The following is a 56,416-nucleotide window of genomic DNA, read 5'->3' as shown; positions in this document are numbered from 1 at the left end:
AGCCTGCCGGCAGAGCGTTTGTTTGGCGGGTCAACGGCGGCGGCGCTTGCGGTCTGGGCACTGCCGGCACTCGCAACCGGTCTCTTATGGCTGCCGCAGTCTCTTTCCGCGAAAGCCCATGCGCGCAAGGCAAGGGTTGTGGTCGCGGGGTTGTGGCGCGACCCACTGGCCTGGCAGGTAACGTTGTTCATGGGGTTGCAATCGGCGCTCGCCTACAGCGTTTTCGGCTGGCTGGCGCCCATCCTGCGCGAGCGAGGGCTCGACGGGATAACCGCCGGCGGCATCGTCTCCGCTTCGGTCATGGTCCAGGCCGCCTCCTGCCTGTTCGTGCCGCATCTGGCGGTGCGCGGAAAGGACCAGCGGATCATCAATGTGGCGCTCTGCCTGATCGCCATCGGCGGCCTGCTGGGCCTGTTATTCGCGCCTCTTTCGACCATCTGGCTCTGGGCGGTGCTGCAGGGCGTCGGCCAAGGCGGACTGATTGCCGTCGCAATGACCGTCATTGTGCTGCGGTCGCCGGATTCCCATGTCGCCGCGCATCTATCCGGCATGGCGCAATGCGTTGGTTATCTTCTGGCTGCCATCGGACCACTCGTCGTTGGCCTCATCCGCAGCTGGACGGGAAGCTTCGGGCCCTGTGCAATCCTTTTCGTGGTGATCGGCCTTGCCGCCGCTGCCAATGGCTGGGGCGCCGGCAGGGCGCAGCATGTCCGCACGCGCAGCACCCTATCGACGAACTGACACTCTCAAGTGTCAATCACCGCGCCCCGAACAAGAAGCTTGGCCGGAGACCATCATCGATCCAATATTGCTGCGCTGCAGCATTCAATAGCGTGGAGCAAACTTTTAAGTCTTGCCTTACATCGCGGGCGCCATAAGTAGGGAAGCATGCTTGAGCAAACACGACCCACAGCCGACGCGGCCGTTGCAGCGGTGATGGAAAGCACAGCCCTTTCGGCTTTGGCGGCCCATCCCTCCGAATGGGCGCTATTTCTCGACATCGACGGTACCCTGGTCGACCTGGCAGAGACGCCAAGCTCGATCACAGTGCCCTCCTCCCTCCCCTACGACCTCAATGCGCTATCGCAAAGGCTAGGTGGAGCGCTGGCCTTGGTGACCGGGCGCTCGATCTCCTTTGTTGATCCACTGTTCTATCCGTTCCGCTTTCCAATCGCCGGTCTGCATGGCGCCGAGCGGCGCGATGCTGCCGGCAACGTGCAATATGTGGCGCTGTCCCCTGCCTTCGAGGACATCAAGCGGCGCATGGCGGACGAGGCGCGGCAGTGGCCGGGTGTTCTGGTGGAGGACAAGGGTGCGGCCGTTGCCGCGCATTATCGATTGGCACCTGAGTGCCAGCCCCTCGTAGAGGCGATGATGGAGCGCTACTTCGTCGAAGCCGGGGCGGATTGGAGCTTGCAGCGCGGCAAGATGGTGGTGGAAATCCGTCCAGCCCGCGCCAGCAAGGGCGACGCCGTCACGGCTTTTCTCAATGAATCCCCGTTCAAGGGAAGACGCGCCTTTGCCGCCGGTGACGATTTCACCGACGAAGCCATGTTCCGCACCGTCAATCGCCTGGGCGGCCAGTCGCTGTTTATCGGGCCCGACACCGTCGAGACCCAGGCGCGCAGCCGTATCGCCTCTCCGGCCATTCTCCGAAAAATCATCGCGCAGCTTTCATCCTGACCGCGTCTGAACTCGACCGAACTGAATAAGGGAATTTCCCATGGGCCGTCTCATCATTGTTTCCAACCGCGTTCCCGTGCCTGAAAAGGGCGGAGCGGCGCCGGCCGGCGGTCTGGCGGTCGCACTCAAGGTGGCGCTCGAAGAGCAGGGTGGCATCTGGATGGGCTGGTCCGGCAACTCCAGCGGCGACGCCGAACCTGGGCCTCTCGTCATGAACGAGCAGGGAAAGATCACCTATGCGCTGACCGACCTTACCGATACCGACGTCGAGGAATATTACCACGGCTTTGCCAACCGGGTTCTCTGGCCGATCTGCCATTATCGGCTCGATCTTGCAGAATACGGCCGCAAGGAAATGGCCGGCTACTTCCGCGTCAACCGCTTCTTCGCCCACCGGCTCGCGCCGTTGATCCAGCCGGACGACGTGATCTGGGTCCATGATTACCACCTCATCCCCCTGGCTGCCGAGCTGCGCCAGATGGGCTTCAAGAACAAGATCGGCTTCTTCCTGCATATCCCATGGCCGCCGGCGGACGTGATTTTCACGATGCCGGTGCATGAGGAAATCATGCGGGGACTGTCGCATTACGATCTGGTCGGCTTCCAGACGGACCACGATCTGGAAAATTTCGCCGGTTGCCTGCGCCGCGAGGGTATCGGCGATGCGCTTGGCGACGGGCTGTTCAGCGCCCACGGGCGGACCTTCAAGGGCGGATACTATTCGATCGGCATCGAGACGGAGGCTTTTGCGCAGTTTGCCACGAGGGCGGCCACCAATTCCGTCGTCCGCAAGGCGCGCCAGAGCGTCGAGGGCCGCGACCTGATCATCGGCGTCGACCGGCTGGATTACTCCAAGGGCATCACCCAGCGTATCGACGCCTTCGAGCGTTTCATCACGGCCGATCCCGCCCAGCAGGGCAAGGTCACCTACCTGCAGATCACCCCGAAATCCCGATCGGAAGTGCCTGAGTACGAGCAGATGCAACGCACCGTCGCCGAGCAGGCCGGCCGCGTCAACGGCGCGATCAGCACGGTCGACTGGGTACCAATCCGCTACATCAACCGCTCCATTCCCCGCAACGTGCTGGCCGGGCTCTACCGCCTGGCGAAGATCGGTCTCGTCACGCCGTTGCGCGACGGCATGAACCTCGTCGCCAAGGAATATGTCGCGGCACAGGATCCGGAGGATCCCGGCGTGCTGGTGCTGTCTCGTTTTGCCGGTGCGGCCCGCGAACTCTACGGCGCCATCATCGTCAATCCCTATGACGTCGAGGCGACGGCGAATGCGATCGCACGTGGGCTGCAGATGCCGCTCGAGGAGCGTCGCCAGCGCTGGCAGGGGATGATGACACATCTGAGCGAGCACGATGTGGTGCGCTGGTGCGACGATTTCCTGAAGGACCTGACAGCGGAAGACATCGCTGACTAGGTGCCTTTCGATCCGGCTTGGACATAGCAAGCCACGATCACCGGATGGTCGCGTGGACAAACTCGCCGGTGATCGTCAGCGAGACAGGTGCATTCGGCGTGGACGAGCGGGCCGTGTCGACGAAGGATGCCTTGGCGGTGACGGTGTAGGAAAGTGCCGGCGCCGCCGCAAAGTCCAGATCTGCTTCCAGCATCCGGGCACTGATTGTGGCGGCCTCCGGCTTGCCGCTCTTATCAAGGCCCATCCTCAGCCGTAACGCATCGCTATTCACCGATATCGTGCCGGCATGGCCGACCATGGAGATATCGGCGGCCTTCGCATCTATCGTCACGGCCGAAAACTCTCCGCCAAGGCGGGCGCTCAGCGCCTGTTGATGGATGGCGACGGCCGTGTCCCTCGGGACATTGAGACGGATGTCGTAGCGGCAATCAGACATCCCGAACCACGAGGACATGCCGACATCGATGCGCAGCAGCGAGCCATCGATCCGCATCCGGCTGGAATCGCTGCAATCATCGTAGGACCAGACGGAGTTCCACCGGGCAAACCAGCCTGAGCGATGGCGCGCGAGGCTTGCCCGATAGGGTTGTTCCGGCGCGGTGGTGATATCGACGGAACTGGCTTCGCCGTTGATGGCGACGGCGGTGATGGCGGAAATGTCGAGCGGCGCGTCGGCCCGCGTCGCGGTATCGCCGAGCGTGATCCAGACGCCGAAGAGGATGACTGCGGCCAAGAGAATTCGTTTCATGATGTGCTCCCGATGCCCCCTGTGGGCCCGGCACAAATTCGCGAATTTCGCTGTTTGATGAGACCTTGAACATGATCCGGGTCGACCTTGATCGCCATCCGGGGCATGCTGTTGCTTTGATTTTCCCTTTCAGCGGCCAGAGCGACGCGCCATGATTTTCATCCCTCTCCCTTTTGTCGAAACGCTTTTTCTCCTCACCCTGCTGCTGCAAATGCATCGGCGGAGCGAAGACGGCTTGCGGGAACACCTGCCTTTCGCGCTGCTGATCGTCGCCTACGCATTGCAATCGGTGCTGATCGGCCTGCGATGGGGATATGATTTTTACGCGGTCATGCCGTTCCAGGCCGTGCTTGCCACGATCATCGCGACGCTGGCGTTCCTGAGTTTCAACGATCTTGCCAGCGAGAACTCGATCTTTCGCAAACGGACGACATGGCTGCACTGCCTGCCGGCTCTCACCGTCGCCCTGTTGCGCGCCGTCTGGCCAGAGCCGGTCGGCCTCGTCATCATCCTGGTATTTCTTGGTTATGGCGCAGCTCTGACAGCCCTGTGCCTGGAGGGCCCGGACGGTCTCGTCTCCTCGCGTCTCGACGGGGCGTTGCGCTCCTACCGGTCGCTGCAGGTCACCGCTGCGGCCGTACTGATGTCTGCCGCTGCCGATATCGCCATCAGCCTCGATTTTTCCTGGAGCGATGGCAGCCATGCCGGCGAGGTCGTGGCGGCGGGAAATGTCCTGGCATTGCTAGCGCTGGGGGCCGCCGCCTCCGTGGCCAGCTCCGGTGCCGCTGCGCCGGACAGGGGTGAGACAGAGAGGCAAAGGGCTGCGCCAACACCCGGCGCGACACCAGAAGATGCGGCGTCGACGGCCGCGGCGGTGGACGCGCTGATGCGGACGAAAGCGCTCTACAAGGATACGGAACTCAATCTCGCACGGCTGGCGCGGCGGCTGCAATGCCCGGCGCGCAGCGTTTCCATCGCCATCAACCGCATCCACGGCATGAGCGTGTCGCAATATGTCAACAATTTCCGCATCGCCGAGGCCTGCAGGCTGCTGTCAGAAACGGACGCGCCGGTGACTTCAATCATGTTCGATGCCGGTTTTCTCAGCAAATCGAACTTCAACCGCGAATTCCTGCGAATTACCGGGACCAGTCCCACGCTCTGGCGATCCAGAAATCACGCCGCCTTGACGGCGTGATATTCCTTGATGGCGACCATTTTGATAGCCGGATAACGTTCGGACTCGTAACGCAGCGAAAAGCCGTCCTGCGCGAGGAAGACCGGATCGCCGTCGAGGTCGCGGGCGATGTCGCCGCGCTTGGCGTTGACGAACTTGTCCATGTCGGCGGAGGCATCGGCCGAGACCCAGCGGCAGACGGAGAAGCGCGACATCTCGAACGAGACCGGCAGCCCATATTCGCCCTGCAGCCGCTCCTTCAAAACGTCGAGCTGCAGCGCGCCGACGACGCCGACGATGGCCGGCGAGCCGTCCTCCGGGGAAAACAGCTGCACGACACCCTCCTCGGCCATCTGCTGCAGCGCTTCCTTCAGCTTCTTCGCCTTCATCGCATCCTCGAGCCGAACGCGGCGCAGGATTTCCGGCGCGAAGTTCGGCACGCCCTGGAATACCAGGTCCTCGCCCTCGGTCAGCGTGTCGCCGATGCGCAGGGTGCCGTGGTTGGGGATGCCGACCACGTCGCCGGCAAAGGCGGTATCGGCGATGTGGCGCTGCGAGGCGAAGAAGAACTGCGGAGCAGACAGGCTCATCTGCTTGCCGGTGCGCGATAGGCGCGCCTTCATGCCACGCGCCAGCGTGCCGGAGCAGACGCGCACGAAAGCGATGCGGTCGCGATGGTTCGGATCCATGTTGGCCTGGATCTTGAAGACGAAGGCGGTCATCTTCGGATCTGTGGCATGCACGGTCTTGGTATCGGCCACCTGGTCGCGCGGCGGTGGCGCCATTTCGCCCAGCGCATTGATCAGATCGCGGACGCCGTAATTGCGCAGCGCCGAACCGAAGAATACCGGCGTCAAATGGCCCTCGAGAAAGGCCTCGCGGTCGAATGGGCGGCAGGCATCGCGAGCGAGATCAAGCTCGTCGATGAAGGCCTGGCGTTCGTTTTCCGGCAGGCGCTCGGCGACCGCCTGCGGTCCGTTGACCGGGGTTGTCTCGGCTTCCTTGTCGTTGCCGCGCACTTCGTTCTTGGCAAGGTGGTAGGAGCCGCAGAAACTCTTGGCGCGACCGATCGGCCAGGTGATCGGCGCGGTGTCGAGCGCCAGCTTGACCTCAATTTCGTCGAGAATCTCGAAGATGTCGCGGCTTTCGCGGTCCATCTTGTTGACGAAGGTGATGATCGGGATGTCGCGCAGACGGCAGACCTCGAACAGCTTCAGGGTTCTGGGCTCGATGCCCTTGGCGGCGTCGATGACCATGACGGCGGCGTCGACCGCGGTCAGCGTGCGATAGGTGTCGTCGGCGAAGTCTTCATGGCCCGGCGTATCGAGAAGGTTGAAAACGATGTCGTCATATTCGAAGGTCATGACAGAGGTGACGACCGAGATGCCGCGTTCGCGCTCGATCTTCATCCAGTCCGAGCGGGTCTGGATGCGATCCTTCTTCGCCTTGACCTCGCCGGCCAGCTGGATCGCGCCGCCGAACAGCAGCAGCTTCTCGGTCAGCGTCGTCTTCCCGGCGTCCGGGTGCGAGATAATAGCAAATGTGCGGCGGCGGGAGACCGCCTCGGCGAGACTTTCGGCCATGATGTGAATCCTGTGAATTGCCGCGTATCTAGCGATTTAACGCCGCCAATGCAATTGACCTCGCGCCACGCGGGGCAAACTAATGCCGCATGACGATAGACAGAGACACCCAGCCCGCCCTTGCCCTCGTTCGCCTTGCCCACGGCGACGGGCTCGACCTGCCATCCTACGAGACGACGGGCGCTGCCGGAATGGATTTGCGCGCCGCTGTCTCCGACGACCTGCCGCTGGTGCTTTCGCCCGGCCACAGGGCGCTGGTGCCGACCGGTTTCATCTTCGAGGTGCCTGACGGGTACGAGGCGCAGATCCGCCCACGCTCGGGCCTCGCCTTCAAGAACGGACTGACCTGCCTCAACACGCCGGGCACGATCGACAGCGATTATCGCGGCGAGGTGAAGGTGCTGATGATCAACCATGGCAGCGAGGATTTCGTCATCACCCGCGGCATGCGCATCGCCCAGATGGTGATTGCGCCGGTGACGCAGGCGCGCGTTTTCGAGGCAACGGCTACCAGCGAAACGACGCGCGGCAGCAGCGGGTTCGGCTCGACCGGCGTCTGACGGGCGTCGAGCCGGCAGCGCTATTTCACCGGACAATCATCCGCCATCTGATCTAGCCCCTCTGCCTTCAGCGCGAATGTTGCCGTCGGCTTTGGGGTGGTGCGGTCGACGGTGACGACATAGAGGCTGTCGAAATCCTTGCCCTTCCATTTCTTCGGCATCGTCTCTGGATCACCGCCATTGTCCCGCAGCAAATTGCCGACCAGATCGTAAAGCTGCTTGTGCTCCCAGGCGACGAAGACCAGCGAGGACTGGTATCTGGACGCCGAAAGCGCCGCCTGCAGCTTGTCGATCTCGTCGTAGCCATAGGTCGTATCGACCGGCAGCCCGGCGGCGATCGCCGTCGGCTCTATCGTCGCCAGCGGCCGGATATAGTCGTAGAGACTGCCGGAATCATCCTTCCTGCGCGAGGGATCGGGGGCGAAGATCGCGTCCGGCCTGCCGAATGTGCGGGTGAGCACCGGCGGCAGCGCCAGCGACCGGTTGAGGCCCTTGCAGCTCAATTGCCCGAGCCCGGCATCGGGCTTTTCGCCATGGCGCAGGAAGACGATCGTTTCCTTTCCCGAAGGCTGCGCCGCAAAGGCAGGGGAACCGACAAAAGCAGCTGCGACGGAAAACGTCACGGAAACGAGCATGGCCCTGCTGCATGCCGACCGGCGGCGAGACTTCATTCGGACCTGCATGGACATCTCCTCGGTTTTCAGGATCCAACTACCCAACCAATGCTGTTTCCACCGCAGGCCCCGCGCCCCGGCGACGCCCGTTTCCCGAAAATCGGCTGCGGGAGATTTTTATCCCAATTTCATGGCCTTGGTTGGACAAACGCACTCTGGCCTCGGGCCCTGTTTGACCCTATCCTTCGTGCCACAAGCCAACAAGGGAGAGCTCCATGTCAGACACCCGTAAACCAGGCCGCGGTCGCATCTACGCGTCGATCACCGACACCATCGGCGATACGCCGATCGTCCGTCTCGACAAGTTGGCCAAGGAGCACGGCGTCAAGGCCCACCTGCTCGCCAAGCTGGAGTTTTTCAACCCGATTTCCTCCGTCAAGGACCGCATCGGCGTCGCCATGATCGAGAGCCTGGAAGCGCAGGGCAAGATTACGCCCGGCAAGACGACGCTGGTCGAGCCGACCTCGGGCAACACCGGGATCGCACTTGCCTTTGCCGCTGCCGCCAAGGGCTACAAGCTGATCCTGACGATGCCCGAGACCATGTCGGTCGAGCGCCGCAAGATGCTGGCGCTGCTGGGTGCCGAACTGGTGCTGACCGAAGGCGCCAAGGGCATGAAAGGCGCCATCGCCAAGGCGCAGGAGCTGGCCGCCAGCCTCGAGGACGCCGTTATCCCGCAGCAGTTCGAAAATCCGGCCAATCCGGAAATCCACCGCAAAACCACGGCGGAAGAAATCTGGAACGACACCGAGGGTGGCATCGACATCCTCGTCTCCGGGATCGGCACCGGCGGCACGATCACCGGCGTCGGCCAGGTGCTGAAGTCGAAGAAGGCGAGCCTCAAGGTGGTCGCTGTCGAGCCGGCGGAATCGCCTGTGCTCTCCGGCGGCGCCCCCGGCCCGCACAAGATCCAGGGCATCGGCGCCGGCTTCGCGCCCGCCATCCTCGACACCCACGTCTATGACGAGATCGTCACCGTCAGCAGCACCGAAGCGCTGGAAACCGCCCGCCATGTCGCCCGCCTCGAAGGCGTGCCGGTCGGCATATCGTCCGGCGCCGCGCTGTTTGCGGCAATCGAGATCGGCAAGCGCGAGGAAAACGCCGGCAAGACGATCGTCGTCATCATCCCGTCCTTCGCCGAGCGCTACCTGTCGACCGCCCTGTTCGAAGGCCTCGGCGGCTGATCGTTATTCACCTGTCAAAGAACCGAAGGGCGCCGTGGTGCCCTTCCCTGCCTACCGCAAGCCTGCCCTGTTCAAGCCCGCCCGCTCGCACCCTATCGGCCGCCTCAGGCCGCGGCCGGCAATCGCGAGCCGGCGATCCGGTAGGAGATCGCCTCGGCCAGATGGATGCGGCCGACCGTCTGCTTGCCGTCGAGGTCCGCCAGGGTGCGCGCCACCTTCAGCACACGGTGATAGCCTCGGGCCGAAAACTTGAGCTTCTCGGCGGCATCTCGCAGCAATTGCAGGCCACCGGGATCGGGCTCGGCCAAGACCTCAATCATTGACGTCGAGCACCGGGCATTGGTTGTCACACCGCGCATGCCTGCCTCCAAGAACCGCTCCTGCTGCCATTCCCGCGCCTGGGCGACGCGCCGGGCGATGTCGGCGCTCTTTTCGGCCGGCATCGGTCGGATAAGGTCGACGGCGGAAACGGCGGGCACATCGATGCGGATGTCGATGCGATCCATCATCGGGCCGGAAATGCGGTTCTGGTAGTCCGTCATGCAGCGCGGACCGCGCGCGCAGCTGTGGCCCGGTTCCCCCGCCATGCCGCAGCGGCAGGGGTTCATCGCCGCCACCAGCTGGACGACAGCCGGATAGGTGACGCGATGATTGGCGCGGGCGATGATGCATTCGCCGGTTTCCAGCGGCTGGCGCAGGGCATCGAGCGCCTGAGCCGAGAACTCCGGAAACTCGTCGAGAAACAGAATGCCATGGTGGGCGAGCGATGCCTCGCCGGGCTTGGCGCGCAGCCCGCCGCCGACCATGGCCGCCATGGTGGCGGAATGATGCGGGGTCCGGAACGGCCGGCGATCGGAGAGCTTGCCGCCCGACAATTGCCCGGCGATCGAATGGATCATCGACACTTCCAGCAATTCGGCAGCAGACAGCGGCGGCAGGATCGACGGCAGCCGCGCCGCCAGCATCGATTTTCCCGATCCGGGCGGCCCGACCATCAGCAAGTTATGGCCACCGGCAGCCGCGACCTCGAGCGCCCGCTTGGCGCTTTCCTGGCCCTTGATCTCGGCAAGATCGCCCGCATGGGTGGGTCCGGCGCGGATGGCGGGTTCGGGGCGCGACAGAATCTGGGTGCCGCGAAAATGATTGGCGAGCGCGATCAGGCTGCGCGGCGCCAGAAGGTCGATCTCGGCCCCAGCCCAGGCCGCCTCCGGGCCGCTGTCGGCGGGGCAGATCAGGCCCTTGCCCATGGCATTGGCGCTGATGGCCGCCGGCAGCGCGCCAGCGACAGCGGCAATGGTGCCGTCGAGATTGAGCTCGCCGATCACCATGAAATCGGCGAGCGCGTCGCCGGGAATGGCGCCAAGGGCTGCCATCAGCCCGAGCGCGATCGCCAGGTCGAAATGCGAGCCCTCCTTGGGCAGATCCGCCGGCGCGAGGTTGACCGTCACCTTCTTCGGCGGCAGCGCCAGGCCGGAGGCATGCAGGGCCGCCTGCACCCGCTCGCGGCTCTCGGCGACCGCCTTGTCCGGCAGACCGACAATGTTGATGCCGACCTTGCCCGGCGCGACCATGACCTGGACCTCGACCGGCACGCCTTCTATGCCCTGAAATGCAACCGTGCTGACCCGCGCCACCATGCGCAACCCCCTATACCGCAACCCTTTACATCACGATCCGCAGCTTTGGCGGCGGTTGGATTGCAATCTGGCATAGAAAATAGAATGAAACAAGAACAATAAATGAACAAGCACACCCACCTGCTGCACTCAGGTTGCAGCAGGTTGTATTGTCAGAACAAAATGGGGAAGGATGGCTCGGTCAGCCGCGCTTGCGCTCGATGGCATCCCAGAGCAGGCTGGCGATATCGGCGCCGCCGAACCGCTTGACCTCGCGGATGCCGGTCGGCGAGGTGACGTTGATTTCCGTCATGTAGTCGCCGATGACGTCGATGCCGACGAGAAGGAAGCCGCGCGCCTTCAGGGCCGGCCCGATGCGGGCGCAGATCTCCTGCTCGCGCCGGGTCAGTTCGGTCGCCTCGGCGCGGCCGCCGACATGCATGTTCGAGCGGCTGTCGTGCTCGGCAGGCACGCGGTTGATGGCGCCCACCGGTTCGCCGTCGACGAGGATGATCCGCTTGTCGCCCTTGCGCACATCCGGCAGGTATTGCTGGGCGATGAAGGGCTCGCGGAACAGCTGGCCGAACATCTCGAGCAGCGACGACAGGTTGCGATCATCACGGGTCGAATGGAAAACGCCGGCGCCGCCATTGCCGTAGAGCGGCTTCAGGATGATATCGCCCATTTCCTCGCGAAAGCGGCGAATCTCGTCGGCGTCGCGGGTGATCAGCGTCTTCGGCATCAGGTCCTCGAACTCGGTGACGAAGATCTTTTCCGGCGAATTGCGGACCCAGGCAGGGTCGTTGACAACAAGCGTCTTCGGATGGATGCGCTCGAGCATATGGGTGGAGGTGATGTAGCCCATGTCGAAGGGCGGGTCCTGGCGCAGCAGCACCACGTCCATGGTGGCAAGGTCGATCCGCTCCGGTTCGCCCAGATCGAAATGGTCGCCCTTGATGTCGCGCAGCACCATCGGCTCGGCCGTGGCGTAGACCTTGCCGTCGCGCATGCTCATGCGCTCGGGCGTATAGTGGAACAACTTGTAGCCGCGCGCCTGCGCCTCGAGGCTCATGGCGAAGGTGCTGTCGCCCGCGATGTTGATGCCGGATACATGGTCCATCTGGACCGCCACATTCCTGATCGTCGCCATGTCTTTTCCTTACTCGTTTTGTCGACAGATGTAAGTCGCGGCGCTTTCGAAGGCAACGGCTAATCAGAAGGGCGGTCGTCGGCCCGAGGCGCAGGTCAGCCCTTCGGGGCGGCAGCAAGCCCCAGCACGTCGCAGACGATGATATCATGGTCGGAGAGCGGCTTGCCTTCGCCGTCGAGCGAGGAGACCAGGTAGCTTCGGGAAATCTCCAGGCCACGGCTCAGAAACCAGTCGAGCTTCATCCGGCGTTCGGGAAAGCGGGTGATCAGGCTTGGCCGGGTGCTGGTCTCGTCCAGCGGACCGCCGTGGCGCTCGAAGCCGCGGGCGGCCGCCATGTCGAACAGCGTGTCTGTCCTGTAGTCGCCGCCGGTGTGGTTGCCGGTGTTGAAATCACCGCCGATGAGGATCGGCAGGCCGGGGGCATAGGATTCGACCGCATCGATCAACGCCGACATCTGCCGTTCGCGATAGGGGCCGTCGCCGACGCTCTCGAGATGCACCGACACGGCAACGAAGGGGCCGACCTCGGTGGCGATCGTCGCGCCGACGGCGCAGCGTTCGCCGATGCGCGGCTGTTCGTTGGAATCGGAGAACCACAGCGCATTGCCCGGCAGGCGGAAGACGAAGGGATCGCGCAGCGATGTCGCGGCCATCAGCGCATTGCCGTGAAAACCACGGTCGTTGGTCGCATGCGTGCAGAAGGAACGCTCGATTTCGGAGCCGAGGCTGAGCTCGAGAAATTCGAGGCCATAGGCGTAGGTCATGCCAAGCTCATCGGCGATGATTGCCGTTGGATCGGCCTGGGCGGTGCGGGCCATGCCGTCATCCATTTCAGACAGCAGCACCAGCGGCGCGCCGAGACAGCGCAGCTTGGCGGCCGAGGCCTCAGGGAAAAGGCAGCGCTCAAGGTTCCAGGCCGCCACCGTCAGCGGCAGGGCGAGCGGGGCCACGGGGCCTTCGCCGCCGGTGCGCAGCGTGTTCATGCAGGCAAGTGCTGCCATGTTCAACGCAAAGGTCTCCGGTGTCTTTTCCAGCGCCAGCAGGGCCTGACGCTGTTGTTCGGCCGGAACGTCAAAGGCGGAAACGGTGGTGCGGATCATGATGCAGATGTCCTTGAGCCTGTGGTGGTTGCGGCCCATTAGAACCACTTCATGACAGTCGCATGATGATCGACCTAGAAGGCATCGCGGAAATGGCGCGGCCAGCGGCCGGGAAGGATGGCGACGATGTCGTAGCGCTGCGACAGGCGCGCGCAATCCGGCTGCCGGGCAAGCCAGATGTCGCTGGCGCCACGAATGCGGCGCTGGGAAGCGGCGGACACGGCATCGACCGCCGCCTGCTCTCCCCGTCGTGCCTTGACCTCGACAAAGACAGCGAGGTCGCCCTTGCGGGCAATGATATCGATTTCGCCGAGCACCGTCCGGTGGCGGATGGCGAGAATGCGGTAGCCCTTGCAGGCGAGATAGAGCGCGGCAATGTACTCCGAGAGGTGGCCGCGCCGCCAGGCGCTGCGGCGTCTTCGGCGTTGCCCGCTATCGACCATCGCCTCGGGCCTTCATCGAGAGCAGCCGCTGATAGAGATCGCGGCGCGGCATGCCGGTGATGCGGGCGGCTTCGGCCGCGGCCTTGGCTGTCGGCATCGACTGCGAAAGGTCGAGAAGGATGGCTTCGACATCTGCCTCCGGCGTTGCCATCTCCGGCGGCGGGCCGATGACGAGGACGATCTCTCCCTTGACGTTGTCGACGTCCCCGTAATGGACGGAAAGCTCGGCAAGCGTGCCGCGGCGGAATTCCTCGAAGGTCTTGGTCAGTTCACGACAGACGGAGGCCTTGCGGTCCGCGCCGAGCACATCGGCGGCAGCCGCCAGCGTCGCGGCGATCCGGTGGGGCGATTCGAAGAACAACAGCGTCGCTGGCACCGCTGACAGCGCCGCCAGCCGATCCCGACGGGCCTTGTCCTTGACCGGCAGGAAACCGGCAAAGAAGAAGGCATCGTTGGGCAGGCCCGAGCCGACCAGGGCCGCCAGCGGCGCCGAGGCGCCGGGAATGGGCACGACGCGATAGCCGGCGTCGATCGCCTGCAGGGCCAGCCGGTAGCCGGGATCGGAGACCAGCGGCGTGCCGGCATCCGACACCAGCGCTACGGAGCGGCCGCCGGCAAGTGCGGCCAGCAGCTTCGGGCCGGCCTCGTCGGCATTGTATTCGTGGTAGGCATAGGGTCGATTTTTGATGCCGTAGCGGTCAAGCAGCACGCGCGTCACGCGGGTGTCCTCGCAGGCGAGCACATCGGCGCCGGCCAGGGTCTCCAGCGCACGCAGGGTGATGTCGCCGAGATTGCCGATCGGCGTTGCCACCAGATAGAGCATCGGCTCGAGCGGGCGCGCCGGCACGGTGACGTTGTGCAGCCGGAAACTCCGCCCCTTGCCGGCGTCGCTGGAAATCTCGTCATTCATGCCTGGATATGCCCTTCTTGCTGTCCGGCCTTTATGGGGGAGGCGCAGGGCTTCGGCAAGGGAGCACGGATTCCTGTGTGCTATAGCGGCGAAATTGGGAAATGAACCCGCCTCCGGCGCTATACCTCTTGCTTTCGCATGCGGATTTCTGCCACTTTGCCGGTCCACTCCTGCGTGCCCGGCACGGGGGAGAATTCTTTGGGCATCGTCTCGACGCCCGGACAGTCACGGTCGAAAGCGGTAGCATCCATGCGTATTACACTTGAGCGTTCCCATCTTTTGAAATCGCTGAACCACGTTCATCGTGTCGTGGAGCGCCGCAACACCATTCCGATCCTGTCCAACGTGCTGCTGAAGGCCGAAGGCTCGACGCTCGACATGAAGGCGACGGACCTCGATCTGGAAATCACCGAAGCGACGCCAGCCATGGTCGAGCAGGCCGGCGCGACCACCGTGCCCGCCCATCTGCTCTACGACATCGTCCGCAAGCTTTCGGACGGCTCGGAAGTGTCTTTGTCGACCAATGCCGATGGCGGCTCGATGACGGTGGCCTCGGGCCGCTCGAAGTTCACCCTGCAGTGCCTGCCGCAGTCGGATTTCCCGGACCTGACCGCCGGCACCTTCAGCCATAAGTTCCCGCTGAAGGCCGCCGACCTCAAGATGCTGATCGACCGGACGCAGTTCGCCATCTCGACGGAAGAAACCCGTTATTACTTGAACGGCATCTTCTTCCACACGATCGAAAGCGGCGGCGACCTGAAGCTGCGCGCTGTCGCCACCGACGGCCACCGTCTGGCGCGCGCCGATGTCGACGCGCCCTCCGGCTCCGAAGGCATGCCGGGGATCATCATCCCGCGCAAGACGGTCGGCGAACTGCAGAAGCTGATGGACAATCCCGACCTGATCGTCACCGTCGAGGTCTCGGACGCCAAGATCCGCCTGTCGGTCGGCAATATCGTGATGACGTCGAAACTCATCGACGGCACCTTCCCCGATTATCAACGCGTCATTCCGGCCAACAACGACAAGGAAATGCGCGTCGACTGCCAGACCTTCGCCCAGGCCGTCGACCGCGTCTCGACGATCTCGTCGGAGCGCGGCCGTGCCGTGAAGCTGGCCCTGACCGAGGGACAGCTGCTGCTCACCGTCAACAACCCGGATTCGGGGAGCGCTACGGAAGAAGTGGCTGTTGGCTACGACACCGACCCGATGGAAATCGGCTTCAACGCCAAGTACCTGCTCGATATCACCGCGCAACTCTCCGGCGACGAAGCGATCTTCTTGCTGGCGGATGCCGGCTCGCCCACCCTGATCCGCGATACGGCTGGCGACGATGCGATCTATGTGCTGATGCCGATGCGCGTCTAGGCGACAGCGGCACCGACCCAGGGTTCTGGCGCGCCCGGACCTGGTTCCTGTGCCGCGGGTCTACGAGAGTGGGACGGACATCAAGCCCGTCTCGTTGTTGCAATACTCGTGGAGAATGCGGATGGCGCTGCGCCTCAAGGAACGGCTGGGTAAGAAATTCGACGAGGAAATCCGTTTCTTCAGGGGCATGATGCAAGGGCCGAAGACCGTCGGCTCGATCGTGCCGACGTCGGCCATCACCGCCCGCAAGATGGCAAGCGTGATCAATCCGCAGTCCGGACTGCCGGTGCTCGAGCTTGGACCCGGAACCGGCGCTATCACCAAGGCGATCCTCGCGCGCGGCGTCGAACCATCCAATCTCATTTCCATCGAATACTCGACCGACTTCTTCAACCATCTGGTCAAGCGCTATGCCGGCGTGCATTTCATCAACGGCGACGCCTTTGATCTCGACAAGACGCTCGGCGTGTTGCGCGGCCAGACATTCGATTGCGTCATCTCGGCGATACCGCTGCTGAATTTTCCGATGCAGGCCCGCGTGGCACTGCTCGAGAGCCTGCTCGACCGGATGCCGCCGGGGCGGCCTGTCGTGCAGATATCCTACGGTGCCGTCTCGCCGATCATCGCCCGGCCGGACCGCTATCACATCAAGCATTTCGATTTCATCGTCCGCAACATTCCGCCGGCGCAGCTGTGGATCTACCGGCGGGGGTGAAGCTCGGAGATATACAATTGAATTAAAAGCCCGCGCTTTTACGCGCTCTTCTTAAGTGCACGTGCGAGGCAACCGATATTTGAGGCAGAGCATAGTTCACCAAATAGGATGACGCTTAACATCCACTAAGCATTTATTTAAGGGTATCAAGTGTCTGCTAACTGCGCTTTCAATAGCTGCTGCAGATAGTCTGCAAGCGCTGACACGTCAAAATGCCCGTTTGCCCAATGCATGTCAGCCGCCTTCAAGGCAGCATAATAAGGCTCGCGATTTTCGCGAATTCTCTCCGGCACAATTTTAGTGCCAGGTAGCAAAGCGCCGTAGCGCATACAAATAAGATAATAGCAGGCAGCTCTCGCCGTCCTGCCGTTCCCCTCAACAAACGGGTGTATCCAGTTCATGCGCCAAAGGGCGTATGCCGCTAGCGTCGTCGGATGCTCATTGATCGTCCAATTCTCGTGCACGACAGATAAGAACATATCCATTTGATGTGACACTTCGCTAAAGTGCGGCGGGATGTGTTTCCCGACATAAATGGGCTGCTCCCGAAATCTGCCCCCAAATTGGGCTATGTTACTCACTGCAGCATAATTGAGGGACCAAAGCGTATATTTATCAAACGCTTCGATCCCCTTTTTCAGGCCTATTTCTATACAGTTTGTCAGCAAGTCATACTGACGCAACAAATTCTGCTCTTGTATCCGAGCAAAAAACTCTGGGTCGTCTTTTTCTCGGACCGACAAGGGCAAATCCTACGAAGCTAAGAGGATCGAATTGGATGCCTTGCGAACTGACTCTTTTGTGATGAACTCGGAATCAGGCGAATTGCCGAAGGCAAAGCTGATTCTTTGCTCCAACAGCTGTGCTTCAGTAACGGGTCTTTGACGGGCAATTTCCAACAGAGTTACGAGTTCGGGATCTATCGCCGTGTCATTTAAGAATTGCTTGCGGTTCGCCATTTATTGTCTCCCGATTAGGATTCCTGACCATTATCTCGCCCTTGCTAAAGGCGGATGATCAACTACTAAGGTTAAAGAAGGTTTATTTCGTTCACGGCTTGTTCCGAAACTTAGAATGATTTGCCCTATCCGGTCAAATCACAATCACGATTTAAATCGCAATGCAGTTGATGCAAAAGTTTAGCGAAAGCTCAATAGTCTGTTGAAGGATGCATTTTCAAGCCGTGAGACCAACTTCGAACACAACGATTGCATCTGGCCCTTGTCCTTTCGATCTTGCGAACCGGGCTGTCTCATGCGACTGGACGGCTATCGAGGACTGGCAGGGATGGGAAGCCGATGACCACAGAAACCGCACGTGACCGGCTGATCGTCGGCCTGGATGTCCCCAATCTCAAGGAAGCCGAGGCGATCGTCTCGGCGCTCGGCGACGACATCCTGTTCTACAAGATCGGCTACCAGCTGGTATTTGCAGGCGGGCTGGAGTTTGCGCGCGAGCTGGCGCAGAGCGGCAAGAAGATCTTTCTCGACATGAAGCTGCTCGACATCGACAACACGGTCGCCTCAGGCGTCGAGAACATCGCCAAGATGGGCATGTCGATGCTGACGCTGCATGCCTATCCGAAGGCAATGCGGGCTGCCGTCAAGGCGGCGGAGGGCTCCGGCCTTTGCCTGCTCGGCGTCACCGTGCTCACGTCCATGGATGGCGACGACATGCTGGAGGCGGGCTACCAGGCCGACCCGCATGCGCTGGTGCTCAGCCGCGCCGAACAGGCGCGCGCGGCCGGGATGGGCGGCATCGTCTGCTCGGCGGAGGAATCGACGGCAGTGCGTGCCATCATCGGCCCCGACATGGCGCTGGTGACACCCGGCATCCGGCCTGTCGGCAGCGACAAGGGCGATCAGAAGCGCGTGATGACGCCGGCAGATGCGATCCGCGCCGGCTCCAGCCATCTCGTTGTTGGCCGCCCGATCGTCAAGGCTAACGACCCGAAGGCCGCAGCGCGCGCCATTCTCGACGAGATGCTGACGGCGCTGTGGCCCGCCAACCACTAACAACAACAAGGAGGACAACCATGCCCAAGGGTTATTGGATCGCCCGCGTCGACGTTCACACGCCGGAGCGCTACGGCGAATATCTTGCTGCCGCCAAGCCAGCTTTTGAGCGCTACGAGGCGAATTTCATCGCGCGGGGCGGCGCCTTCGTCGAACTCGAGGGACCTGCGCGCGGCCGCAATGTCGTCATCGAGTTTCCCTCGCTGCAGCATGCCGTCGATTGCTACAATTCGCCGGAATACCAGGTCGCGGCGAAGATCCGCCAGGAGATCGCCACCGCCGAGATGGTCGTGGTCGAAGGCGTCTAGCCTGCGGAGATCACCGTTAAACACATCGGCCGCGCATTCCGGTTTGGAATGCGCGGCCTTTCTCTAGACTGCGATGTCTGGCCTCAAACTCTTCCCAGCTCTTCGGGCGAGTACCTAGGCGGCGTTGCCGCGACCAAAGCTATTGGCAAGCCTGCCGGCCAATGCCCGGGCGGGCGACGCAACCGGCTGCGAGCCCGTGGTTGTGCTGCGCGGACGGGACGCTGGCGCAGGCTCTCCACCTCCGATGTTGAACTGGCTGAGCAGGCTGTTGAGCATGGCGGCTTCGTTTGCCAGACTGTGGCTGGCGGCATTGGTCTCCTCCACCATCGCCGCATTCTGTTGAGTTCCCTGGTCCATGGTATTGACGGCGGTGTTGATCTCCGAGATGCCCGTCGACTGCTCGCGGGCCGCCTCGACGATGGCCCGGACATGGCTGGTGATTTCGGTGACTTCCTTCTCGATCAGGACAAGCGCTTCGCCGGTTTCGCCGACCAGGCTGACGCCGGTGCGGACGTGATTGCCGGAGGCGCTGATCAACACCTTGATCTCTTTCGCGGCATTGGCGGAACGCTGTGCCAGTTCGCGCACCTCCTGGGCGACGACGGCAAAGCCTTTGCCTGCCTCGCCGGCACGCGCCGCCTCCACGCCGGCATTGAGCGCCAGCAGATTGGTCTGGAAGGCAATGTCGTCGATGACGCCGATGATGTTGCTGATTTCGCCCGAGGACCGTTCGATCTCATTCATGGCGGCAACAGCCTTGCGAACGACAAGACCGGATTTTTCGGCTCCCTGACGGGTGCGCTCGACGAGAACGCCTGCCTCTTCGGCGCGCTTGGTCGAATCGCGAACTGTTGTCGTGATTTGCTCCAATGCTGCGGCCGTCTGTTCGAGGGAAGCGGCCTGCTGCTCGGTGCGACGGGCGAGGTCGTCGGCCGCCGAGCGGATTTCACCGGCACCGGAATTGATGACGCCAGCATTTTGGCCGACCGCGGTCAGCGCTTCCTGCAGAGTTTCCATCGAATTGTTGAAGCTTTCGCGCAACCCGTCGAGATGGTCGACGAAGGTTTCGGTGATCCGGTAGGAGACATCGCCACCCGACAAGCGGGTCAAGCCGTAACCAAGCGCATCGACAGCCGTCTTGGTGTCTGCGGCGTCCTTGGCCTTGGCGGCATCGCGAGCGCGGGCTTCCTTTTCTGAGTGGGATCGGCCATCGTCGGCCTCGCGCTCGAGGCGCGTGCGTTCAATGGCATTTTCGCGGAACACGGCGACGGCGGCGGCCATCTGGCCGACTTCGTCCTTGCGCTCCAGACCCGGAGTTTCGCCCGCTGTCTCGCCCGCTGCCAGCGCCTCCATACGTTGGCGTAGCCGATCGATCGGTCCGGTGATGCCGCGCGAGGCCACGTAAAGACCGAGAAGGACCATGGCGACAAAAGCGACGCCAAGAATCGAGAGGCCTGTGATGATCGTGCTGTTGGTATCGGCCTGCAATTCGGCCGTACCGTCCGCGGTGAACTTCATCAGTTGATCGTTGCCGCCGGCAAACAGCGGGAGAATGGTCGTCAAGGTGGCGCCGGCCTTCAGCATCACCGCGCGGGCTTCGTCCTGCTTGCCCGCCTTGGAAAGTTGGATGACCTGCTGGCCAAGGATATTAAAGCCCTCGATGGCCTTGACCATGGTCGCCACTGGCTCGGCGCGCGCGGGAACCAGCTGGACCTGCGTTTTCAGACGCTGCAGCATCAAAACCTGATTGTCTTCATAGATCTTGACGGAAGCCGCAAAGTCGGGCGAGGCCGGGTCCTTGATAACAAGCAACCCGAGCTGGAAGCCCATCTGCAAAAGGCCGCCGGTCGCGCGCGCATTCAGGGTTGTGGCCGCACTTTCATGCGACAGGAAGCTTGAATAGCGCGTATCGGCGCTCTTGAACTGGACGCTGACATAGGCGAGTCCGGCTATGGCGATCAGGCCCATTAGAATGATTACTGAAATGATTTTGGTTCGAATTCTTGCATTCTGCAGAAAAGTCATTGGGCGCCCTATCGGGTGACTTCAAGACACAGCCCGCCCATCGTCGCAACTAATGATTGCGCAACGTGATCTCAGGAATTTTGGGAGCTGTCTCTTGGGAGGATGCGGATCATGGCAGTGGAAATACGCTGTCATAGCGAAGAAATCGTCGCAAACTGCCTGTATCCCGATCTAACCAAGCTTGCCTTACAAACAATTAAAATCTTGGACCTAGTTTTAGCGGGGACACGCGATACGCGCACATGATCTCATCATACCAGCTAAATACTGGCAGCTGTGTGCCGATCGCCGTTGTTGAGATAGAGCCCGCGCGAACGTTCCAGGTGCTTCAGCACCGCAGTCTCGGCGGCGTCGGCATCGTTGGCGGCGAGACACTGGAGGATCTCCTCGTGCTCGACGAGGGTGAATTTCTCCTTGCCGGTCCAGATCAGCATGTCGGTGTGGTATTCCTTCAGCCAGGCGAGCATCGCCTCGCTGACGGCGACGAAGATCGGATTTGCCGAGACACGGGCGATGCGGGTGTGGAACTCCATGTCGGCCGCAATGAACGCATCGGCATCGCCGAGGCTGTCGCGCTGGCGATCGATGATGGCCTGGAGATCGGCGATATCCTGCGGCGTCGCCTCGAGCGCCGCCTGGCGGGCCATGCCGCGTTCGAAGAAGATGCGGGCGCTTTTAAGGTATTCCAGGGTCGCAGAGGATTGCGACAGCATGATCTTGGCAGTGAGATCGACCTGCTTGAAGATCGTCTTTGCGGTCAATTGCAGGACGCGGGCTCGCTCGCCATGGCTGATGGCCACCAGCCCCATGCCGGCCAGCGACTGCATGGCCTCGCGGATCGCCGGGCGGCCGACACCGAAGCGCTCCATCAGGTCTCGTTCCGACGGCATCTCGTCGCCGGGCTCAAGCTCGCCGCTGGTGATCATCCGCTCCAGGCGGGCAAAAACCTCGTCTGACAGCTTGCGACGGACAATGGGTTCGTTCGGTTGGTCCATGGATTCTTTCCGGCTCATCTAGACCCTTCCTTATGCACATTTCCCGTCGTTTGGGAAAACGTCAATCAGGCTGCAGCGCCCAACCGCGCCAAATCCCGCAAAAACTTTTTCTTGCCTCGTTGGAATACTCATTATACCAGTTAGGCCGTTGACGTCACGCTTTTCGAGGCGTGGCGAGAGGAGCAACCGAGATTTCATGCAGATTAGAGTTACCTACCGCATCGAGACGCCCGGCAGCGTCGAAGCCATGGCCGAAAAGATCGCCAGCGACCAGTCGACCGGCACCTTCGTTGCCGTTCCCGGTGAAACCGAGGAGCTGAAGGCACGTGTCGCGGCCCGTGTCGTGGCGATCCGGCCGCTCGAGGATGCCGTTTCGCCGAGCTGGCCGGAAGCAGCCGTTGGGCACGGCCCGATCCGGCGCGCCGATGTCGACATCGACTTTCCGCTGGATGCTGTCGGCACCGACCTCTCGGCGCTGATGACCATTGCCATCGGCGGCATCTTTTCCATTCGCGGCATGACGGGCCTGCGCGTCGTCGATGTCGACCTGCCGGCGGCCTATCGCGATGCCTATCCCGGCCCGCAGTTCGGCGTCGCCGGCTCGCGCCGGCTGACCGGCGTTCATGACCGGCCGATCATCGGCACCATCGTCAAACCGGCGCTGGGCCTTCGGCCGATGGAGACAGCGGCGCTGGTCGGCGAACTCATCGAATCCGGCGTCGACTTCATCAAGGACGACGAGAAGCTGATGAGCCCGGTCTACTCGCCTTTGAAGGAGCGGGTCGCGGCCATCATGCCGCTTATCCTCGACCACGAGCAGAAGACCGGCAAGAAGGTGATGTACGCCTTCGGCATCTCGCACACCGACCCCGACGAGATGATGCGCAACCACGACATGGTTCTGGAGGCCGGCGGCAACTGCGCGGTCGTCAACATCAATTCGATCGGCATGGGGGCCATGTCCTTCCTGCGCAAGCGCTCCGGGCTGGTGCTGCATGCCCACCGCAACGGCTGGGACGTGCTGACCCGCCATCCCGGCATCGGGCTCGACTTCAAGGTCTGGCAGAAATTCTGGCGGCTGCTCGGCGTCGACCAGTTCCAGATCAACGGCATCAAGGTGAAATACTGGGAGCCGGACGAAAGCTTCGTCGAATCCTTCAAGGCCGTCAGCACGCCGATGTTCTCCGAGGCCGATTGCGCGCTTCCCGTCGCCGGCTCCGGCCAGTGGGGCGGCCAGGCGCCGGAAACATACCAGCGCACCGGCCGCACCACGGACCTCATGTATCTCTGCGGCGGCGGCATCGTCAGCCATCCCGGGGGTCCTGCCGCCGGCGTGCGCGCCGTGCAGCAGGCCTGGCAGGCGGCAGTTGGCGACATCGAACTCGAGACCTATGCCCGGACGCATCCGGAACTGGCAGCTTCGCTCAAAAAGTTCGGCAACGGAGGGGAATGACCATGTCCGCTCAGAACGATCTGCTGCTCTCCTACTACGGCGACGACCTGACCGGCTCGACCGATGTCATGGAAGCGCTGGCGTCCAACGGCGTCGACACCGTGCTGTTCATGGGAGAGCCGGACGCGGCGCTGCTGGCCCGCTTCAGCCATTGCCGCGCCATCGGTCTTGCCGGCACCAGCCGCAGCGAGACGCCGGACTGGATGGACGCGCATCTGACGCCGGCGTTCCAATGGCTGAAGAGCCTGAAGGCTGACATCTGCCACTACAAGGTCTGCTCGACCTTCGATTCCAGCCCGGCGATCGGCAACATCGGCAAGGCCGTGGAGATCGGCAAGGCGCTGTTCGACCAGGCCTTCGTGCCGCTCGTGGTCGGCGCGCCGCAGCTGAAGCGTTATACCGCGTTCGGCCATCTGTTTGCCGGTTACCAGGGCGAGGTCTATCGCATCGACCGCCATCCCGTCATGAGCCGGCATCCGGTGACGCCGATGCGCGAGGCGGATTTGCGCGCGCATCTGCAGGACCAGACGGCACTTCCGACAGCGCTCGCCGACCTGGCGTTGCTGTCTTCCACCGACGCCAACCGACGGGTGGACGCGCTCGCCAGCGCATGCGCCGGGATGCTACTCTTCGACGTCGACAGCGCTGAGAGCCAGACACAGGCGGGCCGACAGCTCTGGCGGATCAAGGCCGATGGCGGCTGGTTCGTCGCCGGTTCGTCGGGCCTCGAATATGCGCTGCTGGCGGCCTGGAGAGAGAGCGGCCTGACTTCGGGCGCAAGCGCCTTCCCGCTTCCCGGCAAGGCCGACCGCATCGCCGTCGTCTCCGGCAGCGTCTCGCCGACAACGGAGCGGCAGATCCGCCATGCCACTGCCAACGGCTTTGAAGGCATCAATCTCGATCCGCTCGAACTGCTCGGCGAGAACGGCACTGCGGCCATCGACAGGGCTGTCGCCCGCGGGATTGCCAGCCTGAGGGAGGGCCGCAGCGTCATTCTCAACACGGCGCTCGGGCCCTCCGCCGACCGGGGCGGCGATATCGACCGGATTGCCGGCAGCCGCCATCGGCTCGGCCGCATTCTCGGTGCCATCCTGCATCGCCTGATTGCCGAGGAGAGGCTCGACCGTGCGGTGATTGCCGGCGGCGATACGTCCAGCCATGCGCTGAAGGAACTCAACGTCGAGGCGTTGACGACCTTGCTGCCGCTGCCGCAGACGCCGGGCTCGCCACTGTGCACGGCCCATGGCAACGACCGGGCGACGAACGGGTTGCAGATCGCGCTGAAGGGCGGACAGGTCGGCGCTGACGGCTACTTTGCCCAGATCCGTGACGGTCTGGCGGCCTGAACAGGACGTGGGCCCGCAGGCCGCGTCCACAAAACAACACGCTTTCTGCTATACTCATTGACTCATCATACCAGTTGATTATAGTCGCCACACCAGACAGATTGGGTGAACAACATGACTTCGATTGCACTTTTCGGCGCCGGCGGCAAAATGGGCTACCGGCTGGCCAAGAACCTCAAGGGCTCCCGCTTCGACGTCCGTCACGTCGAAATCAGCGACGCCGGCAAGGCGCGCCTCAAAAATGACCTCGGGCTTTCCTGCCTCGATGTCGACGCGGCCCTCGATGGCGCCGATGTCGTCATCCTCGCGGTTCCGGACACGCATATCGGCAAGGTGGCCGCCGGCATCGCCGACAAGCTGAAGGCCGGCACGATGGTGGTTGCGCTCGACGCTGCAGCGCCTTTCGCCGGTCACTTCCCCGAGCGTCCGGATCTCACCTATTTCGTCACCCACCCCTGCCATCCGCCGATCTTCAACGACGAGACGGAGATGCAGGCGAAGAAGGACCATTTCGGCGGCCTGTTCGCCAAGCAGCACATTGTCTCCGCCCTGATGCAGGGGCCTGATGAGGCCTATGGCCTCGGCGAGGAAATTGCCAAGACGATCTGGGCGCCCGTCATGCGCTCGCACCGCGTCACCGTCGACCAGATGGCGATGCTGGAGCCCGGCCTGTCTGAGACAGTGGCCGCTTCGCTGCTCGTCGTCATGAAGCAGGCGATGGACGAATGCGTCAAGCGCGGCGTTCCGGAAGAAGCCGCCCGCGACTTCCTGCTCGGCCACCTCAACGTGCTCGGTGCCGTCATCTTCGGCGAAGTCCAGGGCGTGTTCTCGGATGCCTGCAACAAGGCCATCGAGTTCGGCATTCCGGCGCTGATGCGCGACGACTGGAAGAAGGTTTTCGAACCCAAGGAGATCGCTGCCAGCATTCAGCGCATCACCTGATACCAGGGAGAGCATTCGCTCTCCCTTTTTCGACAGCCCTGTCCGGGAAACGGGGCTGATTTTCACATCTGGGAGGATAACTATGAAACTGACACGCAAGCTCACCATCGCTGCCTTTGCCGGCGTCCTGTCGCTCGGCACGGCCCTGCCCGCCTTTTCGGCAGACCTCATCGCCATCATCACGCCGGCCTTCGACAACCCGTTCTTCAAGGCCGAGTCGGTCGGCGCCGAAGCCCGCGCCAAGGAGCTAGGCTTCGACACGCTGGTGCTCAGCCACGATGACGACGCCAACAAGCAGTCGCAGCTGATCGACACCGCCATCGGCCGTGGCGCCAAGGCCATCATCCTCGACAATGCCGGCTCGGAAGCCTCGATCGCCGCCGTCAAGAAGGCCAAGGACGCGGGCATCCCGTCCTTCCTGATCGACCGTGAAATCAATGCTACCGGCATCGCCGTGTCGCAGATCGTCTCCAACAACTACCAGGGCGCACAGCTCGGCGCCGAAGAGTTCGTCAAGCTGATGGGCGAAAAGGGCAGCTATGTCGAGCTGCTCGGCCGCGAAGCCGATCTCAACGCCGGCATCCGCTCCAAGGGCTACCACGACGTCATCGACGACTATCCGGATATGAAGATGGTGGCCCAGCAGTCGGCCAACTGGAGCCAGACGGAAGGCTATTCCAAGATGGAAACCATCCTGCAGGCCAATCCGAAGATCCAGGGCGTCATTGCCGGTAACGACACCATGGCCATGGGCGCGATTGCCGCCCTGCAGGCTGCCGGCCGCAAGGATGTCATCGTCGTCGGCTTCGACGGCTCCAACGATGTCCGCGATTCGATCAAGGCGGGCGGCATCAAGGCCACCGTCATGCAGCCGGCCTATGCTCAGGCGCAGCTCGCCGTGGATCAGGCCGCAGCCTACATCAAGGACAAAACCGTCCCGAAGGAAGAAAAGCAGCTGATGGATTGCGTGCTGATCAACGCCGCAAATGCAGACAAGCTCGAAACCTTCGCGCTGAAAAACTGATCTCCCGGGACTGACATAGACGGAGAGCGGCAACCCCGCTCTCCGTTTTCAGGATTTGACAGCATTGATGCGGGTGGAGTGCATGCCAATGGTGAGGATCAAGGGCGCGTTGTTGATGGCGATGCTGGCGGCTGCAGCCCTGCCGGGCTGCAAGATCGTCAAGACGCAGACGGCAGCCGAAAAGGCAGCGGCGGCGGCCAAGACGGAGTTCAATCCCGGCGACAGGGTCGAGGCCATCTGGCAGGCGAAGGCCCTGCCCTCGATCGAAAAACGCGCCGGCGACTTCAAGCAGGTGATGACGCTTATTGCCGCCAACCCGGATGACGCCGGGGCCAAGTTCGGCCACCGCGAGAAGGAAGGCAATGCCCCCTGGACCTATTTGGTCAAGTTCGAGGGCAAGATCACCGCCGCCGAAACGGCCTCGCGTGCGGCCACGATCGAGGTCGACGTCGATGGCGACGGGAAGGCCGACCTCAAGGTGCAGATCGGCCCGGCCATTCGCGGCACGGCGCTGCGCGACAGCCTCGACATCGTCAATTTCAACGAATTCAAGAACCAGATCGAATGGGCGCAGTTCGGCAAGTCCTTCAACGAGAAGGTCAATGCCACCGTGCTGGCGTCGCTGCCGCGCGACGCGCTGCCCGGCAAGACCGTGAAGGTGACGGGCGCATTTCCGCTGCCAACTCCCGGCCAGCTGCCGCTGGTGACGCCCGCAACGCTTGTGATCGGCCAGTAGCATGGAAGACCAGGCAGCGGACAATATCATCCTCCGGCTCGACGATGTGACGAAGGTCTATTCGGGCATCGTCGCCGTCAAGCGCGCCAACCTCGAACTGCGGCGCGGCGCCGTCAATGTGCTGGTCGGAGAGAATGGCGCCGGCAAGTCGACGCTGATGAAGATCATCGCCGGCGTCGAGAAGCCGACCATCGGCCGCATCATCCTCGATGGCAAGCCGATCCATTTCGACAGCCCCGCCGATGCCCAGGCGAACGGCATCGGGATGATCTTCCAGGAGCTCAATCTGTTCGCCAACCTGACGGTCGCCGAGAACATCTTTGCGACGCGCGAGATCACCCGAGGCATCTTCGGCATTGACCACAAGGCGCAGGTCGCCAAGGCCAACCAGTACCTGAAGAAGCTCGATGCCGGGATCGATGCGGAGACAATGGTCGAGGATCTGCCGATCGGCCAGCAGCAGCTGGTGGAAATCGCCAAGGCGATCTCGCTCGATGCCCGTATCCTGATCATGGACGAGCCGACCTCGGCGCTGTCGGCAGCCGAAGTCGATATCCTGTTCAAGGTCATTGCCGAGCTGAAGGCCGAGGGCGTGGCGATCGTCTACATCTCCCACCGGCTGGAAGAGCTGATGCGCATCGGCGATTACATCACCGTGTTGCGCGACGGGCAGATCACAGGCCAGGCGCTGGTGAAGGACATCGACACCAAGTGGATCGTCCGATCGATGATCGGCTCCGACGCCAAGGACTTTGCCAAGGCCGACGGTCATGCGATGGGCAGCGAGATGTTCCGCGCCGAGGGTATCACCATGCCGCGCGCCACCGGGGGACTTGCCGTCGACAATGTTTCGCTCAGCGTCCAGGCCAGCGAAATTCTCGGCATCTACGGGCTGATGGGCGCCGGTCGCAGCGAATTCTTCGAATGCATCATGGGCCGCCACCCGCAATCGACCGGCAAGATCCACATCGACGGCAAGGAGGTGCGCGAGCGCGACACCACCCGGCGCATCCGTCGCGGACTGGCGCTGATCCCCGAGGACCGGCAGCGCGAAGGCTTGGTTCAGATCCTGTCGATTGCCAGCAACCTGACGCTGGCAAGCCTCGGGCGCTTCGCCAAATTCTTCCATATCCGCGCCGGCGCCGAAAGGCAGGCGATCCGCGACAGCATCAAGGAACTGTCGATCAAGGCACCCAATCCGGATTTCGAGGTGACCTCGATGTCGGGCGGCAACCAGCAGAAGGTTGTGATCGGCAAGGCGCTGATGACCAATCCGAAAGTGCTGCTGATGGACGAGCCGAGCCGCGGCATCGATGTCGGCGCCAAGGCCGATGTCTTCCGCACCATGCGGCGACTGGCCGGCGAAGGCCTCGCCATCCTGTTTTCAACCTCCGACCTCGAAGAGGTCATGGCGCTCTCCGACCGCATCGCCGTGCTCAGCAACGGCAAGCTGGTGGCGATCTTCAATCGGGACGAGGCCAGCGAGGAAGCCATCATCGCGGCTTCGGCCAAGGGACACGGACATACAAGGGAACTGGCATCATGACGGCGGACACCTCCACATCCATCCCGGCAGTCCGGCGCTCGAGCGGCTCGGTTCTTCTGACCGTCATGAAGCTTCGGACCTTCATCGCGCTGTTCGCGGTGCTGATCTTCTTTTCCTTCGCGGCCCCGAATTTCACCTCGACAGCCAACATGATCCTGATGTCGAAGCACGTCGCGCTCAACGCCTTCCTGGCGATGGGTATGACCTTCGTCATCATCACCGGCGGCATCGATCTGTCGGTCGGCTCGATCGTCGGACTCTGCGGCATGGTGGCGGGCGCGCTGATCCTCAACGGCGTCGATCTGCCGATGGGTTACACCGTCTATTTCAACCTGTTCGAGATCGTCCTGATCGTGCTTGCCGTCGGCATCGGCATCGGCCTGATCAATGGCCTGCTGATCACCAAGCTGAATGTCGCGCCGTTCATCGCAACGCTCGGCACGCTCTATGTCGCGCGCGGTCTGGCGCTGCTGTCGTCGGACGGACAGACCTTTCCGAACCTCTCGGGGCGGCCGGAATATGCCACCACCGGCTTCGATTTCTTCGGCGCCGGCCGCATCCTCGGGCTGCCCGTCTCCATCTGGATCCTGATCGTGCTGGCGCTTGCCGCTGCCTATGTCGCCCGTTCGACGCCGATCGGCCGCCACATCTTTGCCGTTGGCGGCAACGAGCGCGCGGCGCGGATGTCGGGCGTCAGGGTCGATCTGGTGAAGATCTTCGTCTATATGTTCTCCGGCCTCTGCGCGGCAATCGTCGGCATCGTCATCTCGTCAGAGCTGATGGCTGCCCATCCGGCGACCGGCGAGAGTTTCGAGCTGAATGCCATCGCCGCGGCGGTGCTCGGCGGGACCTCTATGTCGGGCGGGCGCGGAACGATCGGCGGCACCATCGTCGGTGCCTTCGTCATCGGCATCCTTTCCGACGGACTGGTAATGATGGGCGTCTCGTCCTTCTGGCAGATGGTCATCAAGGGGCTGGTCATCATCATCGCCGTGGTCGTCGACCAGGCACAGCGGAAATTGCAGCAGCGGGTGACCCTGATGCAGATGGCAAAGGCGGGCTGAGACATGACAGAGTTACGTGGCGCCCTGATCGGCTGCGGCTTCTTTGCCGTCAACCAGATGCATGCCTGGCAGGACGTCGCCGGTGCCGGCATCGTCGCCATCTGCGACCGCGATCCCGAGCGGCTGAAGGTGGTCGGCGACCAGTTCGGCATTTCCAGGCGCTATAGTGATGCGGCCGAGATGTTTGCCGATGGCGGCTTCGACTTCGTCGACATCGCCACCACCGTCTCCAGCCACCGGGCGCTGGTCGAATTGGCTGCGCGCCACAAGGTGCCGGCGATCTGCCAGAAACCCTTTGCCAAGACGCTAGACGATGCCAAGGCGATGGTTGCGGCCTGCAAATCCGCCGGCGTGCCGCTGATGATCCACGAGAATTTCCGCTGGCAGACACCCATCCAGGCCGTCCGCAAGGCGCTCGACGCGGGCGTGATCGGGACGCCGTTCTGGGGTCGGCTGTCGTTCCGCTCTGGTTACGACGTGTTTTCCGGTCAGCCTTATCTCGCCGAGGGCGAGCGATTCATCATCGAGGATCTCGGCATCCATACGCTGGATATCGCCCGGTTCCTGCTCGGCGACGTCAAGGCGATGACGGCCCGCACGATGCGCGTCAACCCTGCCATCAAGGGCGAGGACGTCGCCACCATGCTGCTCGACCACGAGAGCGGCGTCACCTCGGTCGTCGACGTCAGCTATGCGACGAAGCAGTCGGTCGAGCCCTTCCCGGAGACGCTGGTCGAGATCGACGGCAGCGAGGGTTCCATCCGGCTGCTGCAGGGCTATCGCCTCGAGGTCACCGGCCGGGACGGCACGCAGACCAGCGACGTGGCGCCCACCCTGCTCCCCTGGGCGTCTCGGCCCTGGCACAATATTCAGGAAAGCGTCTTTGCCATCCAGCAGCATTGGGCCGAGCAACTGCAGACGGGCGGGGAAACCTCGACATCAGGGGAAGACAATCTGAAGACTTTCGCGCTGGTCGAGGCGGCCTATGAAAGTGCGGCCAGCGGCAGCACGATCGACGTGAAAGCCATGCTGGCATGAACCCAAGCGACCGGCACGACCGCAGCTTTGCCCTCTACGGCACGGACAAGAGCGAGGCCCAGCCGGTTCGTCTCGTTGCCGGAAGGCTGACTGCCGACCTTGCCGGCGGCCAGTTGCGCGCTGTCCGCTACGATGGCGTCGAGGTGCTGCGCGGCGTCGCCTTCTTGGTGCGCGACCGCGACTGGGGTACCTACGATCCTGATATCGACAACCTGGTCGTCGACCAGCGCGCCGATGGCTTCTCCGTCAGCTACACCGCAAGATGCCATGGGCCCGAAAACACGGAGCTCGTGCTTCGGGTGACGATCCTTTCGGAAGCCGGCGGGCCGCTGGTGTTTCATGCCGAGGCGATGTCGCGGAGCGGCTTCGAGACCTGCCGTTGTGGCTTCTGCATCCTGCATCCGATCGTCGGCCTTGCCGGCCAGCCCGTCACCGTCACCCATGTCGACGGCAGTATCGAGACCTCGACCTTCCCCGACCTGATCGCGCCGTGGCAACCCTTCATGGCGATGCGCGGCATCGCCCATCGGGTGATGCCGGAGGTGACAGCCGAATGCCTGATGGAGGGCGACACCTTCGAGATGGAGGACCAGCGCAACTGGTCCGACGCTTCCTACAAGACCTATGTCCGGCCGCTAGCGCTGCCATGGCCCTATACCATCGAGGCCAATGAGCCGGTGCGCCAGCGGGTCGTGCTAACGATCACGGACAGTCGCAAGGCTTTGCCGGCGCCGGCCGCAGGGAGTGCCGGGCCGGAGCTTGTCCGCCTGACGCCCGGTGCCGCGTCAGGACGCATGCCCGCCATCGGGCTGGTGGTGACGCCCGAGGAGGCAGCCACAACCTTTGCTGCCGGCGCCAGGCTCAATGCCCTCGGTGTGCAGGAGTTGCTCTTCCACTTCGATCCGCTCGCCGGGCATGATGGTCGGGCATTGGCCGATTTTGCTGCGATAGCGGCGCTGCACCAAGGGACAACGACGCTCGAAATCGCGCTGCCTTGCCGGACTGCGGTCACAGACGAACTCGCCGAGATCGCGGCAATGGCGCGGGCCGCCGGTTTTGCACCCGATGCCATCGTCGTCTCACCCGCCGTCGATCGCCAATCGACCCCGCCCGGCAGCGCGTGGCCCGACTGTCCACCGCTCGACGCGGTTTACAGCGCTGCCCGCGCGGCCTTTCCCGCGTGCCGTCTGGGCGGCGGAATGCTCAGCTATTTCACCGAGCTGAACCGCAAGCGTGTACCGCCGGACATGCTCGACTTCATCACCCACTGCACCAATCCCATCGTCCATGCCGCCGACGACCTCAGCGTCATGCAGACGCTGGAGGCCTTGCCGTTCATCACCCGCTCGGTGCGATCGATTTATGGCGACAAGGCCTACCGTATCTGCCCCTCGACCATTCCGATGCGCCATAACCCCTACGGCAGCCGGACGATGGACAATCCGGCCGGCGGACGCATCGCCATGGCCAACACCGATCCGCGCCATACCGCCGACTTCGCCGCCGCCTTCGCGCTCGGATATGCGGCGCGGGTGGTCGAGGCGGGGCTGGACTGCCTGACACTCTCGGCGCTGACAGGACCATTCGGGCTCATCGCCGGGCCCGGCGAGCCGGTCGGTGTAGGGCGGATGCGCCCCCTGCATGGGGTCGTTCAGGGGTTGGCCGCCCTGTTCGACGCCCGTTGGACGCAATGCGTTTCCAGCGCGCCCGACAAGGTCCTGGCACTGGCGGTCGAAAAGCAGGATGGCGGCCGCCTGCTCTGGGTCGCCAATCTCACCCCTCGCGTCCTGACGGTGGATGTCAGCGCATGGAGTGAGGACGCTTCGAGCGCCGTCGACCGGTTGGAACTCCAGCCCTTCGGCCTTGGCAGGGTCGAGTGAACGCCTTCTGGGGTAAAGCAGGACGCAAAACAGCGCCCATGACGGCGCTGCAAGCCCTTCACCTTGCGCAGCGATTCGGCTAAGACCTTCCCATCAGAACCATAGCCTTTCGAGGAATTCGCCATGACGCTCTCCAACCTGCCGCCGCTCGTGACCGTGTTCGGAGGCTCGGGTTTTGTCGGGCGGCACGTCGTTCGGGTTCTGGCCAAGCGCGGCTACCGCATCCGGGTGGCTGTCAGGCGTCCCGATCTTGCCGGCTTCCTGATGACAGCCGGCAATCTCGGGCAGATTTCCTTCGTCCAGGCCAACCTTCGCTATCGCGACTCGATCGACCGCGCTGTCGAAGGGGCGCAGTTCGTCGTCAACTGCGTCGGCATCCTGTCGGAGAGCGGCCGCAACACCTTCGATGCCGTCCAGGAATTCGGTGGCCGGGCGATCGCCGAGGCGGCCCGCGCTGTCGGCGCCAAGCTCACCCATATCTCTGCCATCGGCGCCAACAGCGGCTCGTCTTCTTCCTACGGGCGGACCAAGGGCAAGGCGGAGGCCGCAATCCTGTCGATCCTGCCGGATGCCGTCATCCTGCGTCCGTCGATCGTCTTCGGACCCGAGGACGGTTTCTTCAACAAGTTCGCCGACATGTCGCGCCTGGCCCCTGCCCTTCCCCTCATCGGCGGCGGCAAGACCAGGTTTCAGCCGGTCTATGTCGAGGATGTCGCCGAGGCTGTCGGCCGCGCCGTCGACGGCAAGCTGACACCGGGTGCGATCTATGAACTGGGTGGACCTGAAGTGCTGACGTTCCGTGAATGTCTCGAATTGGTGCTGAAGGTCGTCAACCGCAAGCGGCCGCTGGTCTCGCTGCCCTTCGGCCTCGCCTCGACGATCGGCAGCATCGCGTCGATGATCCCGCTGATCACACCGCCGATCACACCGGATCAGGTGACGCTGCTGAAGGTCGACAACGTCGTATCCGCCGAGGCGGAAGCGGATGGCCGAACGCTTTCCGGGATCGGCATCCGCCCGACGCTGCTGACCTCGGTGCTGCCGTCCTATCTGGTCCGCTTCCGACCGCAGGGCCAGTTCTCCGGCACCGGCAAGGCAGCCTGATCAGACCAAAAATTTTATGAAAAAGATAAACGTCGTCTGCGGACCCCGCCGGCGACGTTTTCCATTTGTGGCTGGAAAACGGCGTATTTCCGGCATTTCCGGTGATTATGCACCGCAGACCGTTGCCCAAAAGACGCAGCCCCGGAATAGTCGGATTAACGGGAAATTCAGCAGGAACCATTATTGCTAAATTCCATTCCACTGACTAACAAGCTGCGCACTGGACGACGTCCCAAGGGTCTGAACGTGAGCTATTTTTCGCTGAAAGGTATTGTTTGATGGGCAAGTCAATTGCGCTTCTTTTTGTCTGTGCGGCGCTGGTTATCGTCGCGGGATCGTTCATGGCACCGGGCAGCGTTGCTGCGGTCAAGGGCGAATGCTCGCCGGCTTACGGTGTCGATCCCTGCAGCACGGGCTCCATCGATTCCGCTTCGATCGCCCATTAATGACACGAAAAAGCCGGAGCAAATGCCCCGGCTTTTCGTTACGAATTGGCACAGAGGTTAGCGCTGCAAGCGCTCGGTGGCTTGAAGCCGCGATGCCAGTGCCGCCCCTCCTCCCATCCATCATCAACTGCATCGCAGTCGCCAGGTCCATTGGTCGCCGCCGCTTTACGCATTCGCGCCGTTGACGGCGCGAATGCTGCGTCAGGTCGCGGTTAGCGGACGATCCCTGTCGCGACCAGGCCGAGGAGGATGGCGCCGAGGATGATGCGGTAGACGGCGAACAGGGTGAAGCGGTTGCTCTGGATATAGGACAGCAGCCATTTGACGGCGACGAAGGCGACGATCGTCGAGACGATGAAAGCGATCACCAGCGCACCCCAGTCTTCCCCAGCCGCACCGCCATCCTTGAAGGTCTTCAAGAGCTCATAGCCGCTGGCGGCATACATGGTCGGGATGCCGACGAGGAAGGCGAACTCCGTGGCGGCGGCGCGGTTGCCGGTGCCGGCCAGCATGGCGACGAAGATCGTCGCACCCGAACGCGATGTGCCCGGAAAGATGCCGGCAACGATCTGGGCGATGCCGACCAGGATCGCGACATACCAGGTGATGCTCTTATACTGCGGCCGGCGTGCGGCTGCCCATTCGGCAAAGATCATCCAGATGCCACCGATGATCAGCGCCCAGGCGATCGGCGTGACCGTCTCGGGCAGTTGGAAGCCGAGCTTCTTGACGATCAGGCCGAGCACGGCGGTGATCAGAAAGGCGACGATCAGCTTGGCGGCGTAGGACCGGTTGCGCGGATCGCGCCAGCCGAGAATCAGATCCATTAGCCGGCGCCAATAAATGAAGGTGACGGCGAGAATGGCACCGGCCTGGATGACAATATTGAACAACTCCGAGCGGGCGCCGAGCCATTGCTCGGCGATGATCAGATGGCCGGTGCTCGAGATCGGCAAAAACTCGGTGATCCCCTCTATGACGCCGAGAAGGGCAGCATTGATGTAGTCCATGGATTGTCTCCGGTTTGGGATAGGTCGGATGGGAGTGGCTGGAGCGGATCGGGAATGGCATCCGCCTCATTGATCGGATGGGCGATGAATGAAAGCCGACAATCGGCTGTTGATGGTTTCTTCAGCCATCTGGTGTCCTATGTCAAAGGGCGGTCGGTCCGATTCGCTTGTGTTGACGGAGCCGAACTCCTATAGCTGCAACGATCACGTCATGAATAGGGCCGCTACACAACATGCCCTGTCGACCCATTCATCAATCATAGTTCCGAGTTTTCATGCCGACGCTCTATCATCATTCCATGTCATCCGCCTCGCGCTTTGTCCGGCTTATCCTGTCCGAGTACGGATTTCATGCCGATCTCATCGAAGAACAGACCTGGGAAAAGCGTCACGACTTTCTGGCGCTCAATCCCGCCGGCACCCTGCCGGTCTATGTCGATGACAGCATGCGGGCGCTTTGCGGCGCGACCGTCATTTCGGAATATCTCGATGAAACGCACGGCGTTCTGAAGCGCGACCGGCGGCTTCTGGCCGAGGACCCCTTCCAGCGCGCCGAAATCCGCCGGCTGACCGAATGGTTCCTGTCAAAGATGGAGCAGGACGTCACCCGGCCGCTGACGCGCGAGCGGGTCTACAAGCTGCAGATGACCGCAGCGCAGGGCGGCGGCGCCCCGGACTCGAAGATGATGCGCACGGCGCGCGCCAACATCCGCCAGCATCTGAAATACCTGACCTGGCTTGCGGGCTCGCGCCAATGGCTGGCCGGCGAGCGGATGAGCTATGCCGATCTTGCCGCCGCCTCGTCGATCTCTGTGCTCGACTATATGGGCGAGATCGCCTGGGCGGAGGTGCCTGTGGTCAAGGACTGGTACCAGCGGCTGAAGTCGCGACCATCCTTCCGGCCGCTGCTGACCGAACGCGTGCGTGGCCTCTCGCCAGTTTCCCATTATACCGACCTGGATTTCTAACGGGGCGCGCCATGCCTGAGCCCAGCGACATCCCGGCGCCACGGCAGGACAAGGCGGAGGCGCGACGACAGGTGCTGACGGGTTTCCTGCGTGACGAGGCGCTTCGGCTCGGATTCGATCTCTGTCGCATCACCGGCCCGGATTCCATCCGCGAGGCCGGTCCGCGCCTCGACACCTATCTCGACCAGGGTTTCCACGGGACGATGGAGTGGATGGCGGAGACGCGCGAGCGACGCGCCAGCCCGACGGCCCTCTGGTCCGATGTCCGCTCCGTCGTCGTCTTCGGCCTCAACTACGGGCCGGACGAGGATCCCCGCGCCATCCTCGGCAAGAAGGACAAGGCGGCGATCTCGGTCTATGCCCGCAACCGCGACTACCACGACGTCATCAAGGGGCGGTTGAAGGAGATTGCCACGCGGTTTGCAGCGCGCTCCAAGGAGGACGTCAAGGTCTTCGTCGATACCGCGCCGGTCATGGAAAAGCCGCTGGCCGAAGCCGCCGGCCTCGGCTGGCAGGGCAAGCACACCAATCTCGTCAGCCGGACGCACGGTTCCTGGCTCTTCCTCGGCTCGATGTTCACCACCGCCGAACTGGCAATCGACCTGCCGGAGGCCGATCATTGCGGCTCGTGCACGGCCTGCCTTGCGGCCTGCCCAACCAGTGCCTTTCCGGCGCCTTACCAACTCGATGCGCGCCGCTGCATCTCCTATCTGACGATCGAGCATAAGGGGCGGATCAATCCTGCGCTCCGGCCGCTGATCGGCAACCGCATCTATGGCTGCGACGACTGTCTGGCCGCCTGTCCCTGGAACAAGTTCGCGGCCAGCGCCTCGGAAATGAAGCTCGTCGCCCGCGACGACCTCAAGGAGCCGTCGATCGCCTTCCTGCTTGGTCTCGATGATCCGACCTTCCGCACCTTCTTCAGCGGCTCGCCGATCAAGCGCATCGGCCGCGGCCGGTTCGTCCGCAACGTGCTGATCGCTGCCGGCAACTCGGGCGACCCGATGCTGATCGAGCCATGTCAACGGCTGATCGACGATCCCTCGCCTGAGGTGCGCGGCATGGCGGTCTGGGCGCTGTCGCGGTTGATGACGACTGGAGCGTTTACGCAATTTGCGGCAGAAAGAGTCGATGATTTGGACGAGGAGGTGCGCGAGGAATGGCGCACTGCGAGGATAATGTCATGCACACAATGATTTTCGGCTGCGGCTATTCCGGCACGGCCATCGCCAACAGCTTTTCGGGGCCAGACCATGCCGTCGTCGGTACGACGCGCTCGGAGGAGAAGCGTGCCGCACTGGAAAGCCAGGCCATTCGCGGCCTGATCTTCGACGGCGAGCGGCTCGACCCGAGCCTTCTCGAAGACATGGCGCAAACGACGCATCTGGTGCAATCCATTGCGCCCGGACAAGCCGGCGACCCGCTCATCCGGCTGGCGGATGGGCGTATCGCGACGCTGATGCCGAAGCTCGAGTGGATCGGCTACCTGTCGACTGTCGGCGTCTATGGCGACCACAGGGGCGCATGGATCGACGAGGAAACCTCCATTCGTCCTGTTTCGGCCCGATCCGTCGAACGCGTGGCGGCGGAGGACGGATGGATGGAGATCGGCGCGACGCTGGGGGTGCCGACCGCCATCCTGCGGCTCTCCGGCATCTATGGACCCGGCCGCAACGGCTTGTGCAATCTCGACAGGGGCACGGCGCGGCGGCTGGTGAAGCCAGACCAGGTGTTCAACCGCATCCGCGTCGAGGACATCGGTGCAGCGAGCCTCTTCCTGTCCGAGCGGGGCCTGGGAGGCATATATAATGTCACCGACGACGAGCCCGCCCCGCCGCAGGACGTGGTGGCCGAAGCCGCACGGCTGATGGGCGTGGAACCGCCGCCGGAGATGCCTTTCGAGACTGCGGAACTGTCGCCGATGGCGCGCTCCTTCTACGGCGAAAACAAGCGCGTTTCGAATGCGAAACTGAAGGCGCTCGGCTTTCGCTTCGGCTATCCGGAATACCGCATGTCCCTCGCGCAGCTGTGGTCCTCGGGCCTCTGGCGCGGCTGACAGTTCGCCCGGCGCAAGGCGGGAGTCTGCCATTCTTGCAACCAGATGGCGCATGGAAAACTGCCTCCGGGGCAGCATGTAACAGGCGCGCGCCTCGGAAAGGCCTCAGATCGCATACGATCAAAGAGGTGAATTTTCCTACTAAGTCTCATTTTGGGATGAAAATTGCGAGCCCTAAAGGTTAACCGCCTCTAAATTTGCGCAACTAAGGCAATGAATATGGCATCGGCGCAAAAGAAATTTCAGAAATTACGTGATCTCGGGACTCGGGGAGTCTGTCGCAGAATAATTGTCTGATTTGCTTCTGATTCCATTTGTTTTTTTCTAAAATTGAAGGAATTGGAACCAAGGATCGTCTCGTCGGCTTCACAACGAATATTTCACCCTGTAACATTCCGTGATCGAAGATGGCACTTTTTCGCCATTTTTGGCCGGATTTAAGCCCTCGTCGCCAACAAGCGGCGCTCAACAACGTCGAGGGCAAATTAGTTTTGAATATTATCTTCCGTACACTCGCCATAGCCGCAACTATATCGGCATCTGTTGTTATCAACCCGATCGCTGCATTTGCAGCAACAGGCTGTGGCGGCGCCTCCTGGTATGCAGCTCATTCCAAGACTGCTTCCGGCGAACGTATGAATGCTTCAACGCTTACGGCGGCCCATCGTTCCCTCGCCTTCGGCACGCGGCTGCGTGTGACCAACAAGCACAACGGCAAGAGCGTTGTCGTTCGCGTCAATGATCGCGGTCCTTTCATCCGCGGACGCGTCCTCGACCTTTCCCGCGCCGCTGCGCAGGACATCGGCATGGTTTCCTCCGGCACCGCCAACATCTGCTATTCGGTCGTCACCTGACCCAGCCGCCAGGCGAAAGCTTGCTCTCCGCGTCAATCGCGGATACCTAGCCGCTTGACAGGTCTGGCCAGCATCCGGAAATTCCTCCCGCGTGCTGAGGAGACCCTGGGAAAGCAGGAGAAGAGTAGATGCGTTTGGGCGGCCGGCTTCAAGGAGCCATTGAGATCCTTGCCGACATCGAGGCCCGCAAGCGCCCTGTAGCGGATGCGCTGAAAGACTGGGGCCTCGGGCACCGGTTCGCCGGATCAGGCGATCGGGCAGCGATCGGCAACATCGTCTACGACGCATTGCGCATGCGGCTCTCCCACGCCTACCTGATGGATGACGAGAGCCCGGCAGCATTGGCCCATGCCGTTCTCTTCCGCCAGTGGGGCGTGACGCCCGAAAGCCTCGCTGCCGAAGCCGAGGGCGACCGATTTGCTCCCGAGCCCTTGAGCGGAGCCTCCCTTGCAGCCTTTGCCATCCGCTCGCTCGCCGACGCAGAAGGCTATATCCAGGGCGACATTCCAGAATGGACACAGGCATCGTTCGAGCGGGCCTTCGGCGCAGATTGGCTCGTCGAAGCCAAGGCACTCGCCGAACGGCCGACGCTCGATCTGCGCACCAACGCGCTGAAATCAACCCGTGACAAGGTGATCAAGGCACTCGACCGGGTCGGCGCCTTCCCTGCCAAGATTGCGCGTCTGGGCATCCGGATCGCCGCCGGCGAAGGCGCTTCCCGTCTTCCCAACGTCACGGCGGAACTCTCCTTTCAAAAAGGCTGGTTCGAGGTGCAGGACGAGGGTTCGCAGATCGTTGCCGATCTGGTGATGCCGGCAGAGGGCGACCAGGTGCTCGACTATTGCGCCGGCGGCGGCGGCAAGACGCTGGCCATGGCCGCAGCGATGAACAACAAGGGACAGGTGCACGCCTACGATTCCGACCGCAAGCGGTTGGCGCCGATCATCGAGCGCCTCAAGCGCGCCGGTACCCGCAATGTCCAGGTGCATGATGGCAAGACCAGCCTGGCGGCTTTGACCGGTCGCTTCGACAAGGTGCTGGTCGACGCGCCCTGCACCGGCACCGGCACATGGCGCCGCCGGCCGGACACCAAGTGGCGGCTGACGCAGAAGAACCTCGACGAGCGTATCGAGCAGCAGCAGGAAGCGCTCCTGCAGGCATCCGAATTCGTGCGTCCCGGCGGCATTCTGATCTATGTCACCTGCTCGGTGCTGCCTGAGGAAAACGAGGCGCAGGTTCAGCGTTTCACGGCCGAGAACCCGCAATTCGAGATCATCGAGTCGCTGAGCTCCTGGGGCGCGCTGTTCGGTGCGGATGCGCAAGCGCCGCGCTCTTCGGACGGCCGGACAATCACCTTGACGCCGGCCTCCACCGACACGGATGGCTTCTTCTTCTGCCGGATGCGTCGCAACCCGTAATCAGTCGGACCGCAGCGGATATTGATGTCGCGGCGGCAGGGCGTGGTGGAGAACGGCGATGGCGATCAAGGCCAGCGCCCCGACCACCACGACCGTGAACAGCGGCACAACCGACAGATGCGAAGCGAAGGCGACGAGCGGCACCGCACCGGCCGGCGGATGGGTGACGCGCAACAGCAGCATTGCCGCGATGGTCACGCCGACGGCGATGGCCGCGACCCACCACAGTCCGGGCGCCAAGGCCATTGCCAGACCACCGATCACGGCTGCGACCAGATAGCCGCCAAACACGTTGGCAGGCTGCGCCAACGGGCTCTTTGGCTGCCCGAAGATCAGGACAGCCGTTGCACCGAAAGGCGCGATCAGCAGCGGGATACCGGTCATGATGGCGAGCGCGCCGACGGCGAGCATGCCGATGCACGCGCCGATCCCCGCCTTCACCTGACCATGCCAATGGCCCTTCGGTTCATGGCGATGGATGAAGTGCCTGAAGTGTCGATGGATCATGGCGGGCTTTCCGAATCTGACGGCAATTGCTGCGGTTTTGATCCGCAACCACCATTTTTGCAAGCAAACAGGTTCTCCATATGCCCCTACTTTGCGCAATTGTCGGTTAAACCCATTCCAAACTAGAGCGTTTGACACAAGTTTAAATTTGCGCCATGAAGCCATCGCTCAAGTTCTGACGGCACAGGCCGTAGCTGCAGAGGATCACGCTTTTGAAAATCAATTTTTACGCTGCCCTGGCGCTCGCTGCCACTTCGATGACGGCCTACGCCCTTCCCGCCCGCGCCGCCGTCGACGAGGCTGCCATCGTCAAGCACTATACCGAGGTCGCCCACGCTAAGTACGAGGACTCACTGATCCTCGCAAAGAAGCTCGACAAGGCGATCGACGCCCTGATCGCCGCTCCCAGCAAGAAGACTCTCGATGCCGCGCGCACCGCATGGATCAAGGCCCGCGTTCCTACTCGCAGTCGGAAGTCTACCGTTTCGGCAACAAGATCGTTGACGACTGGGAAGGCGACGTCAATTCCTGGCCGCTCGACGAGGGGCTGATCGACTATGTCGACAAGTCCTACGGCACGGAAAGCGACGAGAACGCGCTTTACGTCGCCAATGTCATTGCCAACAAGACGATCAAGATCGACGGCAAGGATGTCGACGCCTCGCATCTGACGCCAGAGTTCATCACCTCGCTCAACAGCGCTGGCAAGGTCGACGCCAATGTCGGCACCGGCTACCACGCCATCGAGTTTCTGCTCTGGGGCCAGGATCTGCACGGCACCGGTCCGGGCGCCGGCGAGCGTCCAGCCACCGATTACGACGTCAAGAATTGCACCGGCGGCAATTGCGACCGCCGCGCCGAATACCTGAAGTCGGCCTCGACCAAACTGGTCGCCGACCTGCAGACGATGACCGACGACTGGGCGCCCGAGGGCCCTGCCACCAAGGAAGACGAGAAGGACCCGAAGGCCGGCATCGTTGCCATCCTGACCGGCATGGGATCGCTCTCCTATGGCGAACTCGCCGGCGAGCGGATGAAGCTCGGCCTGCTCTTGCACGATCCGGAGCAGGAGCATGATTGCTTCTCGGACAACACCTACAACACCTACAACAACGACATCGTCGGCATCCAGTCGGCCTATACCGGCAACTACACCCGCATCGACGGCACCAAGATGAAGGGCCCGTCGCTGCATGAGCTGCTGGCCGACAAGGACAAGGCCGTCGACAAGGAGATGATGGCCAAGTTCGCCCTCACCCAGAAGGCATCCGATGTCATGGTCAAGCGCGGCGAGACGATCGAGAAGTACGACCAGATGATCGGCGAAGGCAACACCAAGGGCAACGCCGTCGTCCAGAACGTCATCGACGGCCTGCTCGACCAGACGAAGAGCATCCAGCGGGTCATCGCCGCGCTCGACGTCGGCACGGTCAAGCTCGAAGGATCCGACAGCCTGGACAATCCCGGCTCCGTCTTCAAGAAGTGATGAAGGAGGGCGGTGGCGCTCGCGCTGCCGCCCTATTTTCCTTGATGACGCATCATTCCGTCTGCCCTCTCTTCTCCGTTTTTCTCGTAGCGGCAATGCTTGGCGCCGGTGTGTCGTCGTTTGCCGCAGATGGGCTCGATGCTCCGACGGTGCGGACCGACCTGACGCCCGAGCAGCTCAAGCGCGTGCAATCCGTCACCCGTCCGACATCAGACTTCTCCAAGGCCGAGACCTATGAGACGATGGAGAGCGGGGCCGGCACCTCGACCGCTGCGGTCAACAGCCAGGCCTTCTCCCAGCCGCCGACCAATCTCGACCCCAAGCGCGGGCTGGACTTCCATCTCGGCAATGCCCTGTTCCGTCAGCTCTGGGTCACGTCGCCGTCCTCGACCCAGGCGACGGACGGCCTCGGCCCGCTGTTCAATGCCCGCTCCTGCCAGAGTTGCCACATCAACGATGGCCGCGGCCATCCGCCTGACACCGCCGGCCGGGCGGCGACGATGTTCCTGCGACTGGCCCGACCGCCCCGGACGCCAGCAGAACGCCAGCAGGTCGACGATGCGCAGGTCGTCAACTTTCCCGATGCCACCTACGGCACGCAGCTGCAGGACAGCGCCGTGCCGGGCCTCGCTGGCGAAGGCCAGGTTGCCGTCACCTATAGCAAGCGCACGGTGACCCTTGCCGGCGGAGAGACCGTGTCGCTGCGCCAGCCGCGCTTTGCGGCCACCGATCTCGCCTACGGCCCGCTCGAGCCCGACACGACGCTGTCGGCCCGTGTGGCCCCGGCCATGCTGGGTCTTGGCTTGATCGAGGCCATCCCGGACGCCGACATTCTCGCCAACGCCGACCCAGAGGACCGCAACCACGACGGCATCGCCGGCAAAGCCGCCATCGTGCGCGATCACAGGACCGGACAACTGGCGCTCGGACGGTTCGGCTGGAAGGCGCAGAACGCCACGGTGCGCGACCAGTCGTCTGCGGCACTCGCGGGCGATATCGGCATTTCCAACCCGGACCGGCCGAATGCCTATGGCGACTGCACGGAAAAGGAAACGCAATGTCTGGCCATGCCGAACGGTGTGCAGAAGCGGCTCGGCCCGACGGAAGCGCCGGAGGCGGTGATGGAGCTGATGACCTTCTATTCGGAAAACCTCGCCGTGCCGGCCCGGCGCGATGTCAGCGATCCGACTGTGCTGCACGGCAAGGCGATGTTCTATCAGTCCGGCTGCATCGCCTGCCACACGCCGAAATTCGTCACTCGCAGCGATGCCGGGACGGAAGCGCAATCCTTCCAGCTGATCTGGCCCTATTCCGATTTCCTGCTGCATGACATGGGCGCCGGCCTCGGCGACGGGCAGGCCGTCGGGCTGGCCGGCGGACAGGATTGGCGGACGCCGCCGCTCTGGGGTATTGGCCTCACCAAGACCGTCAGCGGCCACACCTTCTTCCTGCATGACGGCCGCGCGCGAAACCTCACCGAAGCCGTGCTATGGCATGGCGGCGAGGCGACAAAAGCACGCGACGCATTTGCATCCCTGTCGAAAGACGATAGGCAAGCCCTGATCACCTTCGTGGAGTCCCTGTGATGCGCCCCTCTTACCTCGTCGTTGCCGCCCTCCTGCTCACCGCCGGTGCAATGCCCGCCCATGCCCAGCAACCGGCACCGGCCGGCCCGATGAATGACGCAGCCGTGCCCGGTGTCATGCAGAAAGCCGTCGATGACGTGATCCGGCCGGGCTACACCAGGCTGCAGCAGAGCGCGACGGCACTCACCACCGCCATGACCGGCCTTTGCAGCGCACCTTCGGCGCAGGCCGAGACAGCCGCGAAGTCGGCCTTCGCCGACACCATCAAGGCCTGGTCGACGATCGAAATCGTCCAGGTCGGACCGGTTCTCGAGAAGAACCGCTTCGAGCACATCCTGTTCTACCCGGACCGCAAGGGGATCGGTATGAAGCAGGTCCAGGCGCTGATCGCCAAGGCGGACGAGAAGGACACGACCGTGGCCGACGTGGCTGCCAAGAGCGTGGCGCTGCAGAGCCTGACTGCACTGGAATACGTGCTCTACGGCAATGGCTCGGAGGCGCTCGCCACCGACAAGAACGGCTTCCGCTGCCGCTATGGTGCGGCCGTCGCCGGCAACATCGCCGCCGTCTCGGGCGAGTTGGCAGCCGAATGGGATGATCCGAAGGGCGTGCAGGCGTCCTGGAAGGCGCCGGGCACCGGCAGCGCCGACTTCATGGACAACAAGGAAGCGATCACTGCCCTGCTCGGCATCCTCGTGCATGGCGCAGAGAACGTCCGTGACCAGCGCCTCGAGACCTTCTACAAGGGAGACCCTTCGGCCGCGCGGCCGCATATGGCGATCTACTGGCGCTCGCAGAACACCTGGGTCTCCGTCAAGGCCAATCTCGAGGGGCTGCAGGCCCTCTGGCTGAAGGCCGGCATGGCCGACCTGCTGCCGCCGGAAAAGCGCGCGATCGCCACCAAGATCGACGCCGAACTGGGCGCGCTGATCGAGACAGCAGGCTCCATCAAGCCCGACGTCGAGGCTGCCATCGCCGATCCCGCCGAGCGCGCCAAGATAGACGAGCTGCGGGCCGAGGCGCGCGTGCTGGCCACGGATCTCTCCGACGGTTATGGCGTCAACATCGGTCTTTCGGCCGGCTTTTCCTTCGCCGACGGAGACTGAGGCCTTGCGCAGCGCGTTGATCGACCGGAGAAACTTCGTCAAGGCGGCCGGCATCGGCTTCCTGGCCTGCCTGCAGCCCGACGCGCTGATGGCGCTCGAGCGGGCTGATGCGGTCTACGCCTCGGGCATTCGGGCCGAGGACGGCTCCTTCGCGGTCGCCACGGTGACCGAGCGCGGCACGATCGTCGACCGTGTTGCGCTACCGGCTCGCGCCCACGGCATGGCGTTCTCGAAGACGTCGGGCCACAGCGTTGCCTTCGCCCGTCGCCCGGGCACCTATGCGATGATCTTCGATCCATCAGGCAAGAGCGAACCGGTCATCATCACCTCCGCCGAGGGGCGGCATTTCTACGGTCACGGCAGCTTTTCGCCGGATGGCAGGCTGCTCTATGCCAGCGAGAACGATTTCGACAACAACCGGGGCATCATCGGGCTCTACGATGCCCGCAACCGCTATGCCCGGATCGGCGAATACCAGACGTTCGGCACCGGTCCGCACGACATGACTGTGTCGGACGACGGCCGGCTGCTCGTCGTCGCCAATGGCGGCATAGAGACCCATCCGGAATTCGGCCGCACCAAGCTCAATCTCGACCACATGGAGCCATCGCTGACGCTGATCGATGCAGCGACCGGAACGCTGATCGAAAAGCATGGCCTGCCCTCCGAATATGCCCAGGTTTCGACCCGGCATGTGGACATCGATGCTTCGGGCAGGATCTGGTTTGCCTGCCAATATGAGGGGCCGCGCAACACGCTGCCGCCGCTTGTCGGCCATTTTGGCAAGGGCGAGGCACTGAGCTTCGTGACGCTGCCCGACGAGACGACGCGGGCGCTCGGCAATTATGTCGGCGCGATCGCCGTCAACCGCGGCGAAAACCTGGTCGGCGTCACCTCGCCCGTCAATGGAACGGCCGTGACGCTTGACGGAAGAACGGCGGCAGTGCTCAAGGTCAAGAGCATCGCCAATGCCGCGGGCATCGCTGCCGCGCCTCAGGGCTTTGCGGTGTCGTCCTATGACGGCATCTTCGAAAAGACCCGGAGCGATGTCGCCTGGGATCAGCATATCGTGCGGATCGGCAAGCCGGTCTAGGCGCGACCAGCCGCCACCCGGCGGCTTGCGCCGGCCTCACGTCGCAGCCGCATATTCCGCTTGCTCGGCTGCAACAGCGGCGGCCGCCGTCTTGGCCGCAGCGTGCAGCCATCCGTCACCACGCTTGTCGAGATCGGCACGGATGCTGGCAACGACGGACGCGTCATTGCAGTGGCAATTGGCGATCTCGAAGCCCATCAGATCGAGCATGTCGGGTGACAGCAGCGTATCGAGATCGCCGTCGACCTCGATCTTGCGGCTGTTCGGCGACAGGCGGCGGACGAGGACATCGCCCGTCACCTTGTATTGCGGATCGGGAGAGCGGGCCCGGCCATCGGCGATGATGCCAGCGTGGATGGCCCTATCGGCGGGGTCGTGACGCAGCGACCAGGCGGAGATCGCCAGCGCCTTGGCTTCCCGCAGGAGCGGACCGCCGCGCCAGTGATCGACCAGCGCGACATATCGCGGTCGCCCGAGGCTGCCAGTGCCGGCGGTCCGGGGCTTCAGCACGATGTCCAGGCGCTGATCCGGCAGCGAGTGGCTGATGGCCTGCACATACTTGTCCTGCGGCGCCGTCTTGCAGGCTGGCAATGCGGCAAACTTGTCCCAGAAATCCTTGCGCTCCTCATTCGACAGCAACACGGCGTTGCGCAGCCACTTGTAGTCCCGCTCGAGAATGACAGGCGCCGGGTTGCCGAGGCCGCGCCGGTAGCCGGATAGAATGGCAGCGGCGATGGCGCTGGCCGAGGGGGAAGCGGCTTCACGGGCGAGGATGGCGCTGGTGGCGAGCCGCACCAGATCGAGCCCGTAGGGCATGGCCGCAGCATCGTCGAAGTCGTTCGCGCCCCAGACCAGCCGCCCCTCGCCGTCACGCCACGTGCCGAAATTCTCAAGATGGGTGTCGCCGATCGCCAGCACCGCCGGCGCTGTCGCCAGATCCGGGCAGAGGTCGAGGATCGTCTCGGCCCAGCGCCAATAGGTGGCGCGCAGGAAGGCAAAGCCGCCGCTTCGCATCTTCTTGTGCTTCTTGTCGAGATCGGCGTCGACAAGCGTGCCGCCGAGCGTCGATCGCAACCAGGCTTCGAAGGTCTTGGTCGATTGCAGAATGCTGGTCATCGCGACATCCTCCGTGCCGTCGGTCCCCACGACCCGGCAGCGAGACTGTACTCCCAACGCGCGCCGACGGACAGCAAATGTCGGCTCCGCAACGCAGCCGCACGGGCAAGGATCGGCTGCAGATGGCGGCTTCGACGGCGTCCGCAAAATCCTGCTTGCCAAATGGTTATTGTAGGATTATATTCCTTTCATTCCCTTATCGGTTACACCGGCCGAATGCCGGCGAGAGGGGATCGGAGCTTTGGCAGGGGGCGGATGCGCACGTTGTCTGTCGAGGTCCGCTGATAGAGTTCTTCTCCGGTCGCCAATGACCGGGCGTGCCCGGGACGGCATCGGTCGGGTTTTCCGCCCCGGCCCTGCCTGGCAAGGCGACAAATCACTCGCCTTGGGCACGCACGCCGCAGTACGCCGTGAACGGTCGGCGGCTGCGACGAAGAAGATCCCGACAGGTGGAAACTCCGAACGGGACGCTGCGAGCAAGCATACACACCACCCACTTCATACCATACGAGGCTCTCGGCGCCCCGACCGATACAATTTACGGCAAATGCGATGACTTTCCATCGCCCGGATGCTTCGGCATGTCCGGATGGCACCCAAGCGCATCCCGCCTTGGCGCGGCCGCATGGCTGCACTATGGTCGCGCGGCGATCCGCGATTGTGCGGCCGAACGCCATGCCGAAAAGACTATGCCGGAAGGACCTGCGATGAACAAAGCCATCACCTATCTCGTCTTCGTTGCCGCCGTTCTCGGCATCGGGATCGCGATCGGCTTCATCAATCTGCCCGGTGAATGGTACCAGTCGCTGGTGAAGCCGCCCTTCAATCCGCCGAACTGGCTGTTCGGCCCGGCGTGGACGACGCTCTATATCCTGATCGGCATCGCCGGCGCCCGGACCTGGCTGCAGGGCGCGCGGAGCGAGGGCATGAAGCTTTGGTTCGTGCAGATGGCGCTGAACTTCCTGTGGTCGCCCTTCTTCTTCGGCCTGCAAAAGCCGCTGATCGCCCTCGTCATCATCATCGGGATGCTGATCGTTATCCTCGCCTTCATCGTCAATCGCTGGCATCGCGACCGGATCGCTGCGCTGCTTTTCCTCCCCTATGCCGCCTGGGTCGCCTTCGCTATGGTGCTCAACGCCTCCATTGCCTATCTGAACTGAAATCGGCCTCACGGCGCTTGTCTGATACCGGCAGCCATGCCACTTTCCCGTGACCAACGAGGGCGTGGCATGGGCGAAGGCAGCAGTGGCGATTTCCGGCAGCGGATTCGCGAGAGTTTTCAGAAGCAGGCCGCAATGGAAACCATCGGCGCCGAGTTGACGCGCGTCCAGCACGGCATGGTCGAGATCGAGCTTCCCTTCGATGTCAAGCTGACGCAGCAGCACGGTATCCTGCATGCCGGCATCATCTCCGCCGCGCTGGATTCGGCCTGCGGCTTTGCCGCCTACAGCGTCATCGACCCCGAAGCCTCGATCCTGACAATCGAATTCAAGGTCAACCTGATGTCGCCCGGCCGGGGCGAGCGCTTCCTGTTTCGCGGCGAGGTCACCAAGCCGGGCACGACGATCATCGTCGCCGACGGGCGCGGCTATGCCATCGGCGACGGACCGGCCAAGCTGATCGCCTCGATGACGGGGACGATGATGGTTATCCGCGGCAGAGAGGGAATTTCCGGATGACGTTCGAACTGAAATCCGTGTCCGGCAAGACCATCCTGTTCGTCATGGCGGCAGAAGCGGAATACGGCCCCTTCCTGCGCACCCGCATCGAGCCGCTGATGACCGGCGTTGGCCCCGTTGAGGCGGCGATTGTGCTCACCCGGACGCTGGAGCAGCTGGACGCGCGCGACGAACTGCCCGACCTCGTGGTCTCGCTCGGGTCTGCCGGCTCGGCCACGCTGGAGCAGACGGAAGTCTATCAGGTCAGCTCGGTCTCCTATCGCGACATGGATGCCTCGCCGCTCGGCTTCGAGCGCGGCCGGACACCCTTTCTCGACCTGCCCGCCACCATCGAGCTGCCGCTGCGGATCCCGGCGGTGCCGGCGGCCAGCCTGTCCACCGGCGGCAACGTCATTTCGGGCACTGACGCCTATGCCGCGATCGGCACCGACATGGTCGACATGGAGACTTTTGCCGTCCTGCGCGCCTGCCAGACCTACAAGCTGCCGCTGATCGGCCTGCGCGGCATTTCCGACGGTGTCGTCGAATTGCAGCATATCAGCGGCTGGACGGAGTATCTGCATATCGTCGACCGCAAGCTCTCCTATGCCGTCGACAGCTTGTTCGCGGCCCTTGAGGACGGGGTCTTCTGGTTCTGAAAGCCTTGGCATTCAGGACAATCGGGACAATATTTTCCAGACAGCCGGCATTTGCCCGATTGCATGAAGCAAGGCTTTTCTCTAAAGGCTCGCCATGACCCAGATAGATCATCCAGATACCGTTCTCATCGTCGATTTCGGCAGCCAGGTAACCCAGCTGATCGCCCGCCGCGTCCGCGAGACCGGCGTGTACTGCGAGATCGCCCCGTTTCAGTCTGCGGAAGAGGCCTTCCACCGGCTGAACCCGAAGGCGGTTATCCTGTCCGGCAGCCCGGCATCGACTGTCGACGAAGGTTCGCCGCGCGCACCGCAGATCATTTTCGACAGCGGATTGCCTGTCTTCGGCATCTGCTATGGCCAGCAGACGATGTGCATGCAGCTCGGCGGCATGGTCGAGAGCGGCCATCACCGCGAATTCGGCCGCGCCTTCCTCGAGGTCGACAAGGATTGCAAGCTGTTCGAGGGCCTCTGGTCCTCCGGCTCGCGCCACCAGGTCTGGATGAGCCACGGCGACCGCGTCACCGCATTGCCTGAAGGCTTCGAGGTCATCGCCACATCGTCGAACGCACCCTATGCCTTCATCGCCGACGAGAAGCGCAAATATTACGGCGTGCAGTTCCATCCGGAAGTCGTCCACACACCCGATGGCGCCAAGCTGATCGCCAATTTCATCCACAACATCGCCGGCCTCAAGGGCGACTGGACGATGTCGGCCTACCGCGCCAAGGCGGTCGAGGCCATCCGCGCCCAGGTCGGCGACAAGCGCGTCATCTGCGGCCTGTCCGGCGGCGTCGATTCATCGGTCGCGGCCTTGCTCATCCACGAGGCGGTCGGCGACCAGCTGACCTGCATCCTCGTCGACCACGGCCTGATGCGCAAGAACGAGGCAGCCGATGTCGTCGCCATGTTCAAGGAGCACTACAACCTGCATCTCGTCCATGTCGACGCATCCGACATGTTCATCGATGCGCTGGAAGGCGAAAGCGATCCGGAAACCAAGCGCAAGACCATCGGCCGCCTGTTCATCGACGTCTTCGAGGCGGAAGCCAAGAAGCTCGGCGGCGCGGAGTTCCTTGCCCAAGGCACGCTCTATCCAGACGTCATCGAAAGCGTCTCCTTCTCCGGCGGCCCCTCGGTCACCATCAAGTCGCACCACAATGTCGGCGGCCTGCCCGACCGCATGAACATGGCCCTGGTCGAACCCTTGCGCGAGTTGTTCAAGGACGAGGTCCGGGTGCTCGGCAAGGAGCTCGGCCTGCCCGATAGCTTCATCGGCCGCCACCCCTTCCCCGGCCCAGGTCTCGCCATCCGCTGCCCCGGCGGCATCAGCCGCGAAAAGCTGGAAATCCTGCGCGAAGCCGACGCCATCTATCTCGACGAAATCCGCAAGGCCGGCCTCTACGACGCCATCTGGCAGGCCTTTGCCGTGCTCCTGCCGGTCCAGACCGTCGGCGTCATGGGCGACGGCCGCACCTACGAATTCGTCTGCGCGCTGCGCGCCGTCACCTCGGTCGACGGCATGACGGCGGATTTCTACCACTACGACATGGAGTTCCTCGGCCGCGCCGCCACCCGCATCATCAACGAAGTCCGCGGCATCAACCGGGTCGTCTACGACGTGACGAGCAAGCCGCCCGGTACGATCGAGTGGGAATGATTGACGCGTATCCGGGCGTTTCCGAATTTACGCTGAAATACGATCTAACGCTGAAACGCTTATCTCGCTTGGGCCAGCTGGAGAAGAATTAGGCCAGCAGATGCACGGGGACACCAAGCGCTGGCCCGGCGTCAGCCAGCCGCTGGTCAAGCGTATATACTGTGGCACCATGCTCCGACGCGATGGCGAGATGCAGCGCGTCTCCCGCACGCAGCCCGAGCGCATGTTGATCAGCGAACCTCGCCGCTGCCCGGAACTGGCCGCCCGTTACGGGCAGTTTGATGAAACTCTCGGCGACGAGCTTGTTGAACATGGCGAGTGCTGCGGCGCGCTGCTCGAGGGTGATCTGTCCGGTCCGCAGCTTCAGGAGCCGCGCCGGATCCTGCTCCGCCAGCCAGGCCTGAACGCGCGGAGTCGTGGCTTCGTTGGAGAGCGCCGCAACGATCAGCGACGTATCGAGATAAAGCATCAGTAGCGATCGCCATCCCGCATCGACCGCACGAGATCGGCAGCATTCTGGGCTTGGGGCGGCATCGTCGTCGTCAACGATTGAAGCAGTGCCGCATCGATCGGCTTGCGGGGCCTTTCCACCGCGGTGAGCCGGGCGACGGGCTTACCGCGACGGGTGATATCGATCGAATCGCCCGCTTCGACCCGGTCGATCAGTTCGCTCAGATGGGCTTTGGCATCCGCCAGATTGATTGCGTGCACGTCACACTACTGATCATGGAGATAGTCATATAGCGGATTGGGCGCAAGACTTCCAGCAGCAGGTTTGCCGATGCGGCATTGTCTCACTGGCAGCAACATTTATGGCATGATCTGAGGGCCTGCCTACGACGCCGCCGCTTTCCCTTCTCCCCTCGGGGAGAAGGTGGCCGAAGGCCGGATGAGGGGGCCGAGCCGAAAGCAAAGCAGATTGCGGTGAACGATCTCCAGGCGCCAAGTCTGCAGCCTACGCGTTATCTGACGTAATGGATGTGCGGTCTCGCTGTATGCGGCGACAGCTCCACCCGGGCTTCGACCGAGAACACGTCCCGCAGCAGCGCTTCCGTCAGCACGTTTTCCGGCGTGCCCGAGGCCACGATCCGCCCACGCTCCAGCACGATCAGCGCGTCGCAAAACATGGCGGCGTGGTTGAGGTCGTGGAGCGCGATGATGCTGGTCATCGGCAGGCTGGAGACGAGCCTGAGGAGGCCGATCTGGTGCTGGACGTCCAGATGGTTGGTCGGCTCGTCGAGGATCAGTTCCTTCGGCGATTGGGCCAGGGCGCGCGCGATCTGGGTGCGCTGCCGTTCACCGCCGGACAAATTGTGCCAGCGGTCATTGCGCTTTTCCATAAGGCCCGTGCGTGAGAGAGCCGCTTCCACCGCCTGTTCGTCGGCCAGCGACCAGCCGGAAAACATCGACCGGTGCGGAAAGCGCCCGAGCCTGACGACATCGATGACGCGCAGGCTGGCATTGGTGGTGGCGTGCTGCTCGACGAAGGCGACGCGGCGGGCCAGGGCGCGGCGGCCGACTGCGGCAATGTCCTTACCGTCGAGCGTGACCCGGCCGCCATCCGGTTGCTTGAGGCCGGCCAGTAGCCGCAGAAGCGATGTCTTGCCGGAGCCGTTGGGACCGAGCAGGCCCAGCATGCCGCCGGATCGGGCCTCGAAGGAGATCCCGTCGAGGATCGTCTTCTTGCCGATGTTCCAGATGAGGTTTTCAGCCGTGATGCTCATGATGCCCGCTGGAACCGGTAGAGGATGAGGGAAAACACGGGCACGCCGACCAGTGCGGTGACGACGCCGATCGGCAGCACCTGGTGGGGGATCAACACGCGCGAGGCGATATCGGCAAGCACCATGAAAATGGCGCCGAAGATGGCACATGCCGGCAGCAGCCGGATGTGCAGCGGCCCGACGATGAAGCGGGCGGCATGCGGCACCACAAGGCCGACGAAGCCGATGGAGCCGACCATGCTGACGATCGTTGCCGTCATGACGGCGGTCAGTGCGAACAGCACGATCCGGGCGCGGCCGACATGGACGCCGAGCGAGGCCGCGGCCTCGTCGCCGAAGGCAAAGGCATCGAGAACGCGCGCATAGGCGAGGCAGGCGACCAGCGAAATGCCGATGACGATCGATACCAGCGTAAGTTCCGGCCAGCGCACGCCGCCGAAACTGCCGAGCAGCCAGAACATCACGTCGCGCGCCTGCTGGGCGTTGCCCGAGGTGGTGACGATATAGGAGGTGGCGGCGTTGAAGAGCTGCGAGGCGGCAACGCCGGCAAGGATCGTGCGGTCGGCACCACCGCGCGCTCCGTTCGACAGCAACGCGACGAACAGGAAGGCACCGAAGGCGCCGGCGAAGGCGCCCGATGACAGCGAAACCGTACCTGCTCCGATGCCGAGGATGACGATGGCGACCGCGCCGGTCGAGGCACCGGCCGAGATCCCGAGCACATAGGGTTCGGCCAGCGGATTGCGCAGCAGGGCCTGCATGATCGCGCCTGATAGCGCCAAACCCGCGCCGCAGAAGGCGGCGACCAGCGCCCGGCTGAGGCGGTAATCCCAGATCACGGTTTCGTGGATGCAGCTGAGCGGGACGGCCGTCCAGCCGAGGCGGTTGGTGACCGCAGCAAAGGTGGTCGAAAGCGGGATCGGCAAGTCGCCGATGCCGACGCTGACCGCCACCACCAGAGCGATGGCGGCAAGCGAGGCCAGCACCAGGAGACCCGGTACCGCCAGCTGCGGCAAGGAGCGGCGCGTCATGCTCACTTCAGCAGGCCGAGGGCTTTCAGCTGGCTGGCCACCTGTTCGGCACCGTAGATCGTGCGGATGGTCGGGTTCATTGCCTGCCCGTCCATCACGACGATGGCCTTGTTCTTGACAGCCGCGATCTGGCTCACGGCAGGATCGCTGGTGAGGAATTTTATCTTCGCTTCCGGCTTGTCCAGTTCCCAGCGATTGCGGTCGAGATTGGCGACGACGATCACATCCGGGTTGGCCGCGATGATGCTTTCCCAGCCGAGCGTCGGCCATTCCGCCTCGGCCTCGATGGCGTTGCGGCCGCCAAGCACATCGGCGATAAAGCCCGATGCGCTGTTCTTGCCGCCGAGATAGGCGTCGGCCGAAGGGCTCGGACTGGAGAACCAGAAGACATAGGAGAGCTTCTTGCCATCCTTCGAAACGCTGGCGCGCAACGCCGCTTCCCGCGCCTTGAGGTCGGCAATCAGCGCCTGGCCGCGATCGGCGACGTCGAAGATCTGCGAGAGCTCGTCGATCTCCCTATAGAGCTGATCCATGTTCCACAGCTGGTCGCGGCTGCCATACTCGTTCTTGACCTTGTCCGTGCTGAGGCAGGTGCTCGGCGACAGGTAGCTGGGCACGCCGACCTTCTCGAAGTCCTCGCGCTTGGCAACCTTGCTGCTCGGTCCGACCAGGGTCGGGAGTGCGGCGGCGACGAAATCCGGATTTTCGGCGAGGATGGATTCGAAGGTCGGGAATTCCACCGTCAGCAGCTTGACCTTGGCATTGGCCTCCGCCAGCTGCGGCAGCACCATGCTCGGCCAGAAGGCCGTGCCGGCCATCCTGTCCTGCAGGCCGAGCAGCAGCAGGATTTCCGCGCTGTTCTGCCCGAGACCGATCGCCCGCTCCGGTGCCTTCTCGATCGTTATCTTCGCGCCGCAATTGTCCAGCGTCAACGGATAGTGGGTCGGCGCAGCGATGGCATGATTGCAGGCCAAGCCCTGTACCAAACAAACGCCGAGGGCGGCGAGAAGCGATCTGAAGGCGGTCACGGCAACATCCTGTTCTTCTGGCCCGGCGGCCACGTGGAAAGACCCGTGCGGTATAACCATTCCCTCCGATCAAAAACAAGACGAAATGGTTCATATTTTATTTTCCAATGCCACCCCCCGGTCTGGAGGGCTTCGTCAAACGGAAAGCGCTTGTCGCGATGGGAGCCAGCTTGCTATTGAACGTCCCATCATCAGGCAGGGAGCAGCATCCATGGACGTGACCGAGATCGTGATCGAAGGCGATACGCCGGGGATAGCCTGGAAGCTGCCGGTGCTGCGCTTTGCCGGCTCCGACGCGTCAGCGCCGAAAGTCTATATCCAGGCTGCCCTGCACGCAGGCGAATTGCCGGGAACGGCGCTGCTGCATTTCCTCGTCGAGAAACTGCGGGTAGCGGAAGCCGCTGGCGGCATCAGGAGCGACATGATCGTCATCCCGCATGCCAACCCGATCGGAGCCGCGCAATCGCTGTTTGGCGGCATGGAGGGGCGCTTCGAGCTCGGCTCACGCACCAATTTCAATCGCGACTTCCCGCTGATCGCGCTCGGCGACCGCGCCAAGCTGCTGGAGAACATCGGCCGGCTGCCGGCTGCCGTCCGGTTGAAGCGCCAGCTGATCCACATGGCGCTCGGGGCCGATCTCGTCATCGACCTGCATTGCGACGATGAATCGCTGCAATATGCCTATATCGACAGCGCCTTCTGGCCGGAGGCTTCCGATCTGGCGGCCGCGCTCGACATGCAGGCAGTGCTGCTGTCGGACGGCGAGAGCTCGGCTTTCGAGGAGGCAGTCAGCTATGCCTGGAAATACGAGGTACCGGGCGAAAAGAAGCAGCGCCTGCCCGGCAAGCTGTCGGTCACGGTCGAATTGCGCGGCACCCGCGACGTCTATCCCGAGATGGCGCGCAGGGATGCCGAGGGTCTGTGGAACTTCCTCGCCTCCCGTGGCATCGTTCGCGACGATACCGTCCGCTTGGACGCATTCAGCGGCCCGGCCGTGCCGCTCGACAATGTCGAGATGATCCGTACGCCTGCCGCCGGCACGGTGCTGTTCCATCGCAACATCGGCGAGCGCGTCGAGAAGGGCGACCTGCTGGCCACGATCATCACCGCTCCCGGCATGGCTGACGGGACGCTGGACGTTTTCGCACCGCAGGCGGGCCTGATCGTCACCCGCGTTTCCGACCGCCTTGTGCGCCG

At 63.1% G+C, this 56,416-nt stretch carries 53 protein-coding genes and 2 pseudogenes (2 of these 55 only partly in view); 35 read left to right on the top strand and 20 right to left on the bottom strand.

All coding sequences use genetic code 11. The features are described from left to right. The 3 genes from VH564_RS13230 to otsA form a co-directional block, all read left to right on the top strand. Positions 1-741, top strand: the 3' portion of a protein-coding gene (locus VH564_RS13230) for a CynX/NimT family MFS transporter (RefSeq protein WP_423340532.1). It extends 504 nt beyond the left edge of the window; the window shows 741 of its 1,245 coding nt (coding positions 505-1,245); the start codon falls outside the window, past its left edge; its stop codon occupies positions 739-741. 147 nt (positions 742-888) lie between these two features. Then, complete coding sequence (gene otsB / locus VH564_RS13225; protein WP_423340297.1) at positions 889-1,683, top strand: trehalose-phosphatase; 795 nt, start codon at positions 889-891, stop codon at positions 1,681-1,683. Between the two features lie 40 nt (positions 1,684-1,723). Next, positions 1,724-3,112 carry an alpha,alpha-trehalose-phosphate synthase (UDP-forming) gene (gene otsA / locus VH564_RS13220; RefSeq protein WP_423340296.1) on the top strand — a complete coding sequence of 463 codons (1,389 nt, stop codon included), beginning with the start codon at positions 1,724-1,726 and terminating at the stop codon, positions 3,110-3,112. A gap of 37 nt (positions 3,113-3,149) precedes the next feature. Here otsA and VH564_RS13215 read toward each other — a convergent pair whose 3' ends face one another. Beyond that, positions 3,150-3,860, bottom strand: coding sequence for a hypothetical protein (locus VH564_RS13215; protein ID WP_423340295.1), 711 nt, complete (start codon positions 3,858-3,860; stop codon positions 3,150-3,152). Positions 3,861-4,011: 151 nt separating this feature from the next. Between VH564_RS13215 and VH564_RS13210 the strand changes: the two genes are divergently transcribed. Beyond that, positions 4,012-5,058: a helix-turn-helix domain-containing protein gene (locus tag VH564_RS13210; protein ID WP_423340294.1), complete on the top strand. Its 1,047-nt coding sequence runs from the start codon at positions 4,012-4,014 to the stop codon at positions 5,056-5,058. Here the strand turns inward: VH564_RS13210 and VH564_RS13205 are convergent. After that, entirely contained in the window at positions 5,037-6,620 is a 1,584-nt protein-coding gene (locus tag VH564_RS13205) for a peptide chain release factor 3 (protein WP_423340293.1), read from the bottom strand. The genes VH564_RS13210 and VH564_RS13205 overlap by 22 nt on opposite strands. A gap of 89 nt (positions 6,621-6,709) precedes the next feature. On the opposite strand from VH564_RS13205, the gene dut reads away from it, so the two are divergent. Further along, entirely contained in the window at positions 6,710-7,180 is a 471-nt protein-coding gene (dut, locus tag VH564_RS13200; RefSeq protein WP_423340292.1) for a dUTP diphosphatase, read from the top strand. A gap of 20 nt (positions 7,181-7,200) precedes the next feature. Here dut and VH564_RS13195 read toward each other — a convergent pair whose 3' ends face one another. Next, a complete protein-coding gene (locus VH564_RS13195; protein WP_423340291.1) occupies positions 7,201-7,863 on the bottom strand; it encodes a hypothetical protein in 663 nt (220 codons plus the stop codon). A gap of 206 nt (positions 7,864-8,069) precedes the next feature. On the opposite strand from VH564_RS13195, the gene cysK reads away from it, so the two are divergent. Further along, positions 8,070-9,038 (top strand): cysteine synthase A, encoded by a 969-nt coding sequence (gene cysK / locus VH564_RS13190; protein WP_423340290.1) that lies wholly within the window; start codon positions 8,070-8,072, stop codon positions 9,036-9,038. 104 nt (positions 9,039-9,142) lie between these two features. Here the strand turns inward: cysK and VH564_RS13185 are convergent, their stop codons facing one another. From VH564_RS13185 to rsmI, 5 genes are all read right to left on the bottom strand, one after another. After that, positions 9,143-10,675 (bottom strand): YifB family Mg chelatase-like AAA ATPase, encoded by a 1,533-nt coding sequence (locus tag VH564_RS13185; protein WP_423340289.1) that lies wholly within the window; start codon positions 10,673-10,675, stop codon positions 9,143-9,145. A gap of 181 nt (positions 10,676-10,856) precedes the next feature. Beyond that, a complete protein-coding gene (gene gshB, locus VH564_RS13180; protein ID WP_423340288.1) occupies positions 10,857-11,804 on the bottom strand; it encodes a glutathione synthase in 948 nt (315 codons plus the stop codon). A 95-nt stretch (positions 11,805-11,899) separates the two neighbouring features. Beyond that, on the bottom strand, positions 11,900-12,904 hold the full coding sequence (locus VH564_RS13175; protein WP_423340287.1) for an endonuclease/exonuclease/phosphatase family protein: 1,005 nt from the start codon (positions 12,902-12,904) through the stop codon (positions 11,900-11,902). Between the two features lie 74 nt (positions 12,905-12,978). Then, the gene (locus VH564_RS13170) at positions 12,979-13,347 is read right to left on the bottom strand and encodes a YraN family protein (RefSeq protein ID WP_423340286.1); all 369 of its coding nucleotides are present in this window, start codon (positions 13,345-13,347) and stop codon (positions 12,979-12,981) included. Next, complete coding sequence (gene rsmI / locus VH564_RS13165; RefSeq protein WP_423340285.1) at positions 13,337-14,257, bottom strand: 16S rRNA (cytidine(1402)-2'-O)-methyltransferase; 921 nt, start codon at positions 14,255-14,257, stop codon at positions 13,337-13,339. Before rsmI ends, VH564_RS13170 begins: the two co-directional genes overlap by 11 nt. A 249-nt stretch (positions 14,258-14,506) precedes the next feature. Here rsmI and dnaN point away from each other — a divergent pair, with 249 nt between their 5' ends. Both dnaN and pmtA read left to right on the top strand, forming a co-directional pair. Beyond that, a complete protein-coding gene (dnaN, locus tag VH564_RS13160) occupies positions 14,507-15,625 on the top strand; it encodes a DNA polymerase III subunit beta (protein ID WP_423340284.1) in 1,119 nt (372 codons plus the stop codon). Between the two features lie 121 nt (positions 15,626-15,746). After that, positions 15,747-16,340 carry a phospholipid N-methyltransferase PmtA gene (gene pmtA, locus VH564_RS13155; RefSeq protein ID WP_423340283.1) on the top strand — a complete coding sequence of 198 codons (594 nt, stop codon included), beginning with the start codon at positions 15,747-15,749 and terminating at the stop codon, positions 16,338-16,340. Between the two features lie 146 nt (positions 16,341-16,486). On the opposite strand, the gene VH564_RS13150 is transcribed toward pmtA, so the two are convergent. Together VH564_RS13150 and VH564_RS13145 are read right to left on the bottom strand one after the other, a co-directional pair. Next, complete coding sequence (locus tag VH564_RS13150) at positions 16,487-17,083, bottom strand: Fic family protein (protein ID WP_423340282.1); 597 nt, start codon at positions 17,081-17,083, stop codon at positions 16,487-16,489. 9 nt (positions 17,084-17,092) lie between these two features. Beyond that, the gene (locus tag VH564_RS13145; RefSeq protein WP_423340281.1) at positions 17,093-17,299 is read right to left on the bottom strand and encodes a hypothetical protein; all 207 of its coding nucleotides are present in this window, start codon (positions 17,297-17,299) and stop codon (positions 17,093-17,095) included. Positions 17,300-17,638: 339 nt separating this feature from the next. On the opposite strand from VH564_RS13145, the gene pyrF reads away from it, so the two are divergent. Further along, a complete protein-coding gene (gene pyrF / locus VH564_RS13140; RefSeq protein ID WP_423340280.1) occupies positions 17,639-18,355 on the top strand; it encodes an orotidine-5'-phosphate decarboxylase in 717 nt (238 codons plus the stop codon). Between the two features lie 20 nt (positions 18,356-18,375). Beyond that, complete coding sequence (locus VH564_RS13135) at positions 18,376-18,663, top strand: DUF1330 domain-containing protein (protein ID WP_423340279.1); 288 nt, start codon at positions 18,376-18,378, stop codon at positions 18,661-18,663. A gap of 85 nt (positions 18,664-18,748) precedes the next feature. Here VH564_RS13135 and VH564_RS13130 read toward each other — a convergent pair. Together VH564_RS13130 and VH564_RS13125 are read right to left on the bottom strand one after the other, a co-directional pair. Beyond that, positions 18,749-20,688 (bottom strand): annotated as a pseudogene (locus tag VH564_RS13130) (methyl-accepting chemotaxis protein); the annotation flags it as partial. A 260-nt stretch (positions 20,689-20,948) separates the two neighbouring features. After that, a complete protein-coding gene (locus tag VH564_RS13125; protein WP_423340531.1) occupies positions 20,949-21,683 on the bottom strand; it encodes a transcriptional regulator NanR in 735 nt (244 codons plus the stop codon). A 196-nt stretch (positions 21,684-21,879) separates the two neighbouring features. Between VH564_RS13125 and oiaX the strand changes: the two genes are divergently transcribed. From oiaX to VH564_RS13070, 11 genes are all read left to right on the top strand, one after another. After that, positions 21,880-23,136, top strand: a complete 1,257-nt coding sequence (gene oiaX, locus VH564_RS13120; protein ID WP_423340278.1) for a 3-oxo-isoapionate-4-phosphate decarboxylase OiaX — start codon at positions 21,880-21,882, stop codon at positions 23,134-23,136. A 2-nt stretch (positions 23,137-23,138) separates the two neighbouring features. Further along, positions 23,139-24,482 (top strand): four-carbon acid sugar kinase family protein, encoded by a 1,344-nt coding sequence (locus VH564_RS13115; RefSeq protein ID WP_423340277.1) that lies wholly within the window; start codon positions 23,139-23,141, stop codon positions 24,480-24,482. A gap of 114 nt (positions 24,483-24,596) precedes the next feature. Then, complete coding sequence (locus VH564_RS13110; RefSeq protein WP_423340276.1) at positions 24,597-25,424, top strand: phosphogluconate dehydrogenase C-terminal domain-containing protein; 828 nt, start codon at positions 24,597-24,599, stop codon at positions 25,422-25,424. An 82-nt stretch (positions 25,425-25,506) separates the two neighbouring features. Next, positions 25,507-26,448, top strand: coding sequence for a D-ribose ABC transporter substrate-binding protein (locus VH564_RS13105; protein WP_423340275.1), 942 nt, complete (start codon positions 25,507-25,509; stop codon positions 26,446-26,448). Positions 26,449-26,536: 88 nt separating this feature from the next. Then, entirely contained in the window at positions 26,537-27,184 is a 648-nt protein-coding gene (locus VH564_RS13100; protein WP_423340274.1) for a DUF2291 family protein, read from the top strand. 1 nt (position 27,185) lies between these two features. Next, positions 27,186-28,730, top strand: coding sequence for a sugar ABC transporter ATP-binding protein (locus tag VH564_RS13095; RefSeq protein ID WP_423340273.1), 1,545 nt, complete (start codon positions 27,186-27,188; stop codon positions 28,728-28,730). Next, positions 28,727-29,794, top strand: coding sequence for an ABC transporter permease (locus VH564_RS13090; RefSeq protein ID WP_423340272.1), 1,068 nt, complete (start codon positions 28,727-28,729; stop codon positions 29,792-29,794). Before VH564_RS13095 ends, VH564_RS13090 begins: the two co-directional genes overlap by 4 nt. 3 nt (positions 29,795-29,797) lie before the next feature. Further along, complete coding sequence (locus VH564_RS13085) at positions 29,798-30,832, top strand: Gfo/Idh/MocA family protein (protein ID WP_423340271.1); 1,035 nt, start codon at positions 29,798-29,800, stop codon at positions 30,830-30,832. After that, on the top strand, positions 30,829-32,712 hold the full coding sequence (gene apnL / locus VH564_RS13080; protein WP_423340270.1) for a D-apionate lactonase: 1,884 nt from the start codon (positions 30,829-30,831) through the stop codon (positions 32,710-32,712). Before VH564_RS13085 ends, apnL begins: the two co-directional genes overlap by 4 nt. A 123-nt stretch (positions 32,713-32,835) precedes the next feature. Beyond that, positions 32,836-33,816, top strand: coding sequence for a complex I NDUFA9 subunit family protein (locus VH564_RS13075; protein WP_423340269.1), 981 nt, complete (start codon positions 32,836-32,838; stop codon positions 33,814-33,816). Between the two features lie 278 nt (positions 33,817-34,094). Then, the gene (locus tag VH564_RS13070; protein ID WP_423340268.1) at positions 34,095-34,262 is read left to right on the top strand and encodes a hypothetical protein; all 168 of its coding nucleotides are present in this window, start codon (positions 34,095-34,097) and stop codon (positions 34,260-34,262) included. Between the two features lie 212 nt (positions 34,263-34,474). Here VH564_RS13070 and VH564_RS13065 read toward each other — a convergent pair whose 3' ends face one another. Continuing rightward, positions 34,475-35,272 (bottom strand): undecaprenyl-diphosphate phosphatase, encoded by a 798-nt coding sequence (locus VH564_RS13065; RefSeq protein ID WP_423340267.1) that lies wholly within the window; start codon positions 35,270-35,272, stop codon positions 34,475-34,477. A gap of 275 nt (positions 35,273-35,547) precedes the next feature. On the opposite strand from VH564_RS13065, the gene VH564_RS13060 reads away from it, so the two are divergent. From VH564_RS13060 to VH564_RS13040, 5 genes are all read left to right on the top strand, one after another. Continuing rightward, positions 35,548-36,240 carry a glutathione S-transferase family protein gene (locus VH564_RS13060; RefSeq protein WP_423340266.1) on the top strand — a complete coding sequence of 231 codons (693 nt, stop codon included), beginning with the start codon at positions 35,548-35,550 and terminating at the stop codon, positions 36,238-36,240. Between the two features lie 11 nt (positions 36,241-36,251). Next, a complete protein-coding gene (gene queG, locus VH564_RS13055) occupies positions 36,252-37,436 on the top strand; it encodes a tRNA epoxyqueuosine(34) reductase QueG (protein ID WP_423340265.1) in 1,185 nt (394 codons plus the stop codon). Beyond that, on the top strand, positions 37,424-38,296 hold the full coding sequence (locus tag VH564_RS13050; RefSeq protein WP_423340264.1) for an SDR family oxidoreductase: 873 nt from the start codon (positions 37,424-37,426) through the stop codon (positions 38,294-38,296). The genes queG and VH564_RS13050 overlap by 13 nt, the downstream gene beginning before the upstream one ends. A 407-nt stretch (positions 38,297-38,703) precedes the next feature. Then, a complete protein-coding gene (locus VH564_RS13045) occupies positions 38,704-39,150 on the top strand; it encodes a septal ring lytic transglycosylase RlpA family protein (RefSeq protein ID WP_423340263.1) in 447 nt (148 codons plus the stop codon). 128 nt (positions 39,151-39,278) lie between these two features. After that, the gene (locus VH564_RS13040; protein WP_423340262.1) at positions 39,279-40,568 is read left to right on the top strand and encodes an RsmB/NOP family class I SAM-dependent RNA methyltransferase; all 1,290 of its coding nucleotides are present in this window, start codon (positions 39,279-39,281) and stop codon (positions 40,566-40,568) included. On the opposite strand, the gene VH564_RS13035 is transcribed toward VH564_RS13040, so the two are convergent. Next, entirely contained in the window at positions 40,569-41,072 is a 504-nt protein-coding gene (locus VH564_RS13035; protein WP_423340530.1) for an HPP family protein, read from the bottom strand. Between the two features lie 260 nt (positions 41,073-41,332). Between VH564_RS13035 and VH564_RS13030 the strand changes: the two are divergent. The 4 genes and pseudogenes from VH564_RS13030 to VH564_RS13015 all read left to right on the top strand — a co-directional run bounded on the left by VH564_RS13030 (position 41,333) and on the right by VH564_RS13015 (position 46,346). After that, a pseudogene (locus tag VH564_RS13030) lies at positions 41,333-42,561 on the top strand (imelysin family protein). A gap of 44 nt (positions 42,562-42,605) precedes the next feature. Further along, positions 42,606-44,147, top strand: coding sequence for a di-heme oxidoredictase family protein (locus tag VH564_RS13025; protein ID WP_423340529.1), 1,542 nt, complete (start codon positions 42,606-42,608; stop codon positions 44,145-44,147). Further along, complete coding sequence (locus VH564_RS13020) at positions 44,147-45,253, top strand: imelysin family protein (RefSeq protein WP_423340261.1); 1,107 nt, start codon at positions 44,147-44,149, stop codon at positions 45,251-45,253. The genes VH564_RS13025 and VH564_RS13020 overlap by 1 nt, the downstream gene beginning before the upstream one ends. Then, positions 45,201-46,346 carry a DUF1513 domain-containing protein gene (locus VH564_RS13015; RefSeq protein WP_423340260.1) on the top strand — a complete coding sequence of 382 codons (1,146 nt, stop codon included), beginning with the start codon at positions 45,201-45,203 and terminating at the stop codon, positions 46,344-46,346. Before VH564_RS13020 ends, VH564_RS13015 begins: the two co-directional genes overlap by 53 nt. Before the next feature lie 36 nt (positions 46,347-46,382). On the opposite strand, the gene VH564_RS13010 is transcribed toward VH564_RS13015, so the two are convergent. Beyond that, entirely contained in the window at positions 46,383-47,462 is a 1,080-nt protein-coding gene (locus VH564_RS13010) for a DUF2252 family protein (RefSeq protein ID WP_423340259.1), read from the bottom strand. A 707-nt stretch (positions 47,463-48,169) separates the two neighbouring features. Between VH564_RS13010 and VH564_RS13005 the strand changes: the two genes are divergently transcribed. The 4 genes from VH564_RS13005 to guaA all read left to right on the top strand — a co-directional run bounded on the left by VH564_RS13005 (position 48,170) and on the right by guaA (position 51,436). Next, entirely contained in the window at positions 48,170-48,622 is a 453-nt protein-coding gene (locus VH564_RS13005; RefSeq protein WP_423340258.1) for a TspO/MBR family protein, read from the top strand. A gap of 69 nt (positions 48,623-48,691) precedes the next feature. Beyond that, positions 48,692-49,141 carry a PaaI family thioesterase gene (locus tag VH564_RS13000; RefSeq protein WP_423340257.1) on the top strand — a complete coding sequence of 150 codons (450 nt, stop codon included), beginning with the start codon at positions 48,692-48,694 and terminating at the stop codon, positions 49,139-49,141. Then, positions 49,138-49,779 (top strand): 5'-methylthioadenosine/S-adenosylhomocysteine nucleosidase, encoded by a 642-nt coding sequence (locus VH564_RS12995; RefSeq protein ID WP_423340256.1) that lies wholly within the window; start codon positions 49,138-49,140, stop codon positions 49,777-49,779. The genes VH564_RS13000 and VH564_RS12995 overlap by 4 nt, the downstream gene beginning before the upstream one ends. A gap of 94 nt (positions 49,780-49,873) precedes the next feature. Next, positions 49,874-51,436, top strand: coding sequence for a glutamine-hydrolyzing GMP synthase (gene guaA / locus VH564_RS12990; protein ID WP_423340255.1), 1,563 nt, complete (start codon positions 49,874-49,876; stop codon positions 51,434-51,436). Between the two features lie 88 nt (positions 51,437-51,524). Here the strand turns inward: guaA and VH564_RS12985 are convergent, their stop codons facing one another. The 5 genes from VH564_RS12985 to VH564_RS12965 form a co-directional block, all read right to left on the bottom strand. Further along, positions 51,525-51,905 carry a type II toxin-antitoxin system VapC family toxin gene (locus VH564_RS12985; RefSeq protein ID WP_423340254.1) on the bottom strand — a complete coding sequence of 127 codons (381 nt, stop codon included), beginning with the start codon at positions 51,903-51,905 and terminating at the stop codon, positions 51,525-51,527. Beyond that, positions 51,905-52,147 (bottom strand): type II toxin-antitoxin system Phd/YefM family antitoxin, encoded by a 243-nt coding sequence (locus VH564_RS12980; RefSeq protein ID WP_423340253.1) that lies wholly within the window; start codon positions 52,145-52,147, stop codon positions 51,905-51,907. Before VH564_RS12980 ends, VH564_RS12985 begins: the two co-directional genes overlap by 1 nt. 251 nt (positions 52,148-52,398) lie before the next feature. Then, on the bottom strand, positions 52,399-53,160 hold the full coding sequence (locus VH564_RS12975; protein ID WP_423340252.1) for an ABC transporter ATP-binding protein: 762 nt from the start codon (positions 53,158-53,160) through the stop codon (positions 52,399-52,401). Further along, the gene (locus tag VH564_RS12970) at positions 53,157-54,191 is read right to left on the bottom strand and encodes a FecCD family ABC transporter permease (protein ID WP_423340251.1); all 1,035 of its coding nucleotides are present in this window, start codon (positions 54,189-54,191) and stop codon (positions 53,157-53,159) included. Before VH564_RS12970 ends, VH564_RS12975 begins: the two co-directional genes overlap by 4 nt. Positions 54,192-54,193: 2 nt before the next feature. Next, positions 54,194-55,219: an ABC transporter substrate-binding protein gene (locus VH564_RS12965; protein WP_423340250.1), complete on the bottom strand. Its 1,026-nt coding sequence runs from the start codon at positions 55,217-55,219 to the stop codon at positions 54,194-54,196. Positions 55,220-55,430: 211 nt separating this feature from the next. Here VH564_RS12965 and VH564_RS12960 point away from each other — a divergent pair, with 211 nt between their 5' ends. Further along, positions 55,431-56,416, top strand: the 5' portion of a protein-coding gene (locus VH564_RS12960) for a peptidase M14 (protein WP_423340249.1). 76 nt of this gene lie beyond the right edge of the window; only the first 986 of its 1,062 coding nucleotides appear in the window; the start codon lies at positions 55,431-55,433; its stop codon lies off the right edge, out of view.

This window comes from Rhizobium sp. HT1-10, from assembly GCF_049472505.1.
Lineage (GTDB): Bacteria > Pseudomonadota > Alphaproteobacteria > Rhizobiales > Rhizobiaceae > Rhizobium.
Note: the sequence above shows the minus strand (reverse complement) of the source record. Positions and strands in the feature narration are given on the sequence as shown.

What these genes read in the sequence shown, in the direction of transcription:
- otsB (WP_423340297.1), top strand. Translation starts at nt 889, where the DNA reads ATGCTTGAGCAAACACGACCCACAGCCGACGCGGCCGTTGCAGCGGTG.
- otsA (WP_423340296.1), top strand. Translation starts at nt 1,724, where the DNA reads ATGGGCCGTCTCATCATTGTTTCCAACCGCGTTCCCGTGCCTGAAAAG.
- VH564_RS13215 (WP_423340295.1), bottom strand. Translation starts at nt 3,860, where the DNA reads ATGAAACGAATTCTCTTGGCCGCAGTCATCCTCTTCGGCGTCTGGATC.
- VH564_RS13210 (WP_423340294.1), top strand. Translation starts at nt 4,012, where the DNA reads ATGATTTTCATCCCTCTCCCTTTTGTCGAAACGCTTTTTCTCCTCACC.
- VH564_RS13205 (WP_423340293.1), bottom strand. Translation starts at nt 6,620, where the DNA reads ATGGCCGAAAGTCTCGCCGAGGCGGTCTCCCGCCGCCGCACATTTGCT.
- dut (WP_423340292.1), top strand. Translation starts at nt 6,710, where the DNA reads ATGACGATAGACAGAGACACCCAGCCCGCCCTTGCCCTCGTTCGCCTT.
- VH564_RS13195 (WP_423340291.1), bottom strand. Translation starts at nt 7,863, where the DNA reads ATGCAGGTCCGAATGAAGTCTCGCCGCCGGTCGGCATGCAGCAGGGCC.
- cysK (WP_423340290.1), top strand. Translation starts at nt 8,070, where the DNA reads ATGTCAGACACCCGTAAACCAGGCCGCGGTCGCATCTACGCGTCGATC.
- VH564_RS13185 (WP_423340289.1), bottom strand. Translation starts at nt 10,675, where the DNA reads ATGGTGGCGCGGGTCAGCACGGTTGCATTTCAGGGCATAGAAGGCGTG.
- gshB (WP_423340288.1), bottom strand. Translation starts at nt 11,804, where the DNA reads ATGGCGACGATCAGGAATGTGGCGGTCCAGATGGACCATGTATCCGGC.
- VH564_RS13175 (WP_423340287.1), bottom strand. Translation starts at nt 12,904, where the DNA reads ATGATCCGCACCACCGTTTCCGCCTTTGACGTTCCGGCCGAACAACAG.
- VH564_RS13170 (WP_423340286.1), bottom strand. Translation starts at nt 13,347, where the DNA reads ATGGTCGATAGCGGGCAACGCCGAAGACGCCGCAGCGCCTGGCGGCGC.
- rsmI (WP_423340285.1), bottom strand. Translation starts at nt 14,257, where the DNA reads ATGAATGACGAGATTTCCAGCGACGCCGGCAAGGGGCGGAGTTTCCGG.
- dnaN (WP_423340284.1), top strand. Translation starts at nt 14,507, where the DNA reads ATGCGTATTACACTTGAGCGTTCCCATCTTTTGAAATCGCTGAACCAC.
- pmtA (WP_423340283.1), top strand. Translation starts at nt 15,747, where the DNA reads ATGGCGCTGCGCCTCAAGGAACGGCTGGGTAAGAAATTCGACGAGGAA.
- VH564_RS13145 (WP_423340281.1), bottom strand. Translation starts at nt 17,299, where the DNA reads ATGGCGAACCGCAAGCAATTCTTAAATGACACGGCGATAGATCCCGAA.
- pyrF (WP_423340280.1), top strand. Translation starts at nt 17,639, where the DNA reads ATGACCACAGAAACCGCACGTGACCGGCTGATCGTCGGCCTGGATGTC.
- VH564_RS13135 (WP_423340279.1), top strand. Translation starts at nt 18,376, where the DNA reads ATGCCCAAGGGTTATTGGATCGCCCGCGTCGACGTTCACACGCCGGAG.
- VH564_RS13125 (WP_423340531.1), bottom strand. Translation starts at nt 21,683, where the DNA reads ATGGACCAACCGAACGAACCCATTGTCCGTCGCAAGCTGTCAGACGAG.
- oiaX (WP_423340278.1), top strand. Translation starts at nt 21,880, where the DNA reads ATGCAGATTAGAGTTACCTACCGCATCGAGACGCCCGGCAGCGTCGAA.
- VH564_RS13115 (WP_423340277.1), top strand. Translation starts at nt 23,139, where the DNA reads ATGTCCGCTCAGAACGATCTGCTGCTCTCCTACTACGGCGACGACCTG.
- VH564_RS13110 (WP_423340276.1), top strand. Translation starts at nt 24,597, where the DNA reads ATGACTTCGATTGCACTTTTCGGCGCCGGCGGCAAAATGGGCTACCGG.
- VH564_RS13105 (WP_423340275.1), top strand. Translation starts at nt 25,507, where the DNA reads ATGAAACTGACACGCAAGCTCACCATCGCTGCCTTTGCCGGCGTCCTG.
- VH564_RS13100 (WP_423340274.1), top strand. Translation starts at nt 26,537, where the DNA reads ATGGTGAGGATCAAGGGCGCGTTGTTGATGGCGATGCTGGCGGCTGCA.
- VH564_RS13095 (WP_423340273.1), top strand. Translation starts at nt 27,186, where the DNA reads ATGGAAGACCAGGCAGCGGACAATATCATCCTCCGGCTCGACGATGTG.
- VH564_RS13090 (WP_423340272.1), top strand. Translation starts at nt 28,727, where the DNA reads ATGACGGCGGACACCTCCACATCCATCCCGGCAGTCCGGCGCTCGAGC.
- VH564_RS13085 (WP_423340271.1), top strand. Translation starts at nt 29,798, where the DNA reads ATGACAGAGTTACGTGGCGCCCTGATCGGCTGCGGCTTCTTTGCCGTC.
- apnL (WP_423340270.1), top strand. Translation starts at nt 30,829, where the DNA reads ATGAACCCAAGCGACCGGCACGACCGCAGCTTTGCCCTCTACGGCACG.
- VH564_RS13075 (WP_423340269.1), top strand. Translation starts at nt 32,836, where the DNA reads ATGACGCTCTCCAACCTGCCGCCGCTCGTGACCGTGTTCGGAGGCTCG.
- VH564_RS13070 (WP_423340268.1), top strand. Translation starts at nt 34,095, where the DNA reads ATGGGCAAGTCAATTGCGCTTCTTTTTGTCTGTGCGGCGCTGGTTATC.
- VH564_RS13065 (WP_423340267.1), bottom strand. Translation starts at nt 35,272, where the DNA reads ATGGACTACATCAATGCTGCCCTTCTCGGCGTCATAGAGGGGATCACC.
- VH564_RS13060 (WP_423340266.1), top strand. Translation starts at nt 35,548, where the DNA reads ATGCCGACGCTCTATCATCATTCCATGTCATCCGCCTCGCGCTTTGTC.
- queG (WP_423340265.1), top strand. Translation starts at nt 36,252, where the DNA reads ATGCCTGAGCCCAGCGACATCCCGGCGCCACGGCAGGACAAGGCGGAG.
- VH564_RS13050 (WP_423340264.1), top strand. Translation starts at nt 37,424, where the DNA reads ATGCACACAATGATTTTCGGCTGCGGCTATTCCGGCACGGCCATCGCC.
- VH564_RS13045 (WP_423340263.1), top strand. Translation starts at nt 38,704, where the DNA reads ATGGCACTTTTTCGCCATTTTTGGCCGGATTTAAGCCCTCGTCGCCAA.
- VH564_RS13040 (WP_423340262.1), top strand. Translation starts at nt 39,279, where the DNA reads ATGCGTTTGGGCGGCCGGCTTCAAGGAGCCATTGAGATCCTTGCCGAC.
- VH564_RS13025 (WP_423340529.1), top strand. Translation starts at nt 42,606, where the DNA reads ATGACGCATCATTCCGTCTGCCCTCTCTTCTCCGTTTTTCTCGTAGCG.
- VH564_RS13020 (WP_423340261.1), top strand. Translation starts at nt 44,147, where the DNA reads ATGCGCCCCTCTTACCTCGTCGTTGCCGCCCTCCTGCTCACCGCCGGT.
- VH564_RS13015 (WP_423340260.1), top strand. Translation starts at nt 45,201, where the DNA reads ATGGCGTCAACATCGGTCTTTCGGCCGGCTTTTCCTTCGCCGACGGAG.
- VH564_RS13010 (WP_423340259.1), bottom strand. Translation starts at nt 47,462, where the DNA reads ATGACCAGCATTCTGCAATCGACCAAGACCTTCGAAGCCTGGTTGCGA.
- VH564_RS13005 (WP_423340258.1), top strand. Translation starts at nt 48,170, where the DNA reads ATGAACAAAGCCATCACCTATCTCGTCTTCGTTGCCGCCGTTCTCGGC.
- VH564_RS13000 (WP_423340257.1), top strand. Translation starts at nt 48,692, where the DNA reads ATGGGCGAAGGCAGCAGTGGCGATTTCCGGCAGCGGATTCGCGAGAGT.
- VH564_RS12995 (WP_423340256.1), top strand. Translation starts at nt 49,138, where the DNA reads ATGACGTTCGAACTGAAATCCGTGTCCGGCAAGACCATCCTGTTCGTC.
- guaA (WP_423340255.1), top strand. Translation starts at nt 49,874, where the DNA reads ATGACCCAGATAGATCATCCAGATACCGTTCTCATCGTCGATTTCGGC.
- VH564_RS12985 (WP_423340254.1), bottom strand. Translation starts at nt 51,905, where the DNA reads ATGCTTTATCTCGATACGTCGCTGATCGTTGCGGCGCTCTCCAACGAA.
- VH564_RS12975 (WP_423340252.1), bottom strand. Translation starts at nt 53,160, where the DNA reads ATGAGCATCACGGCTGAAAACCTCATCTGGAACATCGGCAAGAAGACG.
- VH564_RS12970 (WP_423340251.1), bottom strand. Translation starts at nt 54,191, where the DNA reads ATGACGCGCCGCTCCTTGCCGCAGCTGGCGGTACCGGGTCTCCTGGTG.